The organism is Streptomyces sp. NPDC054842 (genome assembly GCF_053611025.1).
On sequence record NZ_JBSGZN010000006.1, the window covers coordinates 114,540 to 170,460 of the forward strand.

Sequence of the window (55,921 nt, forward strand, 5' to 3'; positions counted from 1 at the left end):
GGGTCGTCGTGGGGGTGGCCGCGCTGGCGCTGGCCGGATCGGCGGGATGCGGTGCGGAGTCCGGGGCCGGGGACGAGCCGGACGCCCGGCCGAAGAACACGGCGAAGCGGTCCGCGCCGAAGCCCTCGGAGTCGGCCGGCGCCCCGGACTCGTCGGAGGCGGAGTTCGGCAGGCTGTCCTCGGCGGAGCTCCAGGGCCGCTGGTGGACCTGGGCGGCGTCGGAGCCGGAGGCCACCAACCCGGTCGCCGACCCGGACGGCGGCCTGTGTGCCCGCAACCAGCCGAAGGACGTGTGGTTCCTGGCCGGCACGTTCGGCACCCGGGCCGAGCGCGCGTGCACCGTGCCCGAAGGGATCCCTCTCGCCTTCCCCCTGGTGAACGTCATGGGGACCCGGGAGGACTGCGCCTCCTTCATGGCGTCGGCCGAGGGGAGGGCCACCCTGGACGGCGAGCGGGTCGAGGCGGAGACCCACGAGGGCCGCGTCATCAGCGTGGTGGGCACGGAGGACAACCCGCTCACCGGCACGAGCGGACGGTACGACGCGGTCGGCTGCGGGCTGTGGGTCCAGTTGCCTCCGCTGGAGCCCGGAGCGCACTCCCTCACCATCCGCGGGAGTTCCGGCGACTTCTCGGTCGGCGTGGACTACGCGCTCACCGTCGGGACCGGATCCGCGTAGGACGGGAGGGGCGGGCGTTGTCAGTGGCGGTGTCTACGCTCGTGTGATGGGCCGGGTGTGGAGGTGTGCGGGGCTGCGGTGGGGGACCGACGGGCCGGCGCTGGTGTGGGGCGGGGGAAGAGTCAGCCCACTGGCGCGGGGCGCGCGGATCGCCTTCGCCGTGCCCGAGGGCGGTGTCCGCACCTGCGTGGGGGCGCGCGGCCACGCCTGCCCCCGGGGGATCACCGTGGCGGGGCGCGGCACCGGGGCGCGGTGCGAGGAGTGCGCGCGGCTGGAGCGGGCGCACTCCGTGGCCGCCGACACCGTCGCCGACGACCCGCGGCCGTACCACGTGTACCTGGCGTGGTTCGGGCCCGGCCTGGTCAAGGTGGGGATCACCGGCGTCGAACGGGGCTCCGCACGGCTGTTGGAGCAGGGCGCCGTCACCTTCAGCTGGCTGGGGCGCGGGCCGCTGATGGCCTCCCGGCGGGCCGAGGAGCTGCTGCGGGCCGCGCTGGGCGTGCCCGACCGCATCCCGTACGCCGACAAGCGGGCGGTGCGGGGCGCGCTGTCCGGGGCGGACGCCGGGGGCGGGGAGCGGGTCGCCGAGATCGCCGAGCTGCACGCCCGGGCGGGCCTGCTCGACGGCTGGCCCGACTCGTTGCGGCGGATGCCGTTCGAGCCCGTCGACCACACGGAGGTGTTCGGGCTCGCCGGACTGCCGCCCGCCGGGGGCGTGGTGAGCGAGCTGGCCGCCGGGTGCGCGGTGAGCGGGGAGCTGCTGGCCGCCGCCGGTCCCGATCTGCATCTGGCGACCGGGAGCGGGGTCGTCGTGCTCGACACGCGGCTGATGCCCGGCTGGGAGCTGACCTCCGTCGACCGGGAGGACCGGCCCGCCTTCCCCGTACGGGAGTCGAGGCCGACCGCACCCGGGGTGCAGGACGGGCTGTTCTGACGGCGGCCCGTCCGGGCCCCCGCCCCGGAGGACCTCCGCGCCCGCCGCTGGACGGCGGCGGGCGCCCGGGCGGAGAGTGGCGGGCATGAGCGATCACCGCGCCGCGAGCGGGCCTGACGGCCTGTCCACCGGCACCGGCCCGGACACCGGCGCTCCGGGCGCGTTCCCCGACCCCGGCCGGGGCCCCGGTTCCGCCGGACTCGACGAGGGCCGGGACACCGGCGCCGGACCCGGCCACGGGACGGCCGGCGTCCCCGGCCCCGGTGAGGGGAACCGCGTCCCCGATCCCGGTACCGCCGACGTGCGGGCGTTCTGGACGCGGCTCGGGCTGCCCGGGCTCGTCGACGTGCACACGCACTTCATGCCCGAGCGGGTGCTGCGCAAGGTGTGGAGCTACTTCGACGGCCTCGGGCCGCTCACCGGTGGCGTCGAGTGGCCCATCACCTACCGCGCCGACGAGGAGGAACGGCTCGCCGTCCTCCGAGGGTTCGGCGCCCGTGCCTTCACCGCGATGCTCTACCCGCACAAGCCCGGCATGGCGCGCTGGCTCAACGGCTGGGCCGCCGACTTCGCCCGCCGCACCCCGGACTGCCTGCACACGGCGACCCTGTTCCCGGAGCCGGGCGTCGAGGCGTACGTGCGGGAGGCCCTCGACGCCGGGGCGCGGGTCTTCAAGGCGCACGTGCAGGTGGGGGCGTACGACCCCGGCGACCCGCTCCTGGATCCCGTCTGGGGGCTGCTCGCCGAGGCGGGCGTCCCGGTCGTCGCGCACTGCGGCTCCGGGCCCGCGCCGGGCAGGCACACCGGGCCGGGCCCGGTCGGGGACGTCCTCGCCAGGCACCCTCGGCTGCGGCTCGTCGTCGCGCACCTCGGCATGCCCGAGTACGAGGACTTCCTGGGGCTCGCGGAGCGGTACGGCGAGGTGCGGCTCGACACGACGATGGCGTTGACCGACTTCAGCGAGCGGCTCGCGCCGTTCCCCCGGGGGGCGCTGTCCCGGCTCGCGGGGCTCGGGGACCGGGTGCTGCTCGGGACCGACTTCCCCAACATCCCGTATCCCTACGCCGAGCAGCTGCACGCCCTGGAGCGGCTCGGGCTCGGCGACGACTGGCTGCGGGCCGTCTGTCACGACAACGGCGCCCGCCTGTTCGGGCTTCCCCCGGCGGCCTGAGGACGTACGGGGCCGGCGGGCGTCGGGCCGGTGCCGTGGCACGGGCGCCGTCCGGGCGGTCCGGTACCCCGGCGTACCCCACAGCCCCTGCCCCGCACGGGACTTGGCGTTTCCTGGGAGGCGGCTGTGCGTTTCTCAGGGAAATCACAGGTTCCCGAAAGGACGCTCTCAGCGCCGCCCAGCAGTGTGTCCGCCATGACCACGACCTCGCCCCAGGGGCGCACCGAACTGCTGAGGCCGGACGGGAGCCCCGTCCGCGTGCTGGTGGTGGACGACGAGTTGTCGATCACCGAGCTGCTGTCCATGGCCCTCCGCTACGAGGGCTGGCAGATCCGCAGCGCGGGTGACGGACACGGAGCGGTGCAGGCCGCCCGGGAGTTCCGGCCCGACGCCGTGGTGCTCGACATGATGCTGCCCGACATGGACGGCCTCGCGGTGCTCGGCCGGCTGCGCCGGGACCTGCCCGACGTGCCGGTGCTGTTCCTGACGGCCAAGGACGCCGTGGAGGACCGCATCGCCGGGCTGACCGCGGGCGGCGACGACTACGTCACCAAGCCGTTCAGCCTCGAGGAGGTCGTGGCGCGGCTGCGCGGGCTGATCCGCCGCTCCGGTGCCGCCGACCGGCGCAGCGAGTCCGTGCTCGTCGTCGGGGACCTGGCCCTGGACGAGGACAGCCACGAGGTGTCCCGGGGCGGCGAGAACATCCACCTCACGGCCACCGAGTTCGAGCTGCTGCGGTTCCTGATGCGCAATCCGCGCCGGGTGCTCAGCAAGGCGCAGATACTCGACCGGGTGTGGTCGTACGACTTCGGCGGCCAGGCCAATGTCGTGGAGCTCTACATCTCGTACCTGCGGCGGAAGATCGACGCGGGCCGCGAGCCGATGATCCACACCCGGCGCGGTGCCGGTTACCTGATCAAGCCCGCGGTGTCGTGAGCGGGCGACGACGGCCGCGCGGACGGCAGCGGTCCGCCCGGCCGCGGACGCTGCGGACGCGGCTCGTCGTCTCGGCGGTCGCGCTCATCGCGGTGGTGTGCGCCGTCATCGGCACGGTGACCACGATCGCGCTGAGCGAGCACCTGAACCATCAGCTGGACGACCAGGTCACCGAGGTCGGCATGCGGGCGACCGGCGGGCCGAGGAACCAGGACGGCGATCCGGCGCGGGACGCCGGGCCCCGGGACTCCGCGGGCCCGCCCGTGCTGCCCGACGACCCCTTCGGCTTCGTCACCAGGGGCGGGACCCAGGCGGACACCGTCGTCGCCCAGGTGGGCGACGACGGAGGGATCTCCCGGGCGGTCGTCACCAAGGAGAAGGAGGCCTCCGCGAAGGAGGCCTTCCGGATGACCACCAAGAACCTCACCGCGGCGCAGAAGGCGGCGCTCGCCTCCGTGCCGAGAACGGGCGAGCACACCGTGGACCTGCCCGGGCTCGGCGAGTACCGGGTCAGGTACATGGACGGCAACCGCGGCACCTTCTACGTCGCGCTGCCCACCGCGTCCGTCACCAACACGGTCCACACCCTCGTCCTCGTCGAGGTCAGCGTCACCACCGCCGGTCTCGTCGCCGCCGGTATCGCCGGGTCCGTGCTCGTCGGGGTCGCCCTGCGCCCGCTGCGCCGGGTCGCCTCCACCGCCACCCGGGTCTCCGAACTCCCCCTGCACAGCGGCGAGGTGACCCTCTACGAACGGGTCCCGGAGTCCGAGGCCGACCCGCACACCGAGGTCGGCCAGGTCGGCGCCGCGCTGAACCGGATGCTCGACCACGTCCACGGCGCCCTGCACGCGCGCCAGCAGAGCGAGACGCGCGTACGGCAGTTCGTCGCGGACGCCAGCCACGAACTGCGCACGCCGCTGGCCTCCATCCGCGGGTACGCCGAGCTGACCCGGCGCGGCCGGGAGCGGACCGGGCCCGACACCCGGCACGCCCTCGGCCGGATCGAGTCCGAGGCCGGGCGCATGACGCTGCTCGTGGAGGACCTGCTGCTGCTCGCGCGCCTGGACGCCGGGCGCCCGCTGCGGTGCGAGCGGACGGACCTGGTGCCGCTCGTCGTGGACGCGGTGAGCGACGCCCGGGCGGCAGGACGCGACCACGACTGGCGGCTGGAGCTGCCCGACGAACCGGCCCTGGTCCCGGCGGACGCCGCCCGGCTCCAGCAGGTACTGGTGAACCTGTTCGCCAACGCCCGTACCCACACCCCGCCCGGCACGACGGTGACCGCGCGGGTGCACCGGCACGGGCCGTGGCTGTGCGTGGACGTGCGGGACGACGGGCCCGGCATCCCGGAGGACCTGCTGCCGCGGGTCTTCGAGCGGTTCGCGCGCGGCGACTCCTCCCGCTCCCGTGCCTCCGGATCGACGGGTCTGGGGCTGGCCATCGTGCAGGCCGTGGTGTCCGCGCACGGCGGCGCCGTGACCGTCGACAGCGTCCCCGGCAGGACCGTGTTCACGGTGCGTCTGCCCGCGCTCGGCGTCGAGGCGGACCCGCGGACGTACTCACAGGCGCAGCACAGCGCCACCACACGGGCGTAACAGGGCGGTTGACGAGTGTCGGGGTCATGCGAACCGACTCTTCTCCCGGCAGCCTGCCGGCGCGGGAGCACCTCCCGGCCGGAAACGCCGGTACGCCTGTCCTGGACGTAGTGATCCCCGTCCACAACGAGGAGAAGGACCTCCAGCCGTGTGTGCTGCGGCTGCGCGAGCACCTCGCGCGCACCTTCCCCTACACGTTCCGCATCACGATCGCGGACAACGCCTCCACGGACACCACGCCGCTGGTGGCCGCGCGGCTGGAGTCGGAGGTCGCGGAGGTCAGATCCCTCCGCCTGGAGCAGAAGGGCCGCGGCCGTGCGCTGCGCACCGTCTGGTCCGCCTCGGACGCCCCGGTCCTCGCGTACATGGACGTGGACCTGTCCACCGACCTCAACGCCCTGCTGCCGCTGGTGGCCCCGCTGATCTCGGGCCACTCCGACCTGGCGATCGGCTCCCGGCTGACCCGCTCCTCGCGGGTGGTGCGCGGCGCCAAGCGGGAGTTCATCAGCCGCTCCTACAACCTCATCCTGCGCGGCTCGCTCCAGGCCCGCTTCTCGGACGCGCAGTGCGGCTTCAAGGCGATCCGGCGCGATGTCGCCCAGGCGTTGCTGCCGCTGGTCGAGGACACCGGCTGGTTCTTCGACACCGAGATGCTGGTGCTGGCCGAGCGGGCCGGGCTGCGCATCCACGAGGTGCCGGTGGACTGGGTCGACGACCCGGACTCGACGGTGCACATCGTCAGGACGGCCACGGACGACCTCAAGGGCGTGTGGCGGGTGGGCCGGGCCCTGGCCACCGGCTCGCTGCCGCTGGACCGGCTCGCGCGGCCCTTCGGGGACGATCCGCGCGACCGTGAGCTGGCCGGCGTACCGCGCGGGCTCGCCCGTCAGCTGGTCGGCTTCTGCGTGGTGGGCGTCCTGTCCACGCTGTGCTACCTGCTGCTGTACTCCGGTTTCCGGGCCGTCTCGGGCCCGCAGGCCGCCAACGCGCTCGCGCTGCTGGTCTCCGCGGTGGCGAACACCGCGGCCAACCGGCGGCTGACCTTCGGCGTGCGCGGCCGGGACCGTGCCGTGCGCCATCAGGCCCAGGGGCTGGTGGTGTTCGGCATCGGGCTGGTCCTCACCAGCGGCTCGCTCGCCGCCCTGGACGCGGCGGCGTCCGAGCCCGCGCACTCCACGGAACTGGCGGTCCTGGTGGCCGCCAACCTGGCGGCGACGGTGCTGCGGTTCCTGCTCTTCCGGGCGTGGGTGTTCCCGGACCGCGACGAGCCCGCGTCCACGGTCGTGGCCTCGCACCACCCGGCGCCGCCCACGGCGGCGCTGCCGTCCACCGCTGCGCCGCTGCCGCAGCGTCCGGCGGCGCACCGCTCCTCGTACGACACCACTGATTTCCGCGCCGGCGACGCCGCGGACGCCACCCGGGGGGACGCGACCGTGCAGCTGCGGCCGGTGCGCCCGCACGACCACGATCCGAGGAACGCACGATGACGACTCAGCCCGACACGACCGCGCAGGGGGCAGGCCCCAACTGGGGACCGCCCGCCCCGGCCCCGGCACACGGACCGGCCGGACGGCACCAGGCGTCCCCCGGATCCGGCGCGCCCCGCGGGAGCCTCCCGTCCCGGCTGTGGCGTGGACGCCCCGAGGACCCGCGCTGGGCGCGTCCCGCCCTCTTGGCGCTGCTCCTGGCCACCGGCCTGCTCTACCTGTACAACCTGAGCGCCTCCGGTTACGCCAACTCCTTCTACTCCGCGGCCGTCCAGGCCGGCAGCCAGAGCTGGAAGGCGTTCTTCTTCGGCTCGCTCGACGCGGCGAACGCGATCACCGTCGACAAGCCCCCGGCCGCGCTGTGGCCGATGGCCCTGTCGGTGCGGATCTTCGGCCTCGGCTCCTGGGCGATCCTGGTGCCGGAGGTGCTGATGGGCGTCGCCACGGTCGGCGTGCTCTACGCGGCCGTACGGCGCCGGTTCTCCCCGGCGGCCGGCCTGATCGCGGGCACGGTGCTGGCGCTGACCCCCGTCGCCGCGCTGATGTTCCGCTTCAACAACCCGGACGCGCTGCTCGCGCTCCTGACGACGGTCACGGTGTACTGCGTGATCCGCGCCCTGGAGGACGGCCGTACCAAGTGGCTGGTCTGGGCGGGCGTCGCCGTCGGTCTCGCCTTCCTGACGAAGACCCTCCAGGCCTTCCTGGTCCTGCCGCCGCTGGCCGTCCTGTACGGGGTCTGCGGGCCGGTGCGGCCGAGGAAGCGGCTCGGGCAGCTCGCCCTGGCCACGCTCGCGCTGGTCGTCTCCGGCGGCTGGTGGGTCGCGGTCGTCGAGCTGTGGCCCGCCTCCTCCCGCCCGTACATCGGCGGCTCGCAGAACAACTCCTTCCTGGAACTGACCTTCGGCTACAACGGCCTGGGCCGCATCAACGGCGACGAGACCGGCAGCGTCGGCGGCGGTGGGGGCACCGGGCAGTGGGGCGAGACCGGCTGGGACCGGATGTTCAACTCCGAGATCGGCGGCCAGATCTCGTGGCTGCTGCCCGCCGCGCTGATCCTGCTGGTCGCGGGCCTGTGGCTGACCCGCAGGGCCGGGCGGACAGACCTGGCCCGCGGCTCGTTCCTCGCCTGGGGCGGCGCGCTGCTGACGACCGCGGTCGTCTTCAGCTGCATGACCGGCATCTTCCACCAGTACTACACGGTGGCCCTGGCCCCCTACCTCGCGGCCGTGGTCGGCATGGGCGCGACGGCGCTGTGGGAGGAGCGGGGCAGGCTCTGGGCATCCCTCGCGCTCGCCGTCTCGGTCACCGCGAGCGCGGTCTGGGGCTACGTCCTGCTCGACCGGACCCCGGACCACCTGCCCTGGCTGAAGTGGCTCGTCCTCGTCGGCGGGCTGACCGGCGCGCTGGGTCTGCTCTTCGTGACCCGGCTGGGCCGCCGTACGGCCCTGGCGGCAGCCGCGCTGAGCTTGGCGGCGGCCCTCGCGGGTCCGGCGGCGTACACCCTGAGCACGGTCGGCACCGGGCACTCGGGCTCCATCGTGACGGCCGGTCCGGCCGGCGCGAGCACGATGGGCGGCCGGGGCGGCGGTCCCGGTGGCGCCGGCCGGCCGGACGGGATGCCCGGCCGGACCCAGCAGGGCGGCGGCATGGGGCAGCCCCCGGCGGGCGGTACCGGCGGCTTCCCCGGCGGAGGCGCGAACCAGCAGGGCGGCGGGGCCCCGCAGGGCAACGGCCGGGTTCCGCGGGGCGGGGCGGCCGAAGGCGGCGCCGGTGGCATGGGCGGTCTGCTGAACGGCGCCACGGTGGGCACCGAGGCCAAGAAGCTGCTGACGGCCGACGCCGACCGGTACACGTGGGTGGCGGCGGCCATCGGTTCCCAGAACGGCGCCAGCTATCAACTCGCGACCGGAAAGCCGGTGATGGCGATCGGCGGCTTCAACGGCAGCGACCCGTCCCCGACCCTCGCCCAGTTCAAGGAGTACGTCCGGGACGGGAGGATCCACTACTTCGTCTCGGGCGGTATGGGCGGCGGTGGCGGCAACTCCGGGACCGCGTCCGCGATCACCACGTGGGTCGAGGCCAACTACCGGAAGCTGACGGCGGGTTCGTCCACCTTCTATGACCTGACCCGGCCGAGGAACGGCGGCTGACCGGAGGTCCGGGCTTGCGGTGGTCCGGCCTGATCCCTGGGTCGGGTCCGGCCAGCGGTGGTCGGCCTGACCCCGGATCAGGTCCGGCCGGGCGGTGGGCCGGGGCACACCCGCCCCGGCCCACCGCCTCCCCACGTCCTGCCGGATATCGCCTTGTACGGCGTACGAGGAGTGTTCTACGGTGTACGACGACCCGCTCCCGTACACCGTAGAAGGGCTCCGCATGACGGCACAGCAGGACGCCGGTACCGCCGTGACCCCCCAGGGGCACCCGCAGCGCTGGCTGATCCTGGGCGTCATCTGCCTGGCGCAGCTCACCGTGCTGCTCGACAACACCGTCCTGAACGTCGCGATCCCCTCCCTCACCCGGGAGCTGGGCGCGAGCACCTCCGACATCCAGTGGATGATCAACGCGTACTCGCTGGTGCAGTCCGGGCTGCTGCTCACGGCGGGCAGCGCCGCCGACCGCTACGGCCGCAAGAGGATGCTCGTCGCGGGGCTGGTGCTGTTCGGCTGCGGCTCCCTGGCGGCCGGACTCGCCGACTCCACCGGCCAGTTGATCGCCGCCCGGGCCGGGATGGGCGTCGGCGGCGCGCTGCTGCTCACCACCACCCTGGCCGTGGCGATGCAGATCTTCACCCCCGAGGAGCACCCGAAGGCCATCGGCGTCTGGAGCGCCGTCAACGCCCTGGGCTTCGCGGCGGGACCCCTGCTCGGCGGCCTCGTGCTGGGCCACTTCCGGTGGGGCGCGATCTTCCTGGTCAACCTCCCGGTGGCGGCGCTGGCCCTCGCCGCGGTGGTGGCCCTCGTACCGGAGTCGAAGAACCCGTACGGCGACCGCCCCGACCTGCTCGGGGCGCTGCTGTCCACGGTCGGCATGACCTCGCTCGTCTACGCGATCATCTCCGGGCCGGGGCACGGCTGGGCCTCCGGCCGGGTCCTCCTCCCGGCGGCGGTCGCGGTCCTGGTGCTGAGCCTCTTCGCGTACTGGGAGAGCCGCATCCCCTATCCCATGCTCGACCTGCGCTTCTTCCGCGACCGCCGCTTCACGGGAGCCGTCGCGGGAGCCGTGCTGATCACCTTCGGCATGGGCGGGGCGCTCTTCCTGCTCACCCAGCACCTCCAGTTCGTCCTCGGCTACGGGCCGCTGGAGGCCGGACTGCGCACGGCGCCGCTCGCCCTCGCGGTCGTCGCCCTCAACTTCTCGGGTCTGTCGGCGCGCTGGACGGCGAGGCTCGGCACGCCGGTGTCCGTCGCCCTCGGCATGGTGCTGATGTCGGGCGGGCTCGTGTCGATCGCGACGCTCGCCGCGCACGGCTACCCCGGCACCCTCCTCGGGCTCCTGCTGATCGGCGCGGGCTGCGCCGTCGCGAACCCCGCCATGGCGCACGCCGTCATGAGCGCGATCCCGCCGTCCCGGGCGGGCGTCGGCGCGGGTGTCAACGGCACCCTGGCCGAGTTCGGCAACGGCCTCGGGGTGGCGGTGCTCGGCGCGGTCCTCAATTCCCGTTTCGCGGCGCTGATACCGGTGGCCGCCGCCTCGCTCCCGGCGGCGCTGGCGTCGGCCGGCTCGCCGCGGGAGCGGGAGCGGATCACCGACGCCTTCTCGTCGGGCCTGGAGACCAGCCAGCTGGTCGGCGCGGTGGCCGTCCTTCTCGGCGGGCTGCTCGCGGCGGCGTTGCTGCGGCGGGCGGAGAGGGCAGACTCCGCCGTGACGGTGTCCGTGTGACGCCCGCTCGGTATCGGGAGGGAAGGTCCGGGGGATTCCGGTCCCCACCTCGGGAAACCAGAACCGCAGGGTCCCCAAGTTTCGAGAAAGGTGCGCCATGGTGAGGGCAGCCGACCGGGCCGGGCGTCCGGCGCGGACCAGTGTCTGGTTGGACGGCAAGGCGGCCCGGGGACGCACGGCGCGCGGCGGCGGCCAGCCGTCGGGGCTCGACCGGGACCGCATCACGCAGGCCACCGTGCGGCTGCTGGACGCGGAGGGCCTGGCCAGGTTCTCCATGCGCCGCCTCGCAGCCGAGCTGAACGTCACCGCGATGTCGGTCTACTGGTACGTCGACACCAAGGACGATCTGCTCGAACTCGCCCTGGACGCGGCCTTCGGCGAGCTGGACCCGCCCGACGCCGGATCGGGCGAGGACTGGCGCGACCAGTTGCGCTCGCTGGCCGCCGGCTACCGGGCGCTGCTCGTGCGCCACCCGTGGGTGTCGCCGCTGATCGGCAACTTCCTCAACATCGGGCCGCACTCGATGGCCTTCTCGCACTGCGTGCAGCAGATCATCCGCGACACGGGGCTGCCCCCGAAGGGCCGCACGGGCGCCCTCTCGGCGGTCTTCCAGTTCGTCTACGGCTTCGGCACGATCGAGGGCCACTTCGTGCAGCGCTGTGCCTCTGCCGGGATGACCCAGGACGAGTACTTCCACCAGGCCATGAGCAGCATCCGCGACCGGCCGGAGTTCGCGGAGCAGTTCGAGGACGCCGCGGACCTCATGGAGGCCCGCGGCGGCGACACGGTGGAGGAGATGCGCGAACGCGACTTCGCCTTTGCGCTGGAGACGCTGATCGCGGGCATCGAGGCGATGGTCGCCAGGGGCTGACCGCGCCGCCCCCGAATCAGTCCCGCGAGGCCCGCCGCGCGGTCCGGGTGCGTCCTGCGGGACGCGCCGCCTTCCCCACAAGTCCCGCGGGGCGCGCCGCTCCCGGATCGGTTCCGCTGACCGTGCCGCTCCCGGGTCAGTCCTGCGGGGCGAGCCGCGCGGGGAAGCCGCCCGTCGCCACCGGTCCCCACCGCTCGGGCGTGACGCGGATGATGGACTTGCCCTGCTTGCGCATCGCCTCCCGGTACTCGTCCCAGTCCGGGTGCTCCCCCGCGATGTTGCGGTAGTACTCGACGAGCGGTTCGACGGAGTCCGGCGCGTCGATGACCTCGGCGGTGCCGTCGATCTGGACCCAGGGCCCGTTCCACTCGTCGCTCAGCACGATGAGGCTGACCCGCTCGTCCCGCTTGGCGTTGCGGGTCTTGGCGCGCTCCGGGTAGGTGGAGACGACGATGCGTCCGGAGTCGTCCACGCCGCACGTCAGGGGGGAGCCCTGGGGGCCGCCGTCGGCCCGCCGGGTCAGCAGGACGGCGCGGTGCCGGGGCCGTACGAAGTCGAGCAACTCGTCCAGGGCGACGGAGGTGTTCGTCGCGATGTTGGGTGCCATGCGGCCAGCCTAGGACTCGATCGCCTCGGCCAGGTCGTCGTACACGGCGACGTCCCGGCGCAGCCCGGTCAGCTCCAGGACGCGGCTCACCAGTCCGTCCGGCTCGGCCACCACGCGCAGCTCGGTGCGCGGCGGGTGGTGCAGCTGTTCCCGCACCTCGTTGATGAGGCGTACGCCCTGTGAGTCCATGAAGGCGGTCCCGGTGAGATCCAGGACGAGCAGGCGCAGTCGGTCCCTCCGTGTGTTCACCACGCCCATGGTCCCGGCGTACACGGCGTCGGCGTTGGAGATGTCGATGTCCGCCGGCAGCGTGACGAGCGTGCAGTTCGGCAGGTCACGTGGGGTCGGGGAGAAGGTCATGGCAACTCACCTGAAAGACATGTGTCCGGATCCGATGAGGCCGCTTCCTGACCTGTACGGCCATTCCACCACGGGCGCGGGTCACTTCGGAAGCTCGGCCACCGAGCCGCAACCTCACCCCATCGGAGCAGCTAAAGTGCTGTTCGTCCTGTGCTCGCAGTCGGGAATGTGCTGCGGAGCTCTCCTGCGCATGGCGCTGGGGCCTGTCGTCGAACGACGACGGGATCCTGGCCATGCATGCCGAAGAGGTTCGTGGTGGCTGCGTCCGACTTTACTGAATTGCCCCGTTTCGCGACGGGTTTCGAGCTGGCCGAAGCTCTGACGGTGGCCGCTCAGCAGCTGCATGAGACCTCCACGGCGAACGGCACCCTGCGCACCGCGGCCCGGCTCGCCGTGCACCTCCTGCCCGGCGCCGAGCACGCCGGTGTCTCCGTCATCGAGCGCACCGCGCACCGGCAGACCCTCGCCTGGACCGACGACGTCGTCCGCTCCGCCGACGCCCTGAACGCCGGCCGGGAGCACGACGGGTACTGGAACGGGCTGTGGAGCGCGCCGGTCGCGGGAATCGAGGACAGCGGCGACGACGAGGACGGCGAACTCACCCTGTCCGGCCTCGGACTGCGCTCCGTGCTCTCCCTGCGCCTGCGCGCAGACCGCCGCCGGGTCACCGTGCTCACCGTCTACGCGCGCAAGCCGCGGGCCTTCGACGACTCGGCCACCCGCATCGGCCGGCTGCTCACCGCGCACGTCAGCATCGCGCTGGAGTCGGCGACCGTACGGGAGCAGTTGACCGAGGCCATGCGCACCCGCGACCTGATCGGCCAGGCCACGGGCATCCTCATGGAGCGCCTGGACATCGACGCGGCGGAGGCGTTCGACAGCCTGGTGCGGACCTCGCAGCGCGAGAACGTGAAGCTCCGCGACCTCGCCGGGCGCATTGTGGAGGCCAGGGACCAGGCGTGAGCGGGTGCCGACGGGATATCCGGTCTGTATGAGACCCCCAGCGGATCCACCCCGGTCACCGCGGGCCGCCGCGGCGGACGCCGGCCCCCTCCACGAGGCGCTGGCTCAGAGCGGCGGCCTCGACACGCTGCTCAAGGACCTCACGGAGCGGGCGGTGCTCGCCGTCGAGGGAGCGGCGGCGTGCAGCATCACCGTCCGGCGCGACGGACGGCTGCTCACCCTGGCGGGCACGGACGGACTGCCGAGCGGACTCGACCAGCGCCAGTACGAGAACGGCGACGGGCCCTGCGTGCGGGCCGCCGCGGCGGACGTCGAACAGTACGCGCCGGACCTCGCGCGGGAGACCCGCTGGCCCTCCTACACCGAGTACGCGCTCGCGCAGGGGGTCCGCTCGGTCCTCGCGGTGCCGCTCGACGTCGACGGCGAGACCGACGCGGCGCTCAATCTCTACGCCGTGACGGAGCACGCCTTCGACGGCCGGCGGACCACCGCCCGGGAGTTCGCGGCGCGCGCCTCCCAGGCGATCAACGCGGCGCTGCGCATCGAGCGGCAGCGGGCGTCGGCGGGGGACGTCCGGGCCGCTCTGCTCTCGCGCAGCGTCATCGACCAGGCGGTCGGCATCCTCATGGCGAAGGAGCGCTGCGACGCCCGGGTGGCGCTCGACATGCTGCGCCGCGCCTCGCAGGACTCGAACGTCAAGCTGAGGGACCTGTGCGGGGACCTGGTGGCCCGGGTGGCCGGTGCCCCGGTCCGCGACGGCAGTGCGCCGGGCGGCTCCCGGACCGGCGGCTGAGCCACCGGCCCGGCGCGGCAGGGAGGCCGCCTCACGCGCCGTCAGACGGCCGACAGCGCGGTACCCGCCGTCAGACGGCCGGCAGGGAGTCGCCCTGGACCGCCTGGATGTCGAGTTCCACCCGCAGCGTGGTGCCGATGGCGGAGATGCCCGCCTGGAGCACCTGGTTGTAGTTCATCGCGAAGTCCTCGCGGCGCAGCTCCGCGGTGGCCCGGAACGCGGCCCGCGTGCCGCCCCACGGGTCGGCGCCGGTGCCGAGGTAGGCCAGGTCCAGGTCGACGGGGCGGACGACGCCGTGCATGGTCAGCTCGCCGTGCACCGTCCAGCGGTCGGAACCGGCGAGGGTCAGCCCGGTCGAGCGGTAGGTGATCTGCGGGTACTTCTCCACGTCGAGGAAGTCGGGCGACGTGAGGTGCCCGTCGCGCATCGCGTTCCCGGTGTCGATGGAGGCCGCGGAGATCACCGCCTCCACGCGCGACTTGGCGACCTCGTCCGGGGCGATCTCGATGAGACCCGAGAACTCGGTGAACCGGCCGCGCACGCTGGAGATGCCCAGGTGCTGGGCGACCGCGCCCACGGAGGAGTGCACCGGGTCGATGGTCCAGGGGCCCGGCGGGGGCAGTTCGGTGCCGCCCTGGCGGGTCAGGACGACGTTCCCCACGTCGGCCCGCCCGCTCGCCGTGACGATCGCGCTGGACGCGGCGGGGGCGTACCCGACCGCGGTGACGATGACGGTGTACGCGCCGGGCGCCAGGGCGGTCGTGTCCCGCACGGCCCCCTCGGCGTCGGCCTCGGCCCGCACCACCTGGGTGCCCGTCATGTCGGTCACCGTGACGACCGCGTGCGACACGGCCCATCCGTCCCGCGTGCGGATCCTTGCGGTCAGTCCCATCCCGTTTTCTCCTTGCAAGCCAAGCTGTCCTGACCGGCGGGGCCGGCCGGACCGGTCGAAAAAGAGACCGGCCCGCGGGGCGCACCTCCGCTCGGAGTGCGCCCCGCGGGCCGGGGCCGAACTACTCGCCCGGGTGGGAGAGCTCGATGTCGTGGCCGTCGGCGCCGGAGCCGTTCACGGTCAGCGAGGTGGCCACCGGCGGGTAGCCCGTCGCGATGACGGTGTACTCGCCGCCGTCCAGGTCGGTGAAGGCGTACGCCCCGTCGGCGCCGGTCCGCGCCGTGCCGACCACGTTGCCGGCCGCGTCGACCAGGGTGACCCGGGCGTCGCCGAGCGGACCGCCCGGCGCCCGGACGACACCCTGCACGTGGGCGCCGGGGCTGAGTTCGACCTCGACCCGGGTGACGCCGGTGCCGCCGACCTCGACGGGCAGGGCCACCGGGCGGTGCCCCGCGGCGTTCACCGCGACGGTCACGGTACCGGGGACCAGCTCGGCGAAGGTGAACTCGCCCTGCTCACCGGTGGTTCCGGTGGCCAGCACGTCGCCGCGCACATCGGTCACGATGACCATGGCGTTCCCGACCGCGGTCTGGGAACCGGCGGCCCGCACCACACCGCTCAGCCCGCTGGTGCCGCTGAGCAGGATGTCGTACGCGACCGGCTCGTCGTTGACGACGATCGTCGAGGCCTGCGGCTGGAAGCCGTCGGCGGAGGCGATCAGGACGTAGGAGCCGGTGCCGGGCGCGTCCACCGCGTAGGCGCCGTCGGCCTGCGCGACCGACCGGCCGAGCTGCCGTCCCGCGAGCGAGATCAGCGTCACCGCGGCCCGCGGCACGGGCGCGCTCTCGGCGCCGCGGACGTGGCCGCGGACCGGGATGCCGGCGGACCCGGGCAGGGTCCCGGTCGCGGCCGTGGCGACCGCGCCCGGCCGCTGCGTGCCCTCGGGGCCCGCGTCGGCCGTGTCCGTCCGGGCGGCGGACCGGCTCGCGGTCTCGACGGCGGGGGACTCCGCGGCGGCCGGGACGGCCGCATTGCCGTCGGCCTCGGCGGCCGCCTGGGCCAGACCGCCCGAGGTCCGCAGCGGGACCTCCTTGATGAACAGGGTCACGAAGAAGGCGATCAGGGCCGTCGCCGAGGCGATCAGGAAGACGTCCGCGATGCCGTGGCCGTACGCGCTCTCCATGACCGTGCGCAGCGGGCCGGGCAGCGCGTCCATGTCCGGGATGCTGCTGTCGGAGCTCGCCGCGGAGGCCGCGGAGGCGTACTTGGGGCCGAGGTCGCTCAGTCCGTCCCGGGCGTAGTCGCCGATCCGGTTGGCCATCACGGCGCCCAGCGCGGAGACGCCGATGGCACCGCCGAGGGACCGGAAGAAGGTGACCGTGGAGCTGGCCGCGCCGAGGTCGGAGGGGGCCACCTGGTTCTGCGTGCACAGCACCAGGTTCTGCATCATCATGCCGATGCCGAGACCCATGAGCGCCATGAAGACCGCGATGTGCCAGTACTCGGTGTCGTACCGGATCGTGCCGAGCAGACCCAGTCCGGCGGTCACCAGGACGCCGCCGCTGACCAGCCAGGCCTTCCACTTGCCGGTCTTGGTGATGACCTGGCCGGAGACCGTGGAGGAGACGAACAGGCCGCCGATCATCGGGATGGTCATGACGCCCGACATCGTCGGGGACTCGTCGCGGGCCAGCTGGAAGTACTGGCTGAAGAAGACCGTGCCGGTGAACATCGCGACACCGACGAACAGCGAGGCGATCGAGGACAGCGTGATGGTGCGGTTGCGGAACAGGCGCAGCGGGATGATCGGCTCGCTCGCCCGGGACTCCACGAGCACGAAGAGCAGTCCGAGCACGACCGCGCCGGCGAGCATCGTGTAGGTCTGCCAGGAGATCCAGTCGTACTTGTCACCGGCGAAGGTGACCCACAGCAGCAGCAGGGAGACCGCGGCGGAGATGAAGAACGCGCCGGCCCAGTCGACCTTGACGTCCCGCTTCACGACGGGCAGGTGCAGGGTCTTCTGGAGGACGATCAGCGCGATGACCGCGAACGGCACACCGACGTAGAAGCACCAGCGCCAGCCGAGCCACGAGGTGTCGGTGATGACACCGCCGAGCAGCGGACCGCCGACGGTGGCGACGGCGAAGGTGGCGCCGAGGTAGCCGGAGTAACGGCCCCGCTCACGGGGGGAGATCATCGCGGCCATGACGATCTGCGCCAGGGCGGACAGCCCGCCGACGCCGATGCCCTGGACGACCCGGACCGTGATCAGCATGCCCGCGTTCTGCGAGAGGCCGGCCACCACGGAGCCGAGGACGTAGATGATCAGCGCTATCTGGACGAGCGCCTTCTTGCTGTAGAGGTCGGCCAGCTTGCCCCACAGGGGCGTGGTGGCCGTCATGGCCAGCAGCGAGGCCGTGACGACCCAGGTGTAGGCGGACTGGCCGCCGCCCAGGTCCCCGATGATCTCGGGAAGGGCGTTGGAGACGATCGTCGACGACAGGATCGCGACGAACATGCCGAGCAGCAGCCCGGAGAGCGCCTCCATGATCTGCCGGTGCGTCATCGGAGCGCCGTCGGAGGACCCACCTCCGTGCTTGGCGTGAGCCCGCACACCGGCTGGTGTGGTCGTTGCCATGGGCTTCCTTCTCTTACGTTTACGCGGGTGTACGGGTGGTCGGTTCTGTCGCGTACGAGTGCGGGGGCGCCGGGCGGTGCGGCGCGGTGCCGCGGCAGTCGCCGAAGCTCTCGCGCAGCCGGCCCATGAGCTCGATGAGCAGACCGACCTCGTCGTCGGACCAGTGGCTCAGCCGGTCGGCCAGCAGCTGCGACGACCTCTCGGAGAGCTCGTCGAGCCGGTGCCGGCCCGCGGCGGTGAGGCGCAGGATGCGTGAGCGCTTGTCGGCCGGGTCGGGGGACCTCTCGATCCAGCCCCGGTCCGCGACGTGGGCGACGTGGCGGCTGGTCACCGACATGTCCACGGAGAGCAGCTCGGCGAGCCTGCTCATCCGCATGTCGCCGTGCCTGCCGAGCAGCGTCAGCACCGCGGCGGAACCCGCCGGGCAGTCGTGCGGCAGGATCCGCCCCATGTCCCTCTTCACGGCACCGATGGCGCTGAGCTGACGAGCGAGTTCCTCGTACTGCGCCTGCTCGGCCATCGCACCTCCCGTATTCGTTGCTTAGGGCAACCATAGAGACAGTTGGTTGCCACAGGCAAACGAAATCGGATCGATCGCCCTAAAAACTTGGCAAAGGCAAGCATTGGCAACCGTAAATCCGCAGGTCAGGGGCGTAAGCGGTGCCCTCGGCGACCGTCCGGCCGGTACGGCACCCGAGCGCGGGTCCCCCGGCCCGGCTGCCGGAAACCCTCCCGAGAGCCGGCGAAAGGGTCCGCGAGCGGGTCGGGAGCGCGACCCCGGACCCCGGGTGGACGGCCTGAACGGGAGCCCGGCACTTGGGCGGTCGGCGCGCATTCGCTAGGGTCCAGGGCCATGGCAAACACCCAGGGCCCCGAGGGCAACTACGACCCCGCGGGTAGCACCCAGATGTTCCGGGCTTTCGTCGACGAGGGCCCCCAGGCGCGTCGGCAGCAGGCGGTTCAGTCGGGCCCCCGCATCGGCCTGATCCTCGGCGTCGTGGCCGCCGTGGTCGTCGTCGCCGCGGTGGCCTGGCTGGCGCTCTCGTAACCGGCGGCCCGCCCCGAGGGGCGGGCTACCGCCACCGCACGGACACGTCCCGCGTCTCGACGTGCATGCCCAGCGGCACCCGCCAGGCGTCCACGCACACCGTCCAGGTCCGTTCCTCCGCGGCGCCCGCCGCGATCGGCGCCGGCAGGTCCTCGGTCGACTCGACCGTCGCCCAGTCGATCCCGAGCGCCCCGACGACATGCGTCCCGAACGTCACCGTGCCCGAACGCACCGCCGTACCGCCGGTGTTGCGGAAGGCGACGGTCACCTCCTCGCACCAGCGCCGCTCGCCCGCGGCGCGCCGCGGCTCTCCGGCGGTGAGGACGGCGGGCCCGGCCGGGGGACTCGCGGTCGCCGTACCGCCGCCCGAACCACCGTCCGGACGCCCGGAGTCACCGCCCCCGCCCGCGGGACCCGGCCGCTCCGTCCCGCGTTCCCCCGTGGCACCGGGACCCCGCGTCTGAGCACCCGGCGACGGTGTGGTCCCCGCACCGGAGGCCGGTGAGCGCGCAGGGCCCGAACGCCCCCGCTCCGGGCGCCCGTTGAGGGCCGGTGGCGAGGTGCCGCCCTTCTCGTCCAGCGGCGCCAGCGTCACGTCCCCGGTCGGGGCCGCGGCCCCGGACGCACCGGGCGGACCGCCCGCCGGACCGACCGCCACGTATCCGCCGCCGTGCCCGCCGCCCCCGCAGGCGACGGCCACGGCACCCAGGCAGACGACAGCCGCCGAGGCACCCAGCAGGGCGCCTCGGCGGTCGCGTATCGGGAGTCGACGCATCGCGCCAGTGTGGCTGACGGTGCGTCAATTATGAAGACTCAGTCGGAGATGAGGCCTTCCCGCAGCTGGGAGAGCGTGCGGGTGAGCAGCCGGGAGACGTGCATCTGCGAGATGCCGACCTCCTCGCCGATCTGCGACTGCGTCATGTTCGCGAAGAAGCGCAGCATGATGATGCGGCGCTCGCGGGGCGGCAGCTTGGCCAGCAGCGGCTTGAGGGACTCGCGGTACTCGACGCCCTCCAGGGACGGGTCCTCGTAGCCGAGACGGTCCGCGAGGGAGCCCTCGCCGCCGTCGTCCTCGGGGGCCGGGGAGTCCAGCGAGGAGGCCGTGTACGCGTTGCCCACGGCGAGGCCGTCGACCACGTCCTCCTCGGACACGCCGAGGACCACGGCGAGTTCGGCGACGGTGGGCGAGCGGTCCAGCTTCTGCGACAGCTCGTCGCTGGCCTTGGTGAGCGCCAGGCGCAGCTCCTGGAGGCGGCGCGGGACCCGCACCGACCAGGAGGTGTCGCGGAAGAAGCGCTTGATCTCGCCGACGACCGTCGGCATCGCGAAGGTCGGGAATTCCACGCCGCGTTCGCAGTCGAAGCGGTCGATCGCCTTGATCAGGCCGATGGTGCCGACCTGGACGATGTCCTCCATCGGCTCGTTCCGGCTGCGGAAGCGGGCCGCCGCGTACCGCACGAGCGGGAGGTTGAGCTCGATCAGGGTGTCGCGTACGTAGGCGCGCTCGGGGCTGCTCTCGTCGAGCGCGGCGAGCCGCAGGAACAGGGAGCGGGACAGGGTGCGGGTGTCGATGGCTCCCGAGACCGGAAGGGCCGGGACGGCCGCCTCCTGGTCCGGGAGGGCCGGGACGGCTTCCTGGTCCGGAAGGGCCGGGACGTCATGAAGCACGTCGGGCGCCGAGTCGCTCTTGGCGAGCGTGAGCACCTTCGAGCTGCCCTGATCTGCGGACATGCCACCCCCTTTGGGTCGCGGACGGTCGCGGCGGACGCTCCCGTCGGAGGAACGCAGCCTCCACCTGAATACCGGCGGCGAGGCCGCGGCAAACGCGCTTCCGGCAGAATGTCACATGTCGGCAACACGCTGTAGTGACATGTCGACATGGGAAGGGTGAATCGGCCCTGGAAAAAGGGGGTCTGACGGTTTATCAGTGCAGAACCGTCGGAAAAAAGCCCGCTGAGCGATTCGCTCCCGCGAGTTACGCCTCGATCCTGTTTGCGGATCGCAGACGCGCGAAACTACGGGCGAGAAGCCTTGACACATGCATCTGGGACACACCCAGTTCGGCACTGATCTGCGACTGCGTGAGATTGCTGTAGTAGCGCAGCAGCAAGATCCGCTGCTCCCTTTCGGGCAGCTGTACGAGAAGGTGGCGCACGAGGTCGCGGTGTTCCACCCCGTCGAGCGCCGGGTCCTCGTAGCCGAGCCGGTCCAGCAGCCCCGGCAGCCCGTCGCCCTCCTGGGCGGCCTCCAGTGAGGTCGCGTGGTACGAGCGCCCGGCCTCGATGCAGGAGAGGACCTCCTCCTCGGAGATCCGCAGCCGCTCGGCGATCTCGGCGGTCGTCGGGGAGCGCCCGAAGGCCGTCGTCAGGTCCTCGGTGGCGCTGTTCACCTGCACCCACAGCTCGTGCAGCCGGCGCGGCACGTGGACCGTGCGGACGTTGTCCCGGAAGTACCGCTTGATCTCGCCGACGACGGTCGGCATGGCGAAGGTCGGGAACTGCACGCCCCGGTCGGGGTCGAAGCGGTCGATGGCGTTGATCAGGCCGATGGTGCCGACCTGGACGACGTCCTCCATCGGCTCGTTGCGGCTGCGGAAGCGGGCGGCGGCGTACCGGACGAGCGGCAGGTTGGCCTCGATCAGCGCGCCGCGCACCCGCCCGTGCTCGGGGCTGCCCGGCTCCAGCTGCTTCAGCTGCCCGAACAGCACCTGGGTCAGGGCCCGGGTGTCGGCGCCCCGGCGCTTCTCCGGCGCGGGGGCGGGCTGCTCCTCTGCGGCGGGCGGCTGGACCGGAGCGGCCGGCTGGACCGGAGCGGGCGACTGCGCCGGCGTGGCCGCCGGGGAGGGCGAAGAGGGAGAAGAGGGAGAAGAGGGGGTGGACGGCCGGGCGGGCACGGACGACTGGGCCGGGGCGGAGGCCGGGGCCGGCGACCGGGGGCGGTCCTGGGCCCGGGCCTGGTCGGGGGCTTCCTCCTGGGGTGGCGCAGTACTGGCCGACACGGTCAACGCCACCTCTTCATTCGTCAACGATCCGTCGACGTCTCCGTCAACTCATCCGTCAAAAGCGGTCATAGCATCACAAGACATGTGCACTGTGTGCAAGCACCCCATAACACCGTGTTGGTAACCACTGCGGGCATACGACATAAAAGGGCCCCCCGCCGGTCGCGGCGGGAGGCTCCTGGAACGGGTGACGCGGCTCAGAAGGGATAGTCGGCGATCACCCAGGTGGCGAACTCCCGCCACAGTGCGACGCCCGCCTGGTGCGCGGGGTGCTCCAGGTACCGCTTCAGCGCGTCCGTGTCCGCCACCGCCGAGTTGATCGCGAAGTCGTACGCGATGGGCCGGTCGGTGATGTTCCAGTCGCACTCCCAGAACTCCAGTTCCGGGATCTGCCCGCCGAGCGCGCGGAAGGCGGCCACGCCCTCGACGACGCGGGGGTCGTCGCGCTGGACGCCCTCGTTGAGCTTGAAGAGGACCAGATGGCGGATCACGTGCGCTCCCAGGGGTACGGCGGGCGGCCGCCCGGCGCCGGGCCCTAGTCCTGGGCTCCGTCGGCGATCCACGTCATGAAGTCGCCGACCGCCTGAGCGGCGTTGGAGATGCCCTCGAACCCTATCTGGACGTAGTCGGCGGCCTGCTCGGGGTCGGTGATGATCACGTAGAGCGCGAAGACCACGAGTGCGTAGACGGCGATCTTCTTCGAATTCACCGCCACCGCGGCCTCCCCTGTGCCTGCTGTGCCTGCTGCGCCCCGGTGGGCCCCCTGTTGCCGGCGGTGAGTGTAACCCGCCCAGGTGTTCGGGCACCCGCACATGATCACGCGTCCACCGGCCCCTCACCTCGCCTCCCGAAGCGGGCGGAAAGCACGAAGGGCCCCGTCTCGCGACGGGGCCCTTCAGAAGCGGTAGCGGAGGGATTTGAACCCTCGGTGACTTGCGCCACACTCGCTTTCGAGGCGAGCTCCTTCGGCCGCTCGGACACGCTACCGAGGGAGACCCTACCCCAAGGTGGGCCGTGGTCAGAAATCCGTTTCGGAGATCCCGGGCGGTCACCGCGCCCGGAAGAACTCCGTCAGCAGACGCGCGCTCTCACCGGCCAGGACACCCTCGATCACCTCGGGCCGGTGGTTGAGCCGCCGGTCGCGTACGACGTCCCACACGGAGCCCGCCGCGCCCGCCTTCTCGTCGCGCGCGCCGTAGACGACCCGGTCCAGCCGCGACTGCACGAGCGCGCCCGCGCACATCGTGCAGGGCTCCAGGGTGACGACGAGCGTGCAGCCGGACAGCCGCCACTCGCCGGTGCGTTCCGCGGCCCTGCGCAGGGCCAGGACCTCGGCGTGCGCCGTCGGATCGCCGGTCGCCTCACGTTCGTTGTGCCCCGCCGCGAGCACCGTCGTGCCGTCCGGGGACAGCACGACGGCGCCGACGGGGACGTCCCCGCCCCCCGTGGCCAGCCGGGCCTGGTCCAGGGCGAGCCGCATCGCGGCCCGCCAGGGATCACGTACGGGATCGGGCGGGGACGTCTCCTCAGCGCTGCTCACCGGGGGAACCTAACGGACGGTCTCCAGGACCTCCGCGGCCCCCAGCGCCTCGGCGATCGTGTTGAGCGCGTCGCCCTCGTGGAGGAGGAGCAGTTCCTTCTCACCGACGCCCAGGTCGGCGAGGATCTCGCGGTCCCCCACGGGGCTGTGCGGCACGGCCTCGCCGGACGTGCCGGCCACTTCTTCCACTTCGTCGTCGGGGTCCTCTCGCTCACCGTCTTCCGTGCCGTCGAGGTCGAGGGAGTCCAGATCGGGGACGTCGTCGTCACCGGGCTCCCTTCCGAGAAGTTCGTCCGTGAGCAGGATCTCGCCGTACGAACTGCGGGATGCTGCGGCGGCGTCCGAGACGTAGATACGAGGGTCCTCCTCGCCGTCCACGCGGACGACCCCGAACCATCCGTCCTCCTGCTCGATGAGGAGGAGGACCGTGTCGTCGTCGACCGAGGCCTCGCGGGCCAGGTCGGTGAAATCCGACAGGGTCTCCACATCGTCGAGCTCTGTGTCGCTCGCTTCCCACCCGTCTTCGGTGCGCGCGAGCAGTGCGGCGAAGTACACCGTGACTCTCCCACTGGTCATAGGCGTGCCGGTTGGGGGTCCCCCCGGCGGAGGCTGTGGGCGGAGGCGCTGCTGCGAGCCCCACCCACTCGGAATCGTGGCAGAAACAGAGCGTCCAGGGGACGTCTTCGGCCTGCTGTGTCTGCCTCTTTTGATCGCTACCAGCGGGATCGTACGCGGCCGGGGGCTCCGCCCACGCGACCACCGCCCGTGGGAGCGGGCGCGCGACCATTCCTGGACAGGGGCCCGACCACGTCCTTCACCGGGGCGGGACTACCAGCGGAAGGTGCGCATGCGCATGGCGTGGCGCAGCCGGGCCGCCTTCGCGCGGCGCGGCTGGACCCGCTCGCGCAGCTCGCGCGCCTCGGTCAGTTCCCGCAGGAACCGGGCGCGGCGTCTGCGGCGCTCGGCCTCCGCCTCCCGCTGTTCCAGGAAGTCGTCGTCCCGCTCCGGCATAGGCACACCACCCCAGGTCCGTCCCTCCCACTTTCCCTCCGACGGCCCGTTTGATGCCAGCCGGACGGCGGGGCGGGGTCCGGGCGCGGCGCGGGCCGGGGGCGCGGAGACGGCGCGGGCCGGGGAGCGCCGGGGCGGCACGGCGGGGGCGGATTCCGGGCCAGGGCGGGGCGGCGGCGGGCGGGCCGGGCCCGGTTACTGTTGTGGACATGCGTCTCCACGTCGTCGACCACCCTCTGGTCGCCCATAAGCTCACCACCCTGCGCGACCGCCGCACCGACTCCGCGACCTTCCGGCGGCTCGCCGACGAGCTGGTCACCCTGCTCGCCTACGAGGCCACGCGGGACGTGCGCACCGAGCAGGTCGACCTCGTGACCCCGGTCTCCCCCACCACGGGCGTCAAGCTCTCCTACCCGCGCCCGCTGGTCGTGCCGATCCTGCGCGCGGGCCTCGGCATGCTCGACGGCATGGTGCGGCTGCTGCCGACCGCCGAGGTCGGTTTCATGGGCATGGTCCGCGACGAGGAGACGCTCCAGGCGTCCACGTACGCGACCCGGATGCCGGAGGACCTCTCCGGGCGGCAGGTCTACGTCCTCGACCCGATGCTGGCCACCGGCGGCACGCTCGTCGCGGCGATCCAGGAGCTCATCAAGCGGGGCGCCGACGACGTGACGGCCGTGGTCCTGCTCGCCGCCCCCGAGGGTGTCGAGATCATGGAGCGCGACCTGGCCGGCACCCCGGTCACCGTCGTGACCGCGTCGGTCGACGAGCGGCTCAACGAGCACGGCTACATCGTCCCGGGCCTCGGGGACGCCGGCGACCGGATGTACGGCGCCGCGGAGTAGTCCGCGCTTTCGGCGGGGCCCGTCACCGGGCTCCGCCGCCTGCCGGCCCTCCTGGCGGAGGTGTCAGCAGGACTTCTTCGTGGCGGAGGGCGTCGGCTCGGGCCTGGCCAGCACGGCCAGCGCCTTGGCGGCGTCCTCCTTGTCGGTGAGCGCCTTGAAGCCGGTCCCGATGACGAGGTCGACCTCGGTGGCCTTCTGCCGCCCGTCGGTCTTGACCTCGGCACCGGCGAGCTGGGTGTTCAGCACCGGCAGCGCCGCGGCGTCCGCGGCCGCCGCGCCGAGCAGCAGCCCGGGGCCCTCGACCTTCTTGTCGTACGCCTTCGTCGCGTTGCCCACGTCGCCGATGCGGAAGCCGCGCTTCTTCAGCTCGTCGGCGGTCTTCTTCGCGAGCCCGCCGCGGGGCGTGGCGTTGAAGACGTTGACGGTGATCTGGCCCGGCTCGGGGAGGGTGCCCGCCGCCGCGGACGCCTCGGGCGAGGGACTCGCCTTCTTCGCGCAGTTCGCCTTGGCGCCGGCCGCCGACGCCTTGTCGCCGCCACCGGTGAAGACGTCGATGAGCTGCAGGGTTCCCCAGCCGATCAACCCCAGCGCGGCGACGGAGGCGATGGCGAGGAACGCCAGCCTGCGGCGTCCCCGGGGTCGGCGCATGCGCGGGTACTTGTCCCCCGTGATGCGGTACTGGCGGCCCATGCCCGGGGGAGTCAGCATGCTCATGGGCGCAGCGTAGTGCGACTTGGCGACGATAACTACTAAATGATCATTGGCGGCGGCTCAGTCCAACCCGAAAGGGCCAACCGGCGGGCCCGTGGCGCTCAGTCCAGTTCGAGGACGCGGGCGTGCAGCACCTGGCGCTGCTGCAGCGCGGCGCGGACCGCGCGGTGCAGTCCGTCCTCCAGATACAGGTCGCCCTGCCACTTCACGACGTGCGCGAAGAGGTCGCCGTAGAAGGTGGAGTCCTCGGCGAGGAGGGTCTCCAGATCCAGCTGGCCCTTGGTCGTGACGAGCTGATCGAGGCGGACCGGGCGCGGCGCGACGTCCGCCCACTGCCGGGTGCTTTCCCGGCCGTGGTCGGGGTACGGCCGGCCGTTTCCGATGCGCTTGAAGATCACACGGAAAGCCTACCGGTCAAGACCTTCCGGGCGCAGCCTTGGGGAGGGAGTGCGGTGCCGGAAAAGACGGCGGAAAGCGGGGCAGACCGGTAGGTGTCCGGGGTTCCCCGGGAGGCCGCGGTGAGGCCCGGACCGGCGCGGACCGGCGGCGGAGGCCGGGCGGGCGGGCTCGCGGCACCGGGTGGACGGCGACACCCGGGAGGGTGAGGGGTGCCGGTGACGACCGGCCCGAAGGTGTGAGCGTCGCCCGCGCCCCCCGGTGCACGTCGGCGTCCGCCTTCCCCGGGGAGAGCCGCCGGTCGGGCGGCCGCCCGCTGGGGACGGCCGCCCTGCGCTCACCGCCGTCCGTGCTCCTTGCGGGGCGTCCGCTCACGCCGCCCGTCCGGCCCGGGACGGGACTCCGTCTGCGTCTTGGGGGCGTTGCGTACGGCCTCCGCCCGCAGGAGGGCGTGCAGGATCGCGTAGGGATCGTGGGGCATGGCTGTGTCCTTGTCCGTGGTCGGTGTGCTGCCTGTCTTCTGCCGGTGCGGAACGGTCCGCGGACCGGGCCTCTCAGCAGCGCAGGACCACACAGCGCAGGACGTGCAGCGCGAGGGCGTACGGCGGGGGCGACGGGACGGCCGTGCGGAGCGGCGTGGGCTCCGGGCGTCCGGTGTCGGGGCGGGGCGCGGGCCGCAGGGGGACCAGCGGGCGGTGGCCGTGCCGGGCGGGCGGGCGCAGGGCCGTGTCGAGCACGTCTTGTTCGAGGCCGCCCGTCTCGGCGGCGACGGCGAGGGGCGGCGCGGCGAGCGCCTCGGGGTGCGGGCCGGTCGCGAGCATCGCGACGACCAGGAGGACGAGGACCCGCAGCCACGCGTGCCGGCGGGTGGCCCGCACCGCCCGGGACGACGTCCGCGCCGACCGGGACGCCGGCGACGGGGGCGCGGCGGGGAGAGGTGGCGGGAGGGTCCGGGTGCCCGCCGTGCCCACCCGAGTGCACGGCGGGGCGCCCGTGGGAGTTCCTGCGGAAGCCCCCGAGGGAGTCCCGCCCCGCGCTCGTGCGCACCGCGGCGGCGGGTGCGGGGGACGCGGGGCGGTGCTCATGGAAGGTGATGTCCCCCTCCGCGGCGGTGCCCCCATCGCTTCGGAGGCCAGAACCGCCCTCTTGGCGTAGCCCGTCGGCGCCGCCTCGGGCCCGGTCGCCGATGGATGCCGGCGTCCACCCGTGGCCGTGCGCCCGGTGGTGTCGCCGACCGGGGTTGCCGGCGGCCCCGGCGTCCTACCTGTCGGTGGCCTTCGCCGCCTTCGCCGCCGCCTTCATCTCCTGCTTGTGCGCCCGCACCTTCGTCAGCGACTCGGGGCCGGTGATGTCGGCGACCGAGCGGAAGGACTCCGGCTCCCCGTACGCGCCGGCGGCCTCGCGCCAGCCCTCGGGGCGTACGCCGAGCTGCTTGCCCAGCAGCGCCAGGAAGATCTGGGCCTTCTGGGTGCCGAAGCCGGGCAGCTCCTTCAGCCGGCGCAGGAGTTCCGCGCCCGTGCCGACGCCCTCCCACACCGCGCTCGCGTCACCGTCGTAGTGCTCCACGAGGTACTGGCACAGCTGCTGGATCCGCTTGGCCATCGAGCCCGGGTAGCGGTGCACCGCGGGCTTCTGCGAGAGGAGCGCGGCGAACGCCTCCGGGTCCTGCGCGGCGATCTCGTGCGCGTCGAGGTCGTCCTTCTCCAGCCGCCGGGCGATCGTGTACGGGCCGGCGAACGCCCACTCCATCGGGACCTGCTGGTCGAGGAGCATCCCGACGAGCGCGGCGAGGGCACTGCGGCCCAGCAGCTCGTCCGCTTCGGGCTGCTGGGCGAGGTGAAGAGTGGCGTCCATGCCTCGATGATCGCCCGCACGCGCGCGTGGCGCCTCCCCGGGTCCCCGGGGGCCCGCCGTCCCGAAGCGGGAGGGCGGGCCGGGAGGTCAGGCGGCGCGCCAGTACCCCAGGGCATTCACCCGCTGCTTGGGCAGGGACAGTTCCTTGCGGACGTACGCCGTGAGGGAGCGGGTCGTGGCCGTGTCGCAGGCGATCCACACGTACGGTTCCGGCTGCCCCTCCAGGAGGCCGGGGAGGTCGTCCTTCACGCGGGCGACCAGGCCGGCGCCGCCGTCGACGCGGGGTACCGCGCGCACCTCGTGACGCGAGGGCACGGTCCGCGCGGGGAGCCCGCCGAGCCCGGCCGGGGACGAACCGTCCGTCTCGAACCAGATCGTCGCCGGGGTCCCGTCCATCGCGTCCAGCAGGGAGTTGAGGGCGGGCAGCGACGCGGGGTCGGCCACCGCGAAGACGTGGGAGGGGGCGGGCCGGGGCGCGGTGAACCCCGTGCCCTGCACCGTCGCCTCGATCGTGTCGCCGGGCTTCGCGGTCCGCGCCCAGTCGCTCGCGACGCCCTCGTGCAGGGCGAACTCCAGGCTGAAGGTCCCGGCGGCCGGGTCGGGGTCGACCAGCGTGTACGCCCGCTGGTGCGGCTTGCCCGCGTTGTCGAACCACAGCCGCACCCACATCGTCGGGTGGACGCCTGTCGCCGCCAGCATGCCGCCGTCGGTGAACCGCACCCGCCGGTACCGCGGGGTGACGTCCTCGGCGCCCGTCACCGTGAACGCGAAGTTCTTGGCGCCCAGCAGCCTGAGCACCGCACCTTCCCAGCCGTGCCCCTGCCCCATGGAGTCTCCCTCTTCACGCTTCGCGTACGATTCCGCCGCAATCGCAGTTAGGTTAGCCTAACCTGAAATGACAGGGGATGGACCGTGAGCAGCGAGATCTACCGTGACGCCTGGGGCGTTCCCCACCTGCGCGCGGACGGCGTGCGGGAACTCGCGCACGCCCAGGGCCGGGTCACCGCCCTCGACCGGGCCTGGCAGCTGGAGGTCGAGCGGCACCGCGCCCAGGGCACCTCGGCCGCGTTCCTGGGCGCCGGCTCCCTCCCCTGAGACCTCTTCGTCCGCCGGGCACGCGTCGACGACACCGCCCGGCGCTGCTTCACGGCCCTGGAGGAACGGGACCCGGAGACCGCCGACTGGGTCCGGGCGTACGTCGACGGCGTCAACGCGGGACTGGCCGAAGGCGCCCGCCGCGCCCCGGAGTTCGCGCGCACCGGTCTCGTCCCCGGCCGGTGGGAGCCGTGGACCCCGATGGGCGTCTGGCTGAGCACCCACATCCTCTTCGTCGGCTTCCCCGCCAAGCTGTGGCGCGAGGAGGTCGTACGGCGGCTCGGCGCGGACGCGGTCGCCCTGTTCGCCGCCGACGGCCCCGGCACCGTCGGCAGCAACGGCTGGCTCGTCGCCGGTGAGCGCACCACCACCGGCCGGCCCGTCATCGCGGGCGACCCCCACCGCTTCATCGAGGACCCCGGCGTCTACCAGCAGATCCGCCTGGCCTGCCCCGAGTTCGACGTCGTCGGCATCGCCGTCCCGGGCATGCCGGGCATCGCCCACTTCGGGCACACCGGCACGGTCGCCTGGGCCATCACCAACGCCATGGCCGACTACCAGGACCTCTACCGCGAACGCCTGCGGCGCACCCCCTCCGGCGTCGAGGCGCTCGGCCCGGACGGACGGTGGCACCCCGCCGCACGTCACGTGGAGACCGTGGAGGTGGCGGGCGGCGAACCGGTCGAGGTCGAGGTCATCGAGACCGGGCGCGGCCCCGTGGTCGTCGGTCCCGGCCCCGGAGCCGAGGACGGCACCGAGGACGCCATGAGCCTGCGGTACCCGCCCCGGGTGACCGGCGATCTCGGCTTCGGCGCGCTGCTGCCCCTGCTGCGGGCCCGCCGGGTCGCGGACGTGGACCGGGCCCTCGACCGGTGGGCCGAACCCGTGAACGTCGTCCAGGCCGCCGACACCGAGGGCGGCCTGCTGCACCGCGTCGCCGGGAAGGTGCCGGTGCGGGGCACCGACAACCGCACCCGTGTCGTGCCCGCCTGGGAACCCGGCCACGAGTGGCGGGGCTGGCACGAGATGCCGCGCGGCACCGTCGAGGACGGCATCGCCGTCATGGCGAACCAGCACGGCCCCGCCACCCCGCTCGGCACCGAGTTCGCCGCCCCGCACCGGGCCCGGCGCATCCGCGCCCTGCTCGACGCCCGGCGGACCTGGTCGGCCCCGGACATGGCGGCCGTCCACACCGACACCCACCTCGCCTCGGCGGCCCCCGTGCTGGAGCACCTCGCCGCCCTCGACGAGGCGGGGCTGAGCCCGCGGGCCGCCGCCGTACGCGCCCGGCTCCTGTCCTGGGACCGGCACATGGACGCGGACAGCACCGAAGCGGCGGCCTACGCGGCCGTCCGCGGCGCCGTCGTACGGCGGCTGGCGGCCCATCCCGCGCTCGCCTGCCTGACCGACCCGCCCGCCTACCCGGAGGTCTTCCGGCCCTGGCTCGACCTCACGGTCCGCGTCGGCTACGCCCTGCAGAACCTGCTCACCGCGCCGGAGCTGTACGGCATCGACCGCGCCGAGGTCGTCCGGGAGGCCCTGGAGGAGGCGGCCGCCGAAACGGCGTCCGGCGGCGCCGCTGCCGTCACCCCGGACACCACCTGGGGCGACGTCCACCGCCTGGTCCCGTGGAGCGCGCTGCCCGCAGGACCGGACGAGGGACCCGGCCTCTCCGGCGACCACGACTGCGTGCTGTGCACCTCCTCCGTGCCCGGCCTCACCCACCGCGCCGCACGCGGCCCCGCCGCCCGCTACGTCTGGGACCTCGCTCGCCGCGAGGACAGCCTCTGGGTGGTCCCGCTCGGCGCCGGCGGCGTCCCCGGCACCCCGCACCACCGCGACCAGCTGCCCCTGTGGCTCGCGGGAGAACTCGCCCCGGTCGTCACCGACTGGGACCGCCTGACGAAGGAGAACGATGAGCACTGAGCCGTACGCGTCCGGCCGCGCAGCCGTCCACGAGCAGCGGATCGACGGCTTCGGCACCGTCCGCGTCCTGCCCCTGGACCCGCACGCCGACGTGGACGTCGTGCACGCCTGGGTCACCGAGGAGCGGGCCGCGTTCTGGGGCATGACCGGGTTCACCAGGGAGCAGGTCCTGGAGACCTACGTCCACCTGGACTCGCTCGACACCCACCACGCCTTCCTCGCGGTCAAGGACGGCGAACCCGCCGCGCTGCTGCAGACGTACGAGCCGGACGCCGACCGGGTTGGCGAGTGCTACGAGGTCCGGCCCGGCGACATCGGCGTCCACGTCCTGATCGGCCCGAGCGGACCCGGCGGCGCCCGCCCCGGCTTCTCCACCGGCCTGCTCGCCGCGTTCACCTCGTACGTGTTCCTCGGGCTCGGCCGCACCCGGATCGTGGTGGACCCGGACGAGCGCAACGAGAAGGCCGTCCAGCGGTTCGTCCGCCAGGGCTTCGAGGCCGGGCCGCTCGTCGTCCTGCCCGAGGTCGACCTCCCGGAGGTCCACCTGCCGGAGAAGCGCGCCCGGCTCGCGTTTCTCACCAAGGAGGCGGCCCTCGCCGGGGCGCTCGCTCAGTAGCCTGGCCGCATGACGCCCGAAGACCTCGTACGGCACTACGGTCTGGAGCCGATCCCCCGCGAGGGCGGCCGCTTCCGGCAGACCTGGGCGGGCCCCGAGCGGCCCGACGGCCGCCCCGAGGGGACCGCGATCGTCGCCCTGTTCACCGGTGAACCGGACGACTTCTCGGCCCTGCACCGGCTGCCCTCCGACGAGATCTGGCACTTCTACCTCGGCGATCCGCTCGACATGCTGCTGCTCGCCCCGGACGGCGGCGTGCGCTCCGTCGTCCTCGGACCCGACCTGCCCGGCGGCCAGCACCCGCAGTACACCGTGCCCGCCGGCACCTGGATGGGCGCGCGGGTCGCCCAGGGCGGCGCCTGGTCCTTCCTCGGCTGCACCATGGCCCCCGGCTTCACCTACGAGGGCTACGAGCACGGGGACGCGGGCGAACTGACGGCCCGCTACCCCGCCGAGGCGGCGCGGATCACCGCGCTGTGCCGCCCGTGAGCGCCGCCCCCGGCCCGGCCGCGCCTCCCACGGCCGCCCTGCTCGCCGGTCAGGTGGCCCTCGTGACCGGTGCCGCGGGCGGGATCGGCCGGGGCGTCGCGCTGAGCCTCGCCCGGGCCGGGGCGGCGGTCGCCGTGCACCACCGGACGAGCCCGGCGGACGACGTGCTCGCCCGGCTGCGCGAGCTGGGCGCCGAGACGGTCGCGCTGCGGGCCGACCTCACGGACGAGGACGCCTGCCACCGGCTGGTCCGCGAGGCGGCGGAGTGGGGCAGAAGCCTGCCGGGGTACGCCGGTACCGCGCCGGGCGGACTGACCGCCCTGGTCAACAACGCGGGCGTGCAGCCCACGCAGGCCCTGCCCGGCATGTCCGCCGCCGAATGGCGGGCGGTCGTCGACACCAACCTGTCCAGCGTCTTCGCGTGCACCCAGGCCGCGGCGGAACTGATGAGCGCGGCCGGCGGCGGCACGATCACCCACATCGCCTCCGTCGAGGCCGGCCACCCGGCGCCCCTGCACGCCCACTACTGCGCCTCCAAGGCGGCCGTCGTCATGCACGCCCGCTCCGCGGCCCTGGAGTACGGAACGCACGGCATCCGCGTCAACTCCGTCTCGCCCGGCCTGATCGACCGCGAAGGACTGGCGGAGACCTGGCCCGACGGCGTACGGCGCTGGCGGCAGGCGGCCCCCACCGGACGGCTGGGGCGCCCGGAGGACATCGGCGACGCCTGCGTGTTCCTCGCCTCGCCGCTGGCGTCCTGGATCACCGGCCACGACCTGGTGGTGGACGGCGGGGTGTCGGCCCGCCCCACCTGGTGAACGCGCCCGCCCCGGAAGCACGTACGGAACACGGCCGGCGCGAACGCTGAGCGCCGGGCCGCCCGCGTACGTATGGAGGAGCGACGCGGGTGCCCCCGGGGACACGCGCGCACCCGTAGACGCGTACACCCGGACGCCCGGACACCCCGGGTAACCGGACACACGACGACCTGAACGACCCGGACGCCCGGCTGTCGACGCCGGACGCCCGATACGGAGACGTGACGTGGGCCCCTGGCGAGACGCTCGGCGAGCGGAAGGACGCGATGGCGGACGGGACGGAGGGCGGGCCGGGAGCGGCGGAACCGGTGCCCGGCGCGGCCGGGGCGGTGGACGCCGCGCGCGACGGGTCCTTCGCGGCCTGGTGCTGCTGGGCCCCGTGCTGGTCCTGCTCCTCCTCGGTGGCGCGGGTCCCGCGTCCGCGCACGCCGCCCTCAGCGGCACCGACCCCCGGGACGGAACGGTCCTCGGATCCGCCCCCCGCCACATCACCCTGACGTTCACCGAGCCGGTCGGACTCCTGGACGACTCCTTCCGCGTCCTCGACCCCGGCAACCGGCGGGTGCACACCGGCGAACCGGGGCACGCCGGCGGCCGTTCCGACACGGCCCGGGTCACCCTCCCGCGCGATCTGGGCACCGGAACCTTCACGGTGGCCTGGCGGGTCGTGTCGGCGGACAGCCACCCGGTCTCCGGCGCCTTCACCTTCTCCGTCGGCGAACCCTCCGCGACCAGCGCCGTCCTGCCGTCCGACGGCGCCGCCGACACCCTGGCCCGCACGCTGTACGACGCCGCCCGCTACGTCGCGTACGCGGCGGTCGCGCTGCTCGTCGGCACGGCGGCGTTCGCCGCGGCCACCGGCTTCGGACCGCTGCGGGGCCTGCTCCTGACCGGCTGGTGGACGCTGTCCCTGTCCACCATCGCCCTGCTGCTGCTCCGCGGCCCGTACGAGCGGGGGAGCGGCCCGGCGACGGCGTTCGACCCGTCCGTCCTGACCGCCACGCTCACCTCCCGGCCCGGGACGGCGCTGCTGGTCCGGCTGGTGCTGCTGGCCGCCGTGGCGCTGCTCCCGCTGCGGATCCCGGGCCGTGACGCGTCACCGGCGGGGAGGGGCACGCGGGCCGGGGCGGCACTGCTCGCCGTCGGCCTGGCGTCGACCTGGGCCGCCGCCGACCACGCCTCCGCAGGGATCCAGGTCCCCGTCGCCATGGTCTCCGCGGTGCTGCACCTGCTGGCGGTGTCGGTGTGGCTGGGCGGCCTCGCGGCCCTGCTGACCGCCCTGCACCGGGCCCCGGAGGCGCTGCCCGCGTCCGCCGTGCACCGCTTCTCCCGGCTGGCGTTCACGGCGGTCTGCGTCCTGACGGCGACCGGCGTCTACCAGTCCTGGCGCGGCCTCGGCTCCTGGAGCGCCCTCACCACCACGTCGTACGGCAGGATCCTGACGGCCAAGCTGGCAGCGGTACTGCTGGTGCTGGCGGCGGCGGCGTACTCCCGCCGCTGGACGGGGCGCCTGGTCACGGCGGGGAACCATGCGGCCCTGCTGGACGCGTCCCCGTCCCCCGGCCGGCCCGACGGGAACGCGGTGCCCGACCCGGCGCGCCCTACGACGGCCCGGGACCGCACGGTGACGACCCCGGCGCGCATCCCGGAACCGGCCGGCGCACGAGCGCGAGTGGACACGGACGCCGGGCCGGTCCCGGCCTCGGCGCGCACGGACGCGGTTCCGGCCCTGACCTCGGGCGTCGGTACCGAGCCGGACGCTGAGACCGAGCCGGCCGACGGCGAGCGGAACCCGCACGAGCCCACCGCACCGGATGACCGCAGCACCCCGCGGGAGCCCGCCACCGCGCACGAGCCCGCCACGCCGAAGGAGTCGGCCGCCCCGAAGCAGTCGGCAGCGCCGGACCCGGGACCGCACCGCCGGGCCCTGCGCCGCTCGGTCCTCGCGGAGGTCACCCTGGGGATCGTGGTCCTGGTGATCACCACGGTGCTGACCGGTACCCAGCCGGGCCGGGCCGCGCAGGAGGCCGCGTCGTCCGGTGCGGAGACGGCCGGAAGGCCCGCCGACACGACCATCACGGTCCCCTTCGACGTCGGCACGCCGGGCGGTCACGGCAAGGTGCAGATCGACCTGGGTCCGGGCCGGGTGGGCGAGAACACGGTCCAGGCCGTGGTGTTCGGCCCCGACGGAGGCATCGCCACCGTCCCCGAGCTGCGCCTCGGTTTCACCCTGGCCGCGCAGAAGATCGGCCCGCTCGACGCGAGGCTCACCGACCGAGGCGGCTACTGGGGCACCGACGGCGTCAATCTCCCCCTGCCCGGCACCTGGACGATGAAGGTGACGGTCCGCACGACCGACATCGACCAGGTCACGGTCTCGAAGACGGTGCGGATCGGCTAGCGGCCACGGAGGTGCCCGGGCTCCCCGAGGGACGACGCGAACACAATGCTGCATCCCACCCGGTGAGGGTGCTGTCGCCGACGAACTCGCCGAACGCGTCAGTGATACAGCGGCTGTTGAGGGACTACCGCACGGTGAGTCCCTCCTCGCCGAGCAGGCGCCGCATGGACGCGGCGGCCCGGACGGCCGCGTCCGCACAGCAGTTGTTGAAGAGCACGTGGACCCGCTTGGCGTGCTCCGCCATACGGGCCACCCGGGGAACCCACTCGGCGAGTTCACCGTCGGTGTACGCGTGCCGGAAGCGGTCCTCCTTGCTGCCGGTGCCCCAGGCTGCGTTCCGCCCGTGGAAGCGGACGACGGCCAACTCGGGGGAGGTGACCGGTGTGACGGGCGGGACGGACGTGCGCAGCGACTGCACCATGTCCACGGCGACGGCGGTCGCCCGGAGACCCGCGAGCAGCTCGGCCGTACGGTCGTACAGCCCCTCCTGCCACCATCCGGGGTGCCGGAACTCCACGGCGAGCGGCCACCCCGCCGTACGGACGGCGCACTCCCGCAGGAACGTCTCGGACCCGGCCCCGGGCGCGAACCACGGCGGAAACTGGAAGAGCACGGTTCCCAACCGGCCGGTCCGCCGCAGTGGTTCGAGCGCCGAGGCGAACCGCGCCCACACCTCGTCGAGCAGTGCGGCGTCCGGCAGGCCGCGCCCGGTGCGGCCCCGCAGATCGGCGGGCAGCGAGCTGTCCCGCGTCGGATGCCCGGTGAGCAGCGAGAACGCCTTCACGTCGAACACGAAGCCGTCCGGGGTCCGTTCGCTCCAGAGCAGACTGTTCCGCTCACTGGGCAGCGCGTAGTAGCCGGAGTCGACCTCCACGACGGGGAACTGCCCGGCGTAGTGCCGCAGCCGCCCCTCCGCGTCCCGCCGGCCCGGGGGATACCAGCCGCTCCTCACGAGGGCCTGATCCGTCCACGAACACGCACCCACCAGAATCTCACCCATGAACGACCGGTTACCCAGCCCCCCACCCCACGGACACGCCCCCACGAACCGGTCGCCGAACGGAAGTTACTGATCAGACCCGGAACCGAGGCGGCCCGATCCGAACTCCTGATGAGTGGTTCGCGGCTTGCTACGTTTGCGCGAGTGACGGCGTGGCCGGAGCGGGATCGCGGTAGGACGACGGGGCGGGGGACACATGGTGTGGGAAGAGTGGGAGAAGGCCAAGGCTGCGGCATCGGCGGGCGGGAGCACCCGCGTCCAGCTGAATCAGACCGCGCCGGCGGACGCGGGTGACGCGGATCTCATCGTTCACCAGGACGACCTGGGCGCGGTGGGCCACGAGGCGTTCATCCTCCATGGGGAGTTGAAGAAGAAGGCCGACATAGCGGGTACGGGTGCGGACAAGAACGGGTCCGGTTCGACCATGCAGGCGGCCTCCTCTCTCAAAAGCCACAATCTGGGACTCGGGGCGGAACTGGAATCGACCGTCGAAGTCTGGACCTCTCAGGTGAAGCACGTCCTGCAGGCCTGCGCCCATATCTCGAATCACCTCGACTACACCAAGAAGCTGCACGCACAGGAAGACGTGGGGATCGCGGCCGAAGTCCGCGGCCGCAGCGGACCGCTGCCCGTGTCGTCCCTGAACGACTACTTCAAGTAGGAAGCCGTGGGATCACTTTCCTATTCGGACCTCATGGCCGTGGATCTGGCCAAACTGGGCACGGCGGCATCCGACTGGACGACCATGGCCACGGAACTGGCCAAGCTCGCGACCGACGTGCGGGACGGCTTGACCAAGAAGTCCGACGGAGCCCGCTGGAAAGGCATCAACGCCGGCGTGACCAGGGACTTCGTCCACAAGACGGCCAAGGAGTTCTCGGACCTCCACGCCGAAGCCGAGAGCATCGCTCGCGTTCTGTCCGACGCGCACGGAGAACTGACCCAGTATCAGAAGCAAGTGCGAAGGCTCACTGATCTGGCGCGCCGCGGCGACCCGACTCACACGCCGCCGGATGCCGGACTCCTCGTGTTCGACGGGCAGGGTGGCACGGTCCGGGTCGCGGAGTCGATGTGTACGCCGGAAGGCCCCGACCAGCGGACGAAGGACCGCATCCAGTGGTACGCGGACACGCTGACGGGCATCGTTCAGCACGCCGCCGAGGTGGACGCGGCAGCCGTGCGCGCGCTGCGGAAGAGCCATGGGAACGACCCGTACAACGCGGGGCATGCCACGTACACGTCCCTCGACGAGGAGCAGCTGCCGCGGGCGAAGGAACTGGCCGCGCTGGGCAAGGACGCGGACCCGAAGCAGCGGGGCGAGCTCCGGCGGCTGTGGGAGTCCCTGAGCCCTGAGGCCCGGGCGCAGTTGTGGCCGGCGCAGAAGGACGACCTGATGGCGGCCGGCATTCTGAGTCCCACCATGCCGCAGATCGCGGCGGACGGTGGCGCGGGTCGGCACGATTCCCAGTCGCCGGGCTTCGACCAGTGGGTCACCAAGCAGAAGATGGAACTGCTGACGGAAGGCGCCGACTGGAAGGGCATGACGGATGCCTCCCGGCACATGGCGCACTATCTGGGAAACACCGGAAGCCCCATGAACCTGCCTGTGGACAAGATGATGGCGGACGTTCCCGCCTTCAAGTCGTACGTCGACGACACGGTCAGGCTGAACCAGGACGAGTGGCGCAAGCAGGCTCTGGACGAGTTCAAGAGGAACGGCGGCAAGCCGGTCGCCTTCCCGGTCGAGGTGAGGCAACCCGAGGGTTTCTACTTCACTCAGCAGGACAACGCCAACTGGTTCTACGCGGTGGGCGGTGCCAACACGAACGTGACCGGCGTCGTGACAGCCGTCCCGGACGCGAACGGCAACCCGAGGATCGGTGTCGACTACCAGGCGAACGTATGGGACCGCTACAACTGGGACGAGGGCAAGGGCGTCACCGTGGGTCCCTTGAAGATCCCCGACGGGGAGATGGCCAAGCTGCACCGCACCGGCCTGGCCCAGGAGTTCGACATGGCGGGCAGCAGCAGTGTCGAGCACTACGATCTGGGCTCCTCACAGCCCAACGGTGACCCGCTGCCGGGTCCCGACGACAGCAGGGACGGACGCGTGAACCCCGGCCGGGAGCAGCAGCAGGACCGTACGACGGACAGGTCGCCGGGAAGGACGGGCGTGCGATGACCGACCCCTACGCGCCCAGCGGACCCGGGAAGCCTCCCGGCCACGAGGGCGGCCGCACCTCGCGGCGGTGGCTGTTCGCCGTGGTGCCGGTCCTCGCCGGCGCCGTGATCGCGGCGGCCGTGCTCCTCACCGGCGCCGACGACGGCAAGGACGGCGACCGCGCCGCTCAGGCGGCGGCGGACGCGAGGTGGGCCGAGGGGATCACCCCGGAGTGGATGGGCGAGCGGATGGGCCTGGACGTTCCCGCCACGGCCCGCTCCCCGCGAGCGGCGTACGAGGTGACCTCACGTTTCGACACGGGCCTCCTGACCTTCACGCTGACCAGGGCGGAGGCGGAGAAGTACCTGGAGGAGCACCCGCCGGACGGCAAGTGGCTGGAGCCGACGTCCGCACAGACGAACACCGCCCCGCACGACTTCGCCCACTTCGGCCTCCCGGAGCCGGAGACCCTGAAGAAGGGCGTCCGCTACGGCTACGTCTGCCCCGGTGCCGCCGCAGGGTCGGCGCAGTCCACGCCGGACGCCTACGACACGTCCGACAAGCGCTGCGTCCGCCTGTACGCCCACGACTACACCCCGGCCCGCACCCGCATCTACCTCCGCACCCACTTCGAACCGGGCATCAGCCCTCTGCCGGGCACGCCGTCGCCCTGACGACCGGGTGGGGGTCAGGGCTCCCGGAGCCGCCTGTTCGCCGCTCTCCGGGCCGTACCACTGGAGAGCCCGGCCGGTCACGGCCGCGATGCAGGCGGACGCGAGGTGGACCGAGGGGGGGCAGCCTGGGTCGGATGCTCTGCACGATTCCCGGGTCCCGCCCGGGGCCCCGGACGCCGACGGAGGACGCGGCGCCGGACGGAAACGAGGACCGGCAACGTCGAAGGGCCCCACCTCGCGGTGGGGCCCTTCGACGTTAGTGCCCGGTGAGGCACTGGCGGAGGATACGAGATTCGAACTCGTGAGGGGTTGCCCCCAACACGCTTTCCAAATGTTCGTCTGGGGGTTCGGTGGCACTCGGGGGTGTCCTGGCCTGCGGCGGAGGCAGGCATTGTGTCAGTGGTGGACGGCGCTGGACGGGGACGAATGAGACCAGAACTGAGACCAAGGTGGGGGCCATGACCTCGCTCTGCGCTCACAGATGGCCCAGGGCTGCCATTCTCGCCTTTAGTCGAGCTGCTGCGGTTTCGTAGCGCAGCTCAAGGTCGGCCAGTGAGGTCGCATATCGATCGCCCCATGAGAGGTACGTATTAACCAGATCCTGACGTTCTGTGACGATGAGCTGCCTGATGCGTGAGCAGAGGTCATCTCCAAGGGCATCGAGTACGCGAGCGCTCTCGGACTCGGAGGTTGTGTGAGAGGCCCCCAACCAGCTTGGTCGAGTAGTTTCCCATCTCTCGACCACACCTGCAAAGCCGCGCTGGTTGAGGCTTCTGAGGTCGTCCTCATGGCTCGACCACCAGGACGTGAGGACACCGGTCAATTGATGCTCGTCCAAGATTCCCATTGGCATCAGATCCGCACAGAATGATGAGCGAAGTTGGGAGCGCAGCCCCGAGGTGAAAAGGCGGTTTGTGCTAGCCGTCTCGGCAAAGAGGGACTCCTGCTGTCTCCACCAGTTTCTGAATCGGAGGATGAATCTGTTCTCCACATCAGTAGCCAATTCTGGGATGCGCGCCGCGGTTGCCTCGTAGCCCTCCTCCAGGAAGTCCACATAGTGCGGCCCATTGGGCTGGAACAGGTCGTCGAGACAGATCCCGAAGGCGCTGAACTTAGCGCCTGCCGGGGTAATTTCCTCTTTCGGGATGCCGCCTGTTAGTGCCGCTCGTACATCGAGCAGGGGTGCCGCAGGCGGGACGGTGTCAACGTAACGACGGATGTTCAAGTTGAAGTCATGCCTCGCGATTTCATCCACTGAGACGACCCTCGCGAAGTGGGGGGTGTCCTCCCAGAACTGGAACGACTCGACGATCCTCTCCACATGCTGTGGCTCGAGACGGTTCTTTGCGCGGCCTGAGGTGACTTCGCGCTCGGCGTTGACGAAGAGAACGTTGCCTCGCCGGTTCGTGGATAGACCCCGGGTTCCCCTCAATACCAGGATGCAGGCAGGAATGCTTGTGTTGTGGAAGACGTTTGGCCCGATTCCGATGACGGCTTCGAGGCGACCGTCCGTGATGATCCCTCGCCGGATTTTGGCCTCTGCGCCGCCGCGGAAGAGCACTCCGTGTGGAACGACTACAGCTCCGACGCCATCGGGACGTAGAACGGCGAGTACGTGCTGGACGAACATCAGGTCGGCATTCGAGCCTGATGTCCAGCCATATCTCATCCGCTCCGGGGAACCGACATCCTGCTGGATGTACTTCATCGAGAACGGTGGCGCCGCTAGTGCTCGGTCGAATTGTCTAACATTCCCATCCGTGAGGAGAGGGTCGGCCAAGCAGTCGCCGATGGAAAGGGACGTGTCTTTGATGCCGTGCAGGAAGAGGTTTAGCGTGCCGTTGAACCATGCTGCTTTGTTCTTTTCCTGCCCGTACAGGGCGAGATCCGCTTCGCTCCCGTCATGCTGCTCCACGTAGTGCGCCGCTTGGAGAAGCATGCCACCCGAGCCGGCGCACGGGTCGTAGACAGACTGCCCCGCCTCTGGTTGCACGAGTTCCGCAAGAAGGCTGCATACGGCACGTGGGGTGTAGAACTCGCCGCTCCGCCGGTCGGACAAGGACACGGAGCTGAGAAATCCGTCGTAGGCACGGCCGAGTACATCAGGGAACTCAAGGTGGTCATCACTGAGTCGCAGCGAATCGAGGTGGGCGATCAACCGTTGAAGCGTCGATGGAGTGAGGCTCCGCCGATTGAAGTCGACGTGATCGAAGAGCCCCTTCAGCTGCCCGGGATTGCTCTCCTCCAATGCCCATAGCGCTCTGTTTAGTGCATGTCCCAGTTCTCGGGGGTGATGTGCAACCACGTGGGACCATCGGGCGAGGTCCGGAACTGTAAGTAGTCCGGGCTGGTCTGACGCCCTCTTGAGAACAAGCAGTGGCGCGATGAACTCGTAGTAATCCGAAGCTCGCAGGTCGCCACGCAAGATTTCGGCGGCTTGTGACAGGAGCCTTTCAAGTTGCTCGGTGGTCAATGGCCCGACATGGCTCTCGTTCACTGGTGAGGCCACCTGTTCGTCAGCTCCTCGAAGACTGACGGGCGAAGGGCCTCTAGACGTGCCGCCATCTCCCGCTGAATCCTGACCTGCTCATCGATGTCGGCGAGAGCTTCGATGACAGCTTGCTGGCGCTCCAGAGGGACCACGGTGACTAGTAGCTGACTCAGCATCGCCGAATTGAGCGAGGGAACCGTGCCGGGAAGTGCCTGCCCCAACAGTTCTCGACGCACGGGAGGGTGTGCCAGGTATGCGGCCAGGTACGCAGGCAGCACCACATCACGATGTGGCCGGATGCGTAGACAGGAAGAGCTGTAGAACCAGCCCGTGTGTTCGGGCCCGATCAGAGCCAGCCGGCCGAGCGTCCCCTGCCGCACGACGATAAGGTCGCCCGCGCGAAGTGCGAATCGGGCGAGTCGCCCGGCCTGGCTTGAGGGCACCCGGCGAACCCGGCGGGCGTCCACGGTGAAGTGTTCTGTGATGTCCGGCGGAGCGATGACCGGCACCCCGTCCGGACCCTCATGTAGGTCTTCCAACAGAGACCCGGACGGGCCGGCTGTCACGCTGCTCAGGTGCCCCAAAGGAATCCGCTCGCTCTGGGCGTCGCCCCAAGCGTTCTGCGGAGTCATGGACCTACGGCTTCCGTACACAGCACGACCCGTCCTTCGTGTGTCGTCGTGGATCAAACGGCTCGCAGCCAGTACCCCAGAGCCGCGCGCAGAAGTTCCTCCGCCGCCACGGCGAGCATGGCCAGGGTGACCGCGGACAGGGCAGCCTGGCCATGCCCTGTCATGGCAGCCACAGCCGAACCAACGACAATGATCACGACAAGCGTCACCACTGACTTCCTGGCTTGTGAAGGCCACGTCCAGGCATGATGGACATCGGCAGTTCTCATAAGGATTGCCCTTCTGTCCCTGTGAGGGGACGGTTGGGTCGCACCGCCTTGCTTGGTTGGCGCCCGGTTGGGCGGTGCGGCCGGCATGGGTTTCGCACCTGGTCTACGCGACGCCGCACCGCAGGGAGAGCACGCCCGTCCCTCGGCATCACGCGCGAACCCCGGATCCCCGGGCCTCGCTAGCCCCAACTCTACACGCCAGAAGCTGCGAAGGGTGCTTCGCAGCCCCTCAACTCTGCTTCGCGCGACGGGAATTGTGTGAATCACATTTCGTGACGGCACTTTCTCTGAGCCTCGTGGCGCCTGTTGTCCGGACAGTAGCGACTGTTGGTACCGCTCGCTCCGACACCGACGGCCACGCGGCTTGCTACGCCCGGCCGAAGGGGTTGGCCGGTCGACGAGTTGAGGTGGTGCAGGGTGACCGCAGGGTCGCCCGCGCGTCCGGTGACGAAGAGGACACTGCCGGCTCCGGCAGTGAACCAGGTGGAGCCGTAGACCTGGTCCAGGGCGGGCCGCTGACCGCGTGGTGCGTCGGCGGTCGCCTTGCGCTGGTGGTGCAGCTCCAGGATCTCCACGCCGCTGCGCAGGGCGCGCATGCGGGCGTTGTGGAAGGAGACCGCGAGGCTGTCGTCGACCATGGTGCTCACAGCGTCCTTGAGGCTGTCGATCACGATGGTGTCGGCTTGGTGCGCGGCGGCGATCTCGGCGAGGAGGTCGGGCTCCTTGTCGAGCGTGGCGGGCAGCGGCCCTTCCCAGACCACGAGCCCGTCTCGCAGGATCTTCTCGTCGGAGTCGAAGACGCGGCGGACCATGGCTTTGGCGATCTGTCGGGGCCGGTCCATGGCCAGGTACAGCACGCGTCTGCTGGGGGCGACCGGCATCTCCAGGACGGTCTCCTGCAGCCCAAGGCGGGCGAAGATCACCTGGTGGGCCAGGGTGGTCTTGCCGACACCGGGAGCGCCGACGATCATCAGGCTCTCGCCTGGTGCCCAAACGGTCTTGTTCGGCGTGCCCCACAGGGGTTCGGCGTCCGCACCGGTCTCCGTGACGAAGGCCCATCCATCCCTGGCGAAGCGGGACAGCCGACCTTGGCCGGAGGCCAGGGACCGCTCGCGCTCGTTTCGCATCTCCGCTTCGACCTCGCTGCGTATCGCCTCGGGGTCGGCGCCCGGTTCGCGGGCGCGCTGCACGGTGCGTACGGCGGAGGCGAGCAGGCGGCGCAGGTTGGCCTTGTCGCGGATGATCTCCGCGTGATGCTCCGTGCTTCCGACGCTGTAGTACAGGTCGGCGAGCTGGTGCAGGTAGACCGGGCCGCCCACACGTTGCAGGTCACCCTGCTGTTGGAGCAGCTCGGTGAGGACGATCGGGTCGGTCGGCTTGTCCTCGCGGCGCAGGCTGAGCAGGGCACGCCAGATCGTCTCGTGCGCAGGCCGGTAGAAGGCGTCCTCGCCCAGCACGTGCCGGACCGTGTCGATGATGTCGCCGTTGTGCATGCCGGCGCCGAGCACTGAGCGCTCGGCGTCCACGTTGTACGGAGGCTCCACCGCGTCCAGCATCGGTGCGGGGCCGTCGTCGTAGAGGGATGGCATCTCGGGCGGCAGGGTCGTACCCTGAGGCATAGAACTCCTCACCCGGCAGGCCATATGGGGCGGCAACCCCGGCCAGGCCGGTCGAATCGTTAGGTATGGCGGTTGTGGGGTTTCTGCTTCGCCCCCGGTGTTTCTCAGCGCCGGGGGCTTCTTCATGTCCACGCTCGTCCGAGGACAGTCACGACACTACCAGCAACGATTCAAATGGGAATGACTTGCGATGCATATAGGATTGGTGTTAGCTGTTCGTCACCGGCCACGGCTGTATCGCCAGGCCCACGCAAAAGGGAGGTGAGAACGACGAGCGACGAAGCTGGCGCGGCCCGATCCGGCACTGACCGGCCGGAACCGGAGAATCACGTGGCCGAGCGCATCAAGATGGAGCGCGAAGTCCGCGGCTGGAGCACTGCCAAGCTCGCCGAGGAGATGACCAAGGCCGGTCACCCGATCAACCAGTCTGCGATCTGGCGGATCGAGAGCGGCAAGCCACGCCGCAGGGTCAACCTCGACGAGGCCCTCGGCTTCTGCAAGGTCTTCGACCTGCCCCTCGACGACCTGACCAGCGTTCCTGGCCAGCTCATGAACCCGCAGGTGAGACGGCTCATCGGCGAGTACGTCGAGAAGTGGAAGGAGTGGCGCGCTCTGAGCGAGGCCCAAGACCGCCTCATGGCCGAGCTCAAGAACTACTCCCAGGCCCACCCTGACCAGGAAGACGCGGTCAAGGCCCTGATGACTCACGAGCTGGCGGTCGCCGCAGGCGACGACTTCCGCCGCCACCGCGGCTCGCCCCACCGGCTCCAAAGCTGGCTCGGTCCCGAGCGCATGGCCATGACCGAGGAGCCCGAGCAGCCCCCGGCCAGTAGCCGTTCCGCCACGGTCACTTCGGCGCCGCGAACGCCGACGACTCTTCTGTGCCAAAACCTCAGCAGTCCCACAACCGCCATACCTAACGATCGACCGGCATTGCCGCCTGGGTTGCCGCCCACGTCCGCCGGTCAAGGAGTTCCCTTGCTACAGAGCAACTTCCCGCCCCTTGCCCAGATAGCCCAGCTCCTCGACGTCCCCTAGGACTCCCGCTCATAGCCACGCGAGGCGGCGACCAGGGCGACACCACCCTCGTCGGCCTCACCGTCACCGAAGCCGCCCGCCGCCTCGGCATCGGCCGAACGAAGATGTACGAGTACGTCTCGTCCGGGGCGATCCACTCGGTCAAGATCGGCAGCCTGCGTCGCATACCCGCGGAGGCGGTCGGCGAGTTCCTAGCGCGCCGCCACCGGGTCACGGACTTCGACACCATCGCCTGAGCGGGGCGACCATGGCGAAGACCACGAAGCCCCAGAACTCCCGGCAACCCAACGGTGCCTCGTCCATCTACTTCGGCAAGGACGGACGCTGGCACGGCCGCGTTACCGTCGGCGTTAAGGACGATGGCACCCTTGACCGTCGCCACGTTGGGCGCAAGACCCGCGCCGAGGTCGCCAAGGCCGTCCGCGAACTGGAGAAGCAGCGCGACTCCACCGGTGTCCGCAAGGCCGGCCAGACCTGGACAGTCGAGACCTGGCTGACCCACTGGGTGGAGAACATCGCCGCGCCCAATGTCGGTGAGAACACCATGGACGGCTACCGCGTGGCGGTCTACCACCATCTCATCCCCGGCCTGGGCGCCCATCGCCTGGAGAAACTGGAACCCGAGCACCTGGAGCGTCTCTACCGGAAGATGCAGGCGAACGGCAGCTCCGCCGGCACCGCCCACCAGGTGCACCGCACCCTTCGTACCGCGCTCAACGAAGCTGTGCGCCGTGGGCACGCTGTCCGGAATCCGGCGACGACCGCGAAGGCGCCGCGTCTGGAAGAGGACGAAGTCGAGCCGTACTCGGTCGAGGAGGTCAAGAGCCTCTTGGCGGAGGCGGGGAAGCACCGCAATGCGGCCCGCTGGGTCATCGCCCTGGCGCTCGGTCTTCGCCAGGGTGAGGCTCTCGGCATGCAGTGGACAGACATTGACTTCGAGCTCGGAGTCATCCGTGTCCGACGGGGCCGCCTACGGCCCCGTTACGAGCACGGCTGCGGCAACCGCTGCGGGCGCAAGCCCGGCTACTGCCCGCAGAAGATCAACGTCCGGCGTGAGACCAAGAGCGTGAAATCACGAGCCGGTCAGCGGCCTATCGGCGTGCCGGACGAGCTGATGGCCCTGCTCCGCCGACACAAGGAGGAGCAGGGCCGAGAGCGCGCTCTCGCCCGAGACCTCTGGACGGAGAAGGGGTACGTCTTCACCTCGCCGGTCGGCGAACCCCTGAACCCGAACACCGACTTCCACCGGTGGAAGGACCTGCTGAAGGCCGCCGGGGTTCGCGACGGCCGCCTTCACGACGCCCGCCACACGGCAGCCACGGTCCTGCTCATCCTGGGGATCTCTGACGCCGTCGTCGACAGCATCATGGGCTGGGAGCCCGGCAAGTCCGCACGGATACGCCGCCGCTACCAGCACATGACCGGCCCCGTCCTGCAACAGACCGCCGCCAAGATCGGAGCGTTGCTCTGGGCCGTGCCTGCAGACGTCGCGGAGGAGGCTGCTTCCCGTGCCGCCGTGCGCTCCGGCCCTGCCGCGGTCGACTCAGCGGTCTACCTCGCCGACCTCGGCGGCCGACGCCTGGCCTTCGCCGCCCGCCAGCACGCGGAGCTGGTGGTTGCCCAGTGGAGCGAGGACCGGCCCGGCCAATCTGCACAGGTCGAGGAGATGGGGCGGGAACAGTGGGAGGCGGGAGGCGGAGCCCAGTCCATCCGCCACGAGATTCCCGACCGCCGGATGGTGCACCACGCTCATGCCGTGTTCCTGACGGGAGGTGAACGGCTCAACGTCGGAAGCCCTGCCCGATGGTCGACGTGGGCGTGGGACTTCGAGCCCGATCTGTACACGGACCTGCCGGTGCGCTGGCACACTTCTCGTCGGCCAGGCCAGGAGATCGAGGCCCACGTGCGTGGCACGGACGAGAACGCGGTCTCGTCGGCCTATGGGGAGGCGTGCGCACAGGCTGTGGACCGGGCGCGTAATCCCGCCACGTAGGGCGATGGGCAGAGTTAGCGGCCCGCAGCGGAGAAGAAAGCGCTGCGCAGGAGACCAATGGAGGTCCCACGACGTGAAGTACAAGAACGAAGCCGAGATCATGCGCGCGCTCGGAATCGACACCTGGAGGCACCTCTCCAAGGAGAAGGCGGTCAGGTTCGCGGCCATGATGCCCGACATGGACACCGAAGTGGCCATGAAGATCGTCGAACAGTTCCCCGAGTTCAGGAAGTTCGCCACGGATGCCTTCGGCGCCATCGAGAAGGCCCACGAGGCCACTCTCGCGGACGGCAGGCATAGCCTGGATCAGGTCTACCAGGCCCTCCGGGAGAACCGGGTGATCTTCGAGCGAGAACTCCAGAGGGGCGACCTGACCTGGGAGCAGAGGAAGCACATACTCGAACTCATCCAGGAAACGGCAAGACTTGCTTCTCAGAAGGACACCGAGCACAAGCGCCACGTGGACGGTCTGCTGAAGAAGACCATGGTCGGTGTCGGATCAGCGCTCGCTCTCGGTGTGGTCTTCGTCGGAGGCCGGATCCTGGCCCAGGGCAAGGACGAACCCGATGACTCCGCGGAGTCGTGAGACCGGCGCCGGCGCCGGTCCTGGATTTCGGTGACCGTCTCATTGAACGGGCCGCGCTGAGCTCTGACTTCCGCTGGAAGCGGGGGCGTTGTCAGTGGCGTGCGTCAGACTCGGAGCACGGTACACACCCGTGCCGGCTGTCTGTCCACGCACCGCACCCCCGGCCCGCAAGGAACGGTCATGGCACATCTGCACAATCAGTTCGACGACCTGCTCACCCTGATCAACGTAGACCCCGACGTTCTCGCGGCGACGCGCGAACGTCTGGCGCTGGCGCTCAGGTTGGCCCAGCAGCACCCCGAGGGCCGTAAGTCGTACAGCTCGGGTTCGATCCCCGTTGGCACTCACATTCAGCCGCACGCGGGAGCCGTCAGCGATGGGGACGGTGGGATCATCCTGGACCGTGTCCAGCACCCTGAGCTTGGTCCTGACGGAGGAGGGGAGGCCCCGCACACCGTCACCGATGAACTTGTCGCGTTCATCGGTCCGAAGCTCCGAGACCCGGAGTGCACCCCGTTTTTCCCCAAGGCGCGGGTGTGCAAGTCCCGGCGGGGCCTCAAGATTCACTTCGGCGCCCCGGTCAACGGCACGGATATCACGGTCGATCTCATCGTGGCGCTGCGGCGCCGCGATGTGCGCGGACTGTGGATCCCCGACCTGGAGCAGACCCCGAGCTCCGCAAAGGCATGGAGCGCCAGCGATCCCCAGGGCCACGTCGAGTTGCTGAGGTCCGGCGCCGACGCCCTGCGGCGCACCCGGCGCCGCGCCATCCGCATCCTCAAGGCGTGGAATGCTCAGGCCACGAAGCCGGCCTTCTCCTCACATCAACTCTCCGTCTGGGCGTATGAGTTCGTCGAGCCGGGAATGGGCCTCGTCGGCGCCGTCCACACGGTGCTGCTGAAGGCCGCCCTGCGCCTTCAGCGCGGCGAGCCGACGAAGGATCCCCGCTCCGTCTCGCCCGACCTCAAGCCGCTGATCCCCGACGCGGATGCAGAGCGGCGGCTCCGGGTCGCCGCCGACAGGCTCTCGAAGGCCATTGCCGACCCCGACGACATGGACACGGTGGCGGAGGTCCTGGAGTACCTCTTCCCCAAAACAATGCGTGAACGTGAGCGCGCCTTCTCCGCCGCTTCCACTCCCCTGAGCACCACGGCAAGCCTCGGTCTCGCGGGTGCAAGCCTGCGCATCCCTAAGACGCGCTCGTGGCGGGAGGAAACGGCCTTTGAGGGGTGACGGGCGTCCCACGCGGCGTCCTTGGTTTGCCCGTCCGATGGCCCGCACCGAGTTGCTGACCGGGATGCGCTCAACGGGGCTCGACGTGCGCGAGGTGGATAAACCCGCCGACTTCGCGTCCGGTTTCAACGTTCAGGTCTACCCGCACATTCGGATCCTGCCCTCACACAGTCTCCGCATCTCCTTCGCCCTCGGTGATCCGGCATTCCCCCGTGTCCACGCACGCGGACCCGACTGCCCGGCCCACCGCAACCCCGACGGTTCCCTTTGCCTCTGGTACCCCAAGGACGCGTCCTCGCGCCGGTGGTCGCCCGGCGACGGCGGGCGGTTCCTCGTCGCGATCATCGTCCGCCATCTGCGCTGGGAGGCTGCCTATCGCTCCACAGGCGTCTGGCCGGGCTTCGAAGCACCCCACGGCCTCGGTTCACCGGGCCTCGACGAACAGGACCAAATAATTGGCTGACGCGATCAAGGCCCTCGGCCCCTACGCTGCGGTTTTCGCCGCACTGGTGACCGGCCTCGTCCTCGGCGTCCAGGCGCGGATTGGCCGTCGCGCTCAGCTGCAGGAGCGGAAGCAGGAATTGTTCGCGAGCGCGTACGAGGCGAGTATCCAGTACGCGGAGATGGCTTACGCCGTGCGGCGCCGTCGCGCGGACGCTGTCGCCGAGGAGCGGGTTCGCCTGTCGGAGCAGCTGCGGGAGATCCAGTCCAGACTGACCTGGCACGAGGCGTGGGTCCGTTTCGAGGCTCCGGAGGTGGGCGCCGCGTATGACGAACTCGTCGCCCGTACACGGACGGTGGCCGGGCAGAGCATGAAGGATGCGTGGCGCTCGGCTCCAGCGGCAGACGACACGGCGATGGTGATCCCGACGTCGGTCGTCGACCTGCGGGCGCTGGCGGATGTCCGCGAGCGATACATGGCCGCGGTGGAAGCGCACCTTCGCCCCCGGGGCCACGTCCGACGCCTTCTCCCGCGCCCGCGCCGCGTCCTGCCGTCTCCTCCCGTGCCTGCTCCTCCGCCCGTTACTGGCCCTGGACCTACGTGATCACCGACGCCCTCGAACGGCTCGATTCAGAGCGTCAATTCGTCGAACACATCGTCCGGCAGCGTCTTGATGTACGCGATGCGTGCACGGATGGCTGCCTCGAGATTGGCCAACGACAAGCTCACCGACGGCTCGATGAAGTGTTCGCTGCCCGCCTCGGCGGTGAGTAGCGCAGCAGCGTCGTAGTTGCCCTCCTTGACCATGCGTTCGAAGAAGATCTTGTACCGTCCTATGTACGACGCCCCCTCGAAGATTGGGTCCGGCGGGAACGGCATGTTCTTGGGCAACTCGACCTTGATCAATGATTTCGGCGCGCGTTCTACGAGCATGATGAAACCGAACCAAGGCTTCAAATTGCCGAACAGGCCGCGCTCCGCGGCCATCTGGGAGTCGGCCGCGAGCCCGAGGGCTTCCTCCGTCCGGTTGTTGAAGTTGTTGCTGAACGAGGGGCCTCGCTGGGACTTGAACTCCATCGCCGCGATCAGGGAGCCGCGGTAGAGCACCAGGAGATCCCAGTTCTTCGCCGGTCGAAAGTACGCCGGCAGATGGTTGTGGCCGGTCGTGCGCACCTCAAGGCTGATGTCAGGATCGGCGCGCCAGATCTTCGCCACGGCTTCCTGCATCGCGTCCATCTGCTTGCCGCCGGTGACGGCTGCGCGATTGCCGGTGTCCTTAACCCCGGTCGCTTGCCCCTGCTTCGCGGCCTGTAGGTCCAGGCCCTTCCAGTAACCGAGAACAGCGGCGCGCCAGGTCTCGACAGGTGTCAGGTCGCTCATGGCCCCCTCTTTTTCTATCCAGATATTCAGATGCTGCCGACGGGCAGCCCGTACGCTTCTTCGGCCGCACGCGTTGCAGCCGCCCTGTCGCCGGCGCGGAACGCGTCACGGAGCCTGGAGGCGATGTCGTCAGGGATCGTTTCGGGGCGCGGAACAGCGATCTTCCGTAGGTACTGCGCCTGGAACCGCAGCGTGCCACCACGCATCTTCACGCCATAGGCGCTCACGAAAGCCTCTGCGATCCGAGACAGCAGCAGCCCGCCGAGCACTTCCATGTCCCACGACGACGAGACGACGTAGTACAGGTTGTGGTGCGGGTAGTAGCCGCCCGGCTCCAGTACCGGTGTGATCTGGGCTTTCATGTCCTGAAGGAGCAGCTTCGGCCGCTCGGCGAGGCCCGGATAGACCTTGTCGATAGTGCGGTGCCAGGTGCTCGGGTTCTTCCTGGCGACGAAGCGCTGTTTGACGCTCGGGTGCGACGCGAGTGCGGCCGCGAACTTCGGGTAGTCCGCGGGATCCACGAGCCTGCCCTCGCCGTCCCACGGGTTCAGCAGCATCTTCGAAGGCTTCGTGAGGCGACCTGTACGGATGTCGTCGGCCATGACGATGGGCGTCAGCCGATCCTGCTCGATGTCGTTGCCAGCCTCTGGGCTGATGATGTAAGCCTTGTCAGCTCCAGTCGCGACCCCGATGCTGATCTTCGTCGTGCCGTCTGCTTCAAGCGTCGGGAACGTCTCCTGTAGGTGCTCCAGCACCTTGATGGTGTGAGGAGACCCTGCGGGCCAGAAGTCGTCGGTGTCGAACCAGCTCGGCAGGCGCGCGCCTTCCCAGCCCTGGCCCGAAGCCTCCTCCACCTCGCTCTGCACAAACGACAGAGCTTCGCTCGCGGAGGCCGCTCCAAACGCGCCAGTGGTGTCGATGAACGTGGCGCTGCCCTGCTTGGAGTTGGCCAGTACAGTGATCGCCGGATAGGCCGAGACCTCTGCTTCAAATGCGTCCACGTCGTGCATCTGCCACACCGACTCGACCGCGTAGCGTGAGGTCACGAGACCCCGTAGGTGTTTCCCGTAGGCATTTCGCATCCAACGGTCCGCGCAGATGAACCCGACCTTCCCGTCGCTCGCGAGCATGGACAGCGAACGCTCGTAGAAGCCCACGTAGATGTCCGCCCGCCCACGCATCGTCCGCCATGTCTTGCGATAGGCGGCTTCGGTCTCGTCATCGAGATCTTCGGTCCGGATGTAGGGCGGGTTGCCGATCACGAAATCGACAGCCGTCGGTACGTCGTCGAGAAGGAAGTCGCCGTGACGCAGCCAGCCTGCAGACAGGGCTTGGGCTTGTGCAGGACTTGCCCCAGCGGCTTGGAGCATGTCCGTCGACTTCTTGCGGCAGGCAGCGACGTGCTCGTGCTGCAGATCGAGACCGTACAGACAGCCAGCAAGCTCTGACAGTTCCGTGCCATGAACCTTTGCAGACTCGAGCAGTCGCTCCAGTATGGGGACGAAGAACGCTCCAGATCCGATCGACGGCTCAACGAGCTTCATCTGGGCGAGGTCTCTGTCTGCCGTGTAGCCGACCAGATCGAGAATCGTCTCGACGACCCATCGACGGGTGAAGACCTCGCCGTACTCGACCTCGTCGGGGGCGGCTGCAGCCATGGGTTCCTCTCGTCCTGGCTCACTGAACGAGCCTCGCCTCAAGGCTATCTGTGGGCACACCCGCCAGAGGACTTCCCGCAACTACTCGGATGCGTGGCTCCATGGCGGCCCAGCGGAGTCCAGCCTCCGTGTGCCTCCGGCAACAGGCACGTGGCGCAGGACAGCCGCTGACTGGGCCTCGGACTCACACGCACCACAGGCGCGGTCGAGCATGTTCATGACCGTCCAGTAGCCCCAACTGAGACCAAAACTGAGACCACGCACGTCGAAGGGCCCCACCGCGAACGGTGGGGCCCTTCGACATCGTGCCCGGTGAGGCACTGGCGGAGGATACGAGATTCGAACTCGTGAGGGGTTGCCCCCAACACGCTTTCCAAGCGTGCGCCCTAGGCCTCTAGGCGAATCCTCCGCGGCAAACAATACAAGACGTTGAGGAGTGCTCGCGAACTCGTTCTCACCGCCAGGATCAGGTAACCTGTGCGGAGCCCCTCACGTGGCGCTATCTGACTGAACTCCCCCAGGGCCGGAAGGCAGCAAGGGTAGGTTGGCTCTGGCGGGTGCGTGGGGGGCGTCTGCGTTCCCGGGGCCCTGCGTCCATACGGCCGGGCGACGGCGCCGAGGGGCGGGCGGGTCCGGAGCCGGGTGGCTTCCGGGCGGTCCGGGTTGTCAGCGGGCGCCTATAACCTCGTATGCGTGTCGTCTCTCGCGCTGTACCGCCGCTATCGCCCGGAGTCGTTCGCCGAGGTCATCGGGCAGGAGCATGTCACCGACCCGTTGCAGCAGGCGCTGCGGAACAACCGGGTCAATCACGCGTACCTGTTCAGCGGTCCGCGCGGGTGCGGCAAGACGACCAGCGCGCGCATCCTCGCCCGCTGTCTGAACTGCGAGCAGGGCCCTACGCCGACACCCTGCGGCGAGTGCCAGTCCTGCCGCGACCTGGCCAGGAACGGGCCGGGTTCCATCGACGTCATCGAGATCGACGCCGCGTCCCACGGAGGCGTGGACGACGCCCGTGACCTGCGCGAAAAGGCGTTCTTCGGTCCCGCGAGCAGCCGGTACAAGATCTACATCATCGACGAGGCCCACATGGTCACGCCGGCCGGCTTCAACGCGCTGCTGAAGGTGGTCGAGGAGCCCCCGGAGCACCTCAAGTTCATCTTCGCGACGACCGAGCCCGAGAAGGTCATCGGGACGATCCGTTCGCGGACCCACCACTACCCCTTCCGTCTGGTGCCGCCCGGGACCCTGCGCACGTACCTCGGCGAGGTCTGCGGCAGCGAGGGCATCCCCGTGGAGGACGGCGTGCTGCCGCTCGTCGTGCGCGCCGGTGCCGGTTCCGTGCGTGACTCCATGTCCGTCATGGACCAGCTGCTCGCCGGAGCGGGCGACGCCGGTGTGACATACGCCATGGCGACCTCCCTGCTCGGTTACACGGACGGGTCGCTGCTGGACTCCGTGGTCGAGGCGTTCGCCTCCGGGGACGGGGCCGCCGCCTTCGAGGTGGTGGACCGCGTGATCGAGGGGGGCAACGACCCCCGCCGGTTCGTCGCCGACCTGCTGGAGCGGCTGCGGGACCTGGTGATCCTGGCGGCCGTGCCGGACGCCGCGGAGAAAGGGCTCATCGACGCCCCCGCCGACGTGGTGGAGCGGATGCAGGCCCAGGCCGCCGTCTTCGGCGCCGCCGAGCTGAGCCGCGCCGCAGACCTGGTCAACGAGGGACTCACCGAGATGCGCGGCGCGACCTCGCCGCGACTCCAGCTGGAACTCATCTGCGCGCGCGTGCTGCTGCCCGCCGCCTACGGGGACGAGCGCTCCGTCATGGCCCGGCTCGACCGGATCGAGCGCGGCGTGAACTTCACCGGGGCCGGCGCCGCCCCCGCCATGGGATACGTGCCCGCACCGGGCCCGGACACCCACGGCGCACCGCTTCCCCAGGCAGCCGCTCCCGCACCGGCGCCGGGCGGCGCACCCGCCGTGCCGCCGGGTGGCGGACCCGCCGCGGCCCGGGCCGCCGTGCGGTCGGGCGGTGCGGCTCCCGGAGCCGGCGCTCCCGCGACGGACACCGGCGCCCCGGTGCAGCCACCGGCGCCCGCTCCCACCCCGGCGCAGCCGGAGCCCACGCCCGCGCCCGCCCCGGTCGCGGCGCAGGCCCCCGTACAGGCCCCGGCCCAGCCGGACCGGCCCGCCGCGCCCGCCCCCGGCGCCTGGCCCACCGCGACGGCGGCGGGCAGCGGAGGCGCCCGGCGCCCCGGCGGCTGGCCCACGGCCGCGCCCGCCGGTGGCCCGGCCCCCTCGGGCCCGCCGGCGACCCCGCCACCGTCGGCCGCCCCCGCCCCCGTGCCGCCCGCCCCGGCTCCGGCCGCCGCCGCGCCCGCTCCCTCCGCCCCCGTGACCGGCGGCCCCGACCCGCGCACGCTCTGGCCGAACATCCTGGAGGCGGTGAAGAACCGGCGCCGTTTCACCTGGATCCTGCTCAGCCAGAACGCGCAGGTCACCGGCTTCGACGGCACGACCCTCCAGATCGGCTTCGTCAACGCGGGCGCCCGGGACAACTTCGCGAGCAGCGGCAGCGAGGACGTGCTGAAGCAGGCGCTGGCCGAGCTGTTCAACGTGCAGTGGAAGATCGACGCGATCGTCGACCCGTCGGGCGGTTCGGCGCCGCCGCCCGCCCCGGGCCCCGGCTTCGGCGGTGGACACGGCGGGGGGCCGGCGGCCCCCCGTCCCGCCCCGCAGCAGCCGGCCCCGGCCGCCCGCCCCGCCCCTTCGCAGGCACCGGCGTCCTCGGGTCCTTCCGCGTCCGCCACCAGACCGGCCCCGCCCGCGGCGGAACCCCCGCCCCCCGTCTCGCCCGAGGACGACATCCCCGAGGACGACGACCCCGACCTGGACGAGTCCGCCCTCTCGGGCCACGACCTGATCGTCCGCGAACTGGGCGCGACGGTGGTCGAAGAGGTCTCGCACGACTAGCCCCGACCCAGGGCGCCGACTGTCCGGCCCAGGGCCCGGACAGTTCGACCCAGGGCCCCGTAACTGGAGATTCACACCAACCCCCGCGCGTCCACGCCTCGGAATCCTCTACAAAGGCACTCGCCCGGGACGGCTAGGCTGACCCCCGTGAAGGTCCTTGTCATCGGTAGCGGCGCCCGCGAACACGCCCTGTGCCACTCCCTGTCCCACGACCCCGACGTCTC

At 71.4% G+C, this 55,921-nt stretch carries 52 protein-coding genes, 2 tRNA genes, 1 other RNA gene and 2 pseudogenes (2 of these 57 only partly in view); 30 read left to right on the forward strand and 27 right to left on the reverse strand.

The window, feature by feature from the left end; translation table 11 throughout:
* The 9 genes from ACWGIS_RS06955 to ACWGIS_RS06995 form a co-directional block, all read left to right on the forward strand.
* Positions 1-677, forward strand: the 3' portion of a protein-coding gene (locus ACWGIS_RS06955; protein ID WP_453361350.1) for a signal protein. Its footprint begins 13 nt before the window's first position; 677 of the gene's 690 nt are visible here — the last part of the coding sequence; its start codon lies beyond the left edge, outside the window; it ends in the stop codon at positions 675-677.
* A gap of 46 nt (positions 678-723) precedes the next feature.
* On the forward strand, positions 724-1,611 hold the full coding sequence (locus tag ACWGIS_RS06960) for a DUF2797 domain-containing protein (protein ID WP_453361351.1): 888 nt from the start codon (positions 724-726) through the stop codon (positions 1,609-1,611).
* A gap of 85 nt (positions 1,612-1,696) precedes the next feature.
* The gene (locus ACWGIS_RS06965; RefSeq protein ID WP_453361352.1) at positions 1,697-2,782 is read left to right on the forward strand and encodes an amidohydrolase family protein; all 1,086 of its coding nucleotides are present in this window, start codon (positions 1,697-1,699) and stop codon (positions 2,780-2,782) included.
* A 195-nt stretch (positions 2,783-2,977) separates the two neighbouring features.
* Complete coding sequence (locus tag ACWGIS_RS06970) at positions 2,978-3,718, forward strand: response regulator transcription factor (RefSeq protein ID WP_453361353.1); 741 nt, start codon at positions 2,978-2,980, stop codon at positions 3,716-3,718.
* A complete protein-coding gene (locus ACWGIS_RS06975) occupies positions 3,715-5,313 on the forward strand; it encodes a sensor histidine kinase (RefSeq protein ID WP_453361354.1) in 1,599 nt (532 codons plus the stop codon). Before ACWGIS_RS06970 ends, ACWGIS_RS06975 begins: the two co-directional genes overlap by 4 nt.
* A gap of 26 nt (positions 5,314-5,339) precedes the next feature.
* Positions 5,340-6,800, forward strand: a complete 1,461-nt coding sequence (locus ACWGIS_RS06980) for a glycosyltransferase (protein ID WP_453361355.1) — start codon at positions 5,340-5,342, stop codon at positions 6,798-6,800.
* Entirely contained in the window at positions 6,797-8,950 is a 2,154-nt protein-coding gene (locus tag ACWGIS_RS06985) for an ArnT family glycosyltransferase (RefSeq protein ID WP_453361356.1), read from the forward strand. Before ACWGIS_RS06980 ends, ACWGIS_RS06985 begins: the two co-directional genes overlap by 4 nt.
* Positions 8,951-9,173: 223 nt before the next feature.
* Positions 9,174-10,679, forward strand: coding sequence for an MFS transporter (locus ACWGIS_RS06990; RefSeq protein WP_453361357.1), 1,506 nt, complete (start codon positions 9,174-9,176; stop codon positions 10,677-10,679).
* 97 nt (positions 10,680-10,776) lie between these two features.
* On the forward strand, positions 10,777-11,550 hold the full coding sequence (locus ACWGIS_RS06995) for a TetR/AcrR family transcriptional regulator (protein ID WP_453361358.1): 774 nt from the start codon (positions 10,777-10,779) through the stop codon (positions 11,548-11,550).
* 136 nt (positions 11,551-11,686) lie between these two features.
* Here ACWGIS_RS06995 and ACWGIS_RS07000 read toward each other — a convergent pair whose 3' ends face one another.
* A complete protein-coding gene (locus ACWGIS_RS07000) occupies positions 11,687-12,157 on the reverse strand; it encodes a PPOX class F420-dependent oxidoreductase (RefSeq protein WP_453361359.1) in 471 nt (156 codons plus the stop codon).
* Positions 12,158-12,166: 9 nt separating this feature from the next.
* Positions 12,167-12,517 (reverse strand): STAS domain-containing protein, encoded by a 351-nt coding sequence (locus tag ACWGIS_RS07005; RefSeq protein ID WP_453361360.1) that lies wholly within the window; start codon positions 12,515-12,517, stop codon positions 12,167-12,169.
* A 237-nt stretch (positions 12,518-12,754) separates the two neighbouring features.
* Here ACWGIS_RS07005 and ACWGIS_RS07010 point away from each other — a divergent pair, with 237 nt between their 5' ends.
* Both ACWGIS_RS07010 and ACWGIS_RS07015 read left to right on the forward strand, forming a co-directional pair.
* Positions 12,755-13,480, forward strand: coding sequence for a GAF and ANTAR domain-containing protein (locus tag ACWGIS_RS07010; protein WP_453361361.1), 726 nt, complete (start codon positions 12,755-12,757; stop codon positions 13,478-13,480).
* A 28-nt stretch (positions 13,481-13,508) separates the two neighbouring features.
* Positions 13,509-14,273 carry an ANTAR domain-containing protein gene (locus ACWGIS_RS07015; protein WP_453361362.1) on the forward strand — a complete coding sequence of 255 codons (765 nt, stop codon included), beginning with the start codon at positions 13,509-13,511 and terminating at the stop codon, positions 14,271-14,273.
* 70 nt (positions 14,274-14,343) lie between these two features.
* On the opposite strand, the gene ACWGIS_RS07020 is transcribed toward ACWGIS_RS07015, so the two are convergent.
* From ACWGIS_RS07020 to ACWGIS_RS07030, 3 genes are all read right to left on the reverse strand, one after another.
* Positions 14,344-15,165, reverse strand: a complete 822-nt coding sequence (locus ACWGIS_RS07020) for a YceI family protein (protein ID WP_453361363.1) — start codon at positions 15,163-15,165, stop codon at positions 14,344-14,346.
* A 121-nt stretch (positions 15,166-15,286) separates the two neighbouring features.
* Positions 15,287-17,803, reverse strand: a complete 2,517-nt coding sequence (locus ACWGIS_RS07025; protein ID WP_453361364.1) for an MFS transporter — start codon at positions 17,801-17,803, stop codon at positions 15,287-15,289.
* A gap of 19 nt (positions 17,804-17,822) precedes the next feature.
* Complete coding sequence (locus ACWGIS_RS07030; protein ID WP_453361365.1) at positions 17,823-18,323, reverse strand: MarR family winged helix-turn-helix transcriptional regulator; 501 nt, start codon at positions 18,321-18,323, stop codon at positions 17,823-17,825.
* Positions 18,324-18,656: 333 nt separating this feature from the next.
* Between ACWGIS_RS07030 and ACWGIS_RS07035 the strand changes: the two genes are divergently transcribed.
* The gene (locus ACWGIS_RS07035) at positions 18,657-18,851 is read left to right on the forward strand and encodes a hypothetical protein (protein ID WP_453361366.1); all 195 of its coding nucleotides are present in this window, start codon (positions 18,657-18,659) and stop codon (positions 18,849-18,851) included.
* Between the two features lie 25 nt (positions 18,852-18,876).
* Here ACWGIS_RS07035 and ACWGIS_RS07040 read toward each other — a convergent pair whose 3' ends face one another.
* The 9 genes from ACWGIS_RS07040 to ACWGIS_RS07080 all read right to left on the reverse strand — a co-directional run bounded on the left by ACWGIS_RS07040 (position 18,877) and on the right by ACWGIS_RS07080 (position 24,403).
* Positions 18,877-19,626 (reverse strand): hypothetical protein, encoded by a 750-nt coding sequence (locus ACWGIS_RS07040; protein ID WP_453361367.1) that lies wholly within the window; start codon positions 19,624-19,626, stop codon positions 18,877-18,879.
* 38 nt (positions 19,627-19,664) lie between these two features.
* Positions 19,665-20,582, reverse strand: coding sequence for an RNA polymerase sigma factor SigF (locus ACWGIS_RS07045; protein WP_453361368.1), 918 nt, complete (start codon positions 20,580-20,582; stop codon positions 19,665-19,667).
* Positions 20,583-20,826: 244 nt separating this feature from the next.
* Positions 20,827-21,849, reverse strand: a complete 1,023-nt coding sequence (locus ACWGIS_RS07050) for an RNA polymerase sigma factor SigF (RefSeq protein ID WP_453361369.1) — start codon at positions 21,847-21,849, stop codon at positions 20,827-20,829.
* A gap of 200 nt (positions 21,850-22,049) precedes the next feature.
* Positions 22,050-22,343, reverse strand: coding sequence for a Dabb family protein (locus ACWGIS_RS07055; RefSeq protein ID WP_355796263.1), 294 nt, complete (start codon positions 22,341-22,343; stop codon positions 22,050-22,052).
* 44 nt (positions 22,344-22,387) lie between these two features.
* Positions 22,388-22,567 (reverse strand): hypothetical protein, encoded by a 180-nt coding sequence (locus ACWGIS_RS07060; RefSeq protein ID WP_453361370.1) that lies wholly within the window; start codon positions 22,565-22,567, stop codon positions 22,388-22,390.
* 187 nt (positions 22,568-22,754) lie between these two features.
* Positions 22,755-22,839 (reverse strand) — tRNA-Ser (locus tag ACWGIS_RS07065).
* 61 nt (positions 22,840-22,900) lie between these two features.
* Complete coding sequence (gene tadA, locus ACWGIS_RS07070; protein ID WP_453361436.1) at positions 22,901-23,332, reverse strand: tRNA adenosine(34) deaminase TadA; 432 nt, start codon at positions 23,330-23,332, stop codon at positions 22,901-22,903.
* 69 nt (positions 23,333-23,401) lie between these two features.
* A complete protein-coding gene (locus ACWGIS_RS07075) occupies positions 23,402-23,947 on the reverse strand; it encodes a tRNA adenosine deaminase-associated protein (protein WP_453361437.1) in 546 nt (181 codons plus the stop codon).
* Positions 23,948-24,220: 273 nt separating this feature from the next.
* Positions 24,221-24,403, reverse strand: coding sequence for a hypothetical protein (locus ACWGIS_RS07080; RefSeq protein ID WP_453361371.1), 183 nt, complete (start codon positions 24,401-24,403; stop codon positions 24,221-24,223).
* 209 nt (positions 24,404-24,612) lie between these two features.
* Here ACWGIS_RS07080 and upp point away from each other — a divergent pair, with 209 nt between their 5' ends.
* Complete coding sequence (gene upp, locus ACWGIS_RS07085) at positions 24,613-25,248, forward strand: uracil phosphoribosyltransferase (RefSeq protein WP_453361372.1); 636 nt, start codon at positions 24,613-24,615, stop codon at positions 25,246-25,248.
* Positions 25,249-25,311: 63 nt separating this feature from the next.
* On the opposite strand, the gene ACWGIS_RS07090 is transcribed toward upp, so the two are convergent.
* The 6 genes from ACWGIS_RS07090 to ACWGIS_RS07115 form a co-directional block, all read right to left on the reverse strand.
* Positions 25,312-25,938 (reverse strand): LytR C-terminal domain-containing protein, encoded by a 627-nt coding sequence (locus ACWGIS_RS07090; protein WP_453361438.1) that lies wholly within the window; start codon positions 25,936-25,938, stop codon positions 25,312-25,314.
* A 122-nt stretch (positions 25,939-26,060) separates the two neighbouring features.
* Positions 26,061-26,357, reverse strand: a complete 297-nt coding sequence (locus tag ACWGIS_RS07095; RefSeq protein WP_003999914.1) for a type II toxin-antitoxin system VapB family antitoxin — start codon at positions 26,355-26,357, stop codon at positions 26,061-26,063.
* Positions 26,358-26,692: 335 nt separating this feature from the next.
* Entirely contained in the window at positions 26,693-26,836 is a 144-nt protein-coding gene (locus ACWGIS_RS07100) for a hypothetical protein (protein ID WP_453361373.1), read from the reverse strand.
* 73 nt (positions 26,837-26,909) lie between these two features.
* Positions 26,910-27,233 carry a hypothetical protein gene (locus tag ACWGIS_RS07105; RefSeq protein WP_453361374.1) on the reverse strand — a complete coding sequence of 108 codons (324 nt, stop codon included), beginning with the start codon at positions 27,231-27,233 and terminating at the stop codon, positions 26,910-26,912.
* Between the two features lie 382 nt (positions 27,234-27,615).
* Positions 27,616-28,209, reverse strand: a complete 594-nt coding sequence (locus tag ACWGIS_RS07110; protein WP_453361375.1) for an HhH-GPD-type base excision DNA repair protein — start codon at positions 28,207-28,209, stop codon at positions 27,616-27,618.
* A gap of 87 nt (positions 28,210-28,296) precedes the next feature.
* A complete protein-coding gene (locus ACWGIS_RS07115) occupies positions 28,297-29,037 on the reverse strand; it encodes a siderophore-interacting protein (RefSeq protein WP_453361376.1) in 741 nt (246 codons plus the stop codon).
* An 84-nt stretch (positions 29,038-29,121) separates the two neighbouring features.
* Between ACWGIS_RS07115 and ACWGIS_RS07120 the strand changes: the two are divergent.
* The 5 genes and pseudogenes from ACWGIS_RS07120 (at position 29,122) to ACWGIS_RS07140 (ending at position 35,554) form a co-directional block, all read left to right on the forward strand.
* Positions 29,122-31,230: pseudogene (locus ACWGIS_RS07120) on the forward strand (penicillin acylase family protein).
* Positions 31,220-31,846 carry a GNAT family N-acetyltransferase gene (locus ACWGIS_RS07125; RefSeq protein ID WP_453361377.1) on the forward strand — a complete coding sequence of 209 codons (627 nt, stop codon included), beginning with the start codon at positions 31,220-31,222 and terminating at the stop codon, positions 31,844-31,846. Before ACWGIS_RS07120 ends, ACWGIS_RS07125 begins: the two are co-directional and overlap by 11 nt.
* A 9-nt stretch (positions 31,847-31,855) precedes the next feature.
* Positions 31,856-32,335, forward strand: coding sequence for a cupin domain-containing protein (locus ACWGIS_RS07130; protein ID WP_453361378.1), 480 nt, complete (start codon positions 31,856-31,858; stop codon positions 32,333-32,335).
* Complete coding sequence (locus ACWGIS_RS07135) at positions 32,323-33,153, forward strand: SDR family NAD(P)-dependent oxidoreductase (protein ID WP_453361379.1); 831 nt, start codon at positions 32,323-32,325, stop codon at positions 33,151-33,153. Before ACWGIS_RS07130 ends, ACWGIS_RS07135 begins: the two co-directional genes overlap by 13 nt.
* 364 nt (positions 33,154-33,517) lie before the next feature.
* Positions 33,518-35,554, forward strand: a complete 2,037-nt coding sequence (locus ACWGIS_RS07140) for a copper resistance protein CopC (RefSeq protein WP_453361380.1) — start codon at positions 33,518-33,520, stop codon at positions 35,552-35,554.
* 124 nt (positions 35,555-35,678) lie between these two features.
* Here the strand turns inward: ACWGIS_RS07140 and ACWGIS_RS07145 are convergent, their stop codons facing one another.
* Positions 35,679-36,554 carry a DUF72 domain-containing protein gene (locus tag ACWGIS_RS07145; protein ID WP_453361381.1) on the reverse strand — a complete coding sequence of 292 codons (876 nt, stop codon included), beginning with the start codon at positions 36,552-36,554 and terminating at the stop codon, positions 35,679-35,681.
* A 196-nt stretch (positions 36,555-36,750) separates the two neighbouring features.
* Between ACWGIS_RS07145 and ACWGIS_RS07150 the strand changes: the two genes are divergently transcribed.
* From ACWGIS_RS07150 to ACWGIS_RS07160, 3 genes are read left to right on the forward strand one after another with little or no spacing between them, the layout of a single operon-like run.
* Positions 36,751-37,215: a hypothetical protein gene (locus ACWGIS_RS07150; protein WP_453361382.1), complete on the forward strand. Its 465-nt coding sequence runs from the start codon at positions 36,751-36,753 to the stop codon at positions 37,213-37,215.
* A gap of 6 nt (positions 37,216-37,221) precedes the next feature.
* Entirely contained in the window at positions 37,222-38,736 is a 1,515-nt protein-coding gene (locus ACWGIS_RS07155) for a hypothetical protein (protein ID WP_453361383.1), read from the forward strand.
* Positions 38,733-39,389: a hypothetical protein gene (locus ACWGIS_RS07160; protein WP_453361384.1), complete on the forward strand. Its 657-nt coding sequence runs from the start codon at positions 38,733-38,735 to the stop codon at positions 39,387-39,389. The genes ACWGIS_RS07155 and ACWGIS_RS07160 overlap by 4 nt, the downstream gene beginning before the upstream one ends.
* Positions 39,390-39,864: 475 nt before the next feature.
* Here ACWGIS_RS07160 and ACWGIS_RS07165 read toward each other — a convergent pair whose 3' ends face one another.
* The 3 genes from ACWGIS_RS07165 to ACWGIS_RS07175 form a co-directional block, all read right to left on the reverse strand.
* Entirely contained in the window at positions 39,865-41,886 is a 2,022-nt protein-coding gene (locus tag ACWGIS_RS07165; RefSeq protein ID WP_453361385.1) for an N-6 DNA methylase, read from the reverse strand.
* A complete protein-coding gene (locus tag ACWGIS_RS07170) occupies positions 41,883-42,512 on the reverse strand; it encodes a restriction endonuclease subunit S (RefSeq protein WP_453361386.1) in 630 nt (209 codons plus the stop codon). The genes ACWGIS_RS07165 and ACWGIS_RS07170 overlap by 4 nt, the downstream gene beginning before the upstream one ends.
* A 532-nt stretch (positions 42,513-43,044) precedes the next feature.
* The gene (locus ACWGIS_RS07175; protein ID WP_453361387.1) at positions 43,045-44,400 is read right to left on the reverse strand and encodes a DnaB-like helicase N-terminal domain-containing protein; all 1,356 of its coding nucleotides are present in this window, start codon (positions 44,398-44,400) and stop codon (positions 43,045-43,047) included.
* A gap of 978 nt (positions 44,401-45,378) precedes the next feature.
* Between ACWGIS_RS07175 and ACWGIS_RS07180 the strand changes: the two are divergent.
* From ACWGIS_RS07180 to ACWGIS_RS07205, 6 genes and pseudogenes are all read left to right on the forward strand, one after another.
* Positions 45,379-45,674, forward strand: a pseudogene (locus ACWGIS_RS07180) (helix-turn-helix domain-containing protein).
* Positions 45,675-45,685: 11 nt separating this feature from the next.
* Positions 45,686-47,431 carry a tyrosine-type recombinase/integrase gene (locus ACWGIS_RS07185; protein ID WP_453361388.1) on the forward strand — a complete coding sequence of 582 codons (1,746 nt, stop codon included), beginning with the start codon at positions 45,686-45,688 and terminating at the stop codon, positions 47,429-47,431.
* Positions 47,432-47,504: 73 nt separating this feature from the next.
* Positions 47,505-48,017 (forward strand): hypothetical protein, encoded by a 513-nt coding sequence (locus ACWGIS_RS07190; protein WP_453361389.1) that lies wholly within the window; start codon positions 47,505-47,507, stop codon positions 48,015-48,017.
* 180 nt (positions 48,018-48,197) lie between these two features.
* Positions 48,198-49,250, forward strand: a complete 1,053-nt coding sequence (locus tag ACWGIS_RS07195) for a hypothetical protein (protein WP_453361390.1) — start codon at positions 48,198-48,200, stop codon at positions 49,248-49,250.
* Between the two features lie 37 nt (positions 49,251-49,287).
* Positions 49,288-49,713 carry a hypothetical protein gene (locus ACWGIS_RS07200; RefSeq protein ID WP_453361391.1) on the forward strand — a complete coding sequence of 142 codons (426 nt, stop codon included), beginning with the start codon at positions 49,288-49,290 and terminating at the stop codon, positions 49,711-49,713.
* On the forward strand, positions 49,706-50,296 hold the full coding sequence (locus ACWGIS_RS07205) for a hypothetical protein (RefSeq protein ID WP_453361392.1): 591 nt from the start codon (positions 49,706-49,708) through the stop codon (positions 50,294-50,296). Before ACWGIS_RS07200 ends, ACWGIS_RS07205 begins: the two co-directional genes overlap by 8 nt.
* Positions 50,297-50,322: 26 nt before the next feature.
* Here the strand turns inward: ACWGIS_RS07205 and ACWGIS_RS07210 are convergent, their stop codons facing one another.
* The 3 genes from ACWGIS_RS07210 to ACWGIS_RS07220 form a co-directional block, all read right to left on the reverse strand.
* A complete protein-coding gene (locus ACWGIS_RS07210; protein WP_453361393.1) occupies positions 50,323-51,072 on the reverse strand; it encodes a PaeR7I family type II restriction endonuclease in 750 nt (249 codons plus the stop codon).
* A gap of 26 nt (positions 51,073-51,098) precedes the next feature.
* The gene (locus tag ACWGIS_RS07215; RefSeq protein ID WP_453361394.1) at positions 51,099-52,730 is read right to left on the reverse strand and encodes an Eco57I restriction-modification methylase domain-containing protein; all 1,632 of its coding nucleotides are present in this window, start codon (positions 52,728-52,730) and stop codon (positions 51,099-51,101) included.
* A gap of 321 nt (positions 52,731-53,051) precedes the next feature.
* Positions 53,052-53,139, reverse strand: a tRNA-Ser gene (locus tag ACWGIS_RS07220).
* 72 nt (positions 53,140-53,211) lie between these two features.
* Here ACWGIS_RS07220 and ffs point away from each other — a divergent pair.
* The 3 genes from ffs to purD all read left to right on the forward strand — a co-directional run.
* Positions 53,212-53,306, forward strand: an RNA gene (ffs, locus tag ACWGIS_RS07225) — signal recognition particle sRNA small type.
* 117 nt (positions 53,307-53,423) lie between these two features.
* Positions 53,424-55,697, forward strand: a complete 2,274-nt coding sequence (locus ACWGIS_RS07230; protein ID WP_453361395.1) for a DNA polymerase III subunit gamma and tau — start codon at positions 53,424-53,426, stop codon at positions 55,695-55,697.
* A 147-nt stretch (positions 55,698-55,844) separates the two neighbouring features.
* Positions 55,845-55,921, forward strand: partial view of a phosphoribosylamine--glycine ligase gene (purD, locus tag ACWGIS_RS07235; protein WP_453361396.1) — the 5' portion only. It continues 1,177 nt past the right edge of the window; 77 of the gene's 1,254 nt are visible here — the first part of the coding sequence; the start codon lies at positions 55,845-55,847; the stop codon falls past the right edge of the window.

What these genes read in the sequence shown, in the direction of transcription:
- ACWGIS_RS06960 (WP_453361351.1), top strand. Translation starts at nt 724, where the DNA reads ATGGGCCGGGTGTGGAGGTGTGCGGGGCTGCGGTGGGGGACCGACGGG.
- ACWGIS_RS06965 (WP_453361352.1), top strand. Translation starts at nt 1,697, where the DNA reads ATGAGCGATCACCGCGCCGCGAGCGGGCCTGACGGCCTGTCCACCGGC.
- ACWGIS_RS06970 (WP_453361353.1), top strand. Translation starts at nt 2,978, where the DNA reads ATGACCACGACCTCGCCCCAGGGGCGCACCGAACTGCTGAGGCCGGAC.
- ACWGIS_RS06980 (WP_453361355.1), top strand. Translation starts at nt 5,340, where the DNA reads ATGCGAACCGACTCTTCTCCCGGCAGCCTGCCGGCGCGGGAGCACCTC.
- ACWGIS_RS06985 (WP_453361356.1), top strand. Translation starts at nt 6,797, where the DNA reads ATGACGACTCAGCCCGACACGACCGCGCAGGGGGCAGGCCCCAACTGG.
- ACWGIS_RS06990 (WP_453361357.1), top strand. Translation starts at nt 9,174, where the DNA reads ATGACGGCACAGCAGGACGCCGGTACCGCCGTGACCCCCCAGGGGCAC.
- ACWGIS_RS06995 (WP_453361358.1), top strand. Translation starts at nt 10,777, where the DNA reads ATGGTGAGGGCAGCCGACCGGGCCGGGCGTCCGGCGCGGACCAGTGTC.
- ACWGIS_RS07000 (WP_453361359.1), bottom strand. Translation starts at nt 12,157, where the DNA reads ATGGCACCCAACATCGCGACGAACACCTCCGTCGCCCTGGACGAGTTG.
- ACWGIS_RS07005 (WP_453361360.1), bottom strand. Translation starts at nt 12,517, where the DNA reads ATGACCTTCTCCCCGACCCCACGTGACCTGCCGAACTGCACGCTCGTC.
- ACWGIS_RS07010 (WP_453361361.1), top strand. Translation starts at nt 12,755, where the DNA reads ATGCCGAAGAGGTTCGTGGTGGCTGCGTCCGACTTTACTGAATTGCCC.
- ACWGIS_RS07015 (WP_453361362.1), top strand. Translation starts at nt 13,509, where the DNA reads ATGAGACCCCCAGCGGATCCACCCCGGTCACCGCGGGCCGCCGCGGCG.
- ACWGIS_RS07020 (WP_453361363.1), bottom strand. Translation starts at nt 15,165, where the DNA reads ATGGGACTGACCGCAAGGATCCGCACGCGGGACGGATGGGCCGTGTCG.
- ACWGIS_RS07025 (WP_453361364.1), bottom strand. Translation starts at nt 17,803, where the DNA reads ATGGCAACGACCACACCAGCCGGTGTGCGGGCTCACGCCAAGCACGGA.
- ACWGIS_RS07030 (WP_453361365.1), bottom strand. Translation starts at nt 18,323, where the DNA reads ATGGCCGAGCAGGCGCAGTACGAGGAACTCGCTCGTCAGCTCAGCGCC.
- ACWGIS_RS07035 (WP_453361366.1), top strand. Translation starts at nt 18,657, where the DNA reads ATGGCAAACACCCAGGGCCCCGAGGGCAACTACGACCCCGCGGGTAGC.
- ACWGIS_RS07040 (WP_453361367.1), bottom strand. Translation starts at nt 19,626, where the DNA reads ATGCGTCGACTCCCGATACGCGACCGCCGAGGCGCCCTGCTGGGTGCC.
- ACWGIS_RS07045 (WP_453361368.1), bottom strand. Translation starts at nt 20,582, where the DNA reads ATGTCCGCAGATCAGGGCAGCTCGAAGGTGCTCACGCTCGCCAAGAGC.
- tadA (WP_453361436.1), bottom strand. Translation starts at nt 23,332, where the DNA reads ATGCGGCTCGCCCTGGACCAGGCCCGGCTGGCCACGGGGGGCGGGGAC.
- ACWGIS_RS07080 (WP_453361371.1), bottom strand. Translation starts at nt 24,403, where the DNA reads ATGCCGGAGCGGGACGACGACTTCCTGGAACAGCGGGAGGCGGAGGCC.
- upp (WP_453361372.1), top strand. Translation starts at nt 24,613, where the DNA reads ATGCGTCTCCACGTCGTCGACCACCCTCTGGTCGCCCATAAGCTCACC.
- ACWGIS_RS07090 (WP_453361438.1), bottom strand. Translation starts at nt 25,938, where the DNA reads ATGGGCCGCCAGTACCGCATCACGGGGGACAAGTACCCGCGCATGCGC.
- ACWGIS_RS07100 (WP_453361373.1), bottom strand. Translation starts at nt 26,836, where the DNA reads ATGCCCCACGATCCCTACGCGATCCTGCACGCCCTCCTGCGGGCGGAG.
- ACWGIS_RS07110 (WP_453361375.1), bottom strand. Translation starts at nt 28,209, where the DNA reads ATGGACGCCACTCTTCACCTCGCCCAGCAGCCCGAAGCGGACGAGCTG.
- ACWGIS_RS07115 (WP_453361376.1), bottom strand. Translation starts at nt 29,037, where the DNA reads ATGGGGCAGGGGCACGGCTGGGAAGGTGCGGTGCTCAGGCTGCTGGGC.
- ACWGIS_RS07125 (WP_453361377.1), top strand. Translation starts at nt 31,220, where the DNA reads ATGAGCACTGAGCCGTACGCGTCCGGCCGCGCAGCCGTCCACGAGCAG.
- ACWGIS_RS07130 (WP_453361378.1), top strand. Translation starts at nt 31,856, where the DNA reads ATGACGCCCGAAGACCTCGTACGGCACTACGGTCTGGAGCCGATCCCC.
- ACWGIS_RS07145 (WP_453361381.1), bottom strand. Translation starts at nt 36,554, where the DNA reads ATGGGTGAGATTCTGGTGGGTGCGTGTTCGTGGACGGATCAGGCCCTC.
- ACWGIS_RS07150 (WP_453361382.1), top strand. Translation starts at nt 36,751, where the DNA reads ATGGTGTGGGAAGAGTGGGAGAAGGCCAAGGCTGCGGCATCGGCGGGC.
- ACWGIS_RS07160 (WP_453361384.1), top strand. Translation starts at nt 38,733, where the DNA reads ATGACCGACCCCTACGCGCCCAGCGGACCCGGGAAGCCTCCCGGCCAC.
- ACWGIS_RS07170 (WP_453361386.1), bottom strand. Translation starts at nt 42,512, where the DNA reads ATGACTCCGCAGAACGCTTGGGGCGACGCCCAGAGCGAGCGGATTCCT.
- ACWGIS_RS07175 (WP_453361387.1), bottom strand. Translation starts at nt 44,400, where the DNA reads ATGCCTCAGGGTACGACCCTGCCGCCCGAGATGCCATCCCTCTACGAC.
- ACWGIS_RS07185 (WP_453361388.1), top strand. Translation starts at nt 45,686, where the DNA reads ATGGCGAAGACCACGAAGCCCCAGAACTCCCGGCAACCCAACGGTGCC.
- ACWGIS_RS07195 (WP_453361390.1), top strand. Translation starts at nt 48,198, where the DNA reads ATGGCACATCTGCACAATCAGTTCGACGACCTGCTCACCCTGATCAAC.
- ACWGIS_RS07200 (WP_453361391.1), top strand. Translation starts at nt 49,288, where the DNA reads ATGGCCCGCACCGAGTTGCTGACCGGGATGCGCTCAACGGGGCTCGAC.
- ACWGIS_RS07210 (WP_453361393.1), bottom strand. Translation starts at nt 51,072, where the DNA reads ATGAGCGACCTGACACCTGTCGAGACCTGGCGCGCCGCTGTTCTCGGT.
- ACWGIS_RS07215 (WP_453361394.1), bottom strand. Translation starts at nt 52,730, where the DNA reads ATGGCTGCAGCCGCCCCCGACGAGGTCGAGTACGGCGAGGTCTTCACC.